The organism is Prevotella sp. P5-50 (assembly GCF_002251295.1).
Lineage (GTDB): Bacteria > Bacteroidota > Bacteroidia > Bacteroidales > Bacteroidaceae > Prevotella.
Genome location: NZ_NPJA01000019.1, coordinates 115,343 through 173,013, shown reverse-complemented (window position 1 = coordinate 173,013; position 57,671 = coordinate 115,343). Strand labels below are relative to the sequence as shown.

Below are 57,671 nucleotides of genomic sequence, written 5' to 3'. Positions count from 1 at the left end.
ACGGACCGCGTAAGGCTGAAGCCGGATACCGCCGCTTGTTTGTCAATTTAGGCAAGGACGATGGTTTCTATCCTGGCGAAGTGATGCAGTTCCTCAATAAGTGTGTGCCAGGACGTGTACAGGTGGGACATATCGACCTTTTGGGCAAGTTCTCTTATATAGAAGTTCCTGAGGAAGATGCTGACCGCGTGATGCAAAACCTCAACGGACAGCACTATAAGCGCCGTGAAGTGCGCTGCAACGATGCTGATGAGGCTGGACACGGAAACGGCAGACGTCCCTCCGAGCCTGCTCCACGCAATCAGCGTAGCGAGGGTCGTAGTGGACGTGGCGAAGGCCGTGGCGCTAAAGGTTATGGTCGTGCCGACAGAAATGACGGTCGTCAGCAACGTGGTTCAAGGGGAGCTGCACGCCATCAGAATCATGAAGATATGAACGATTGGCGATCGCTGATGAATCCAGACTCTATGCGCTTGCGTGGTGAAGAGCCCGACTTCAGCGAGGAAGGTTGGGCACGTCGTCGTCCGAAGAAGAAATAAACTAACGACCGATAGGGGATAAGCCCTAACATCTGGTTTGTGATAAAACCTAACGACCAAATGGGACGATAGTCGTTGAGCATACCATATCGGGGTATGGGCAACGATTCTAATAAAAGAAAGGGAGCAACACTACGGTGCTGCTCCCTTTGTTATGGGTTATCATTCATCTTATTTCTTGATGCCGATTTCCTTCAGCAGACGGTCGGCATGGCCCCAACGATCCATCATGTAGAGCATATAGCGCACATCCACGTTGATAGTACGTGCCAACTGCTTGTCGAAGAAGATATCGCTCGACAGGCTGTCCCAGTTGCCATCAAAGGCAAGGCCCAACAGTTCGCCCTTACCGTTGAAGATAGGAGAACCAGAGTTACCGCCGGTAATGTCGTTGTTAGAGAGGAAACAGAGTTGCAGCGTACCTGTCTCTTTGTCGGCATAAGCACCGAAATCTTTTGCCGAGAGCAGTTCGTGCATGACGGGTTCGGCAAAGTATTCGAAGTTGTCGTTGGCGCGTTGCATCTTCTCCCAGAGGCTGCGAGCATCGGTATAGTAGCCAGAAGGTTTGCCGCCAAGGGTATATTCGCCCACTTGACCATAGGTCATGCGGAGTGTGAAGTTGGCATCCGAATAGTTAGGAAGATCCTGTTCCATGCGCAGTTTGGCAGCACAGAGCCATTTCTCCTGTTCTTCAATCTGGTCGGCACTACCAGAAAGGTCGGCACGGATGGCACCCATGGTCTCGATAAGGTCCTGACCGAACAGCACACCGAGGTCTTTGGCATAGCTCTTCTTATTAATATAAATAGGAGTATTGTCCTTCATCAGCAGCGATTTGTCGTAGAGATCGTTGACATAGGCGGTGAAATCGCCCTTGTATTTCTCTTCGATGGTGGTGAAGAATGCAGGGTGATAATGCTTTTCCACATGCTCGCTATAGTTTTTCATCATAGCGGCAAGCAGTTCACGGTCTGTAGCTTCATCCCACTCGTTGCGATTGTCTTTAAACTCCACATATTGTTTCTGCTTCTTGTTTTCCGGACCTTTCACCTCCATGCCGTTGTGGATGCGCTTAGCACGAAGGCTCATTTGGTCTGGTTCGCGACCCCAAGTCTCGTTCCAATAGTAGAGGGCACGCAGGGCAGAGAATCGATTAGCGTAGAGTTTTTCCAGTTTTGCAAAGTCGAGCAATCCTTTCAGATAGCCAGACTCCTGTTGCCATTGCTGCAATTTGGCTTCAAACTCCTGTTTCTGTCTGATGAGTCCGATGGAATCGATACATTTGTTCATACCGATGGAGTTCTTCCAGTAGTTGGAGCTGTGGGCATATTTCGAGTCGTACTTGATGCGCACAGCTTCGTCGGCACGCATGTGGCGGAGCATGATTTCCTGTTTTACGGCACGAGCCTGAGCCATAACAGCATTCATAGCATCGCGGCGTTCCTTGATACCATAGCTGCTCAGGTAGCGGCTGGTGCTGCCGGGATATCCCATAATCATGGCAAAATCGCCGGGTTTATAGCCATCCATTGATACTGGTGCCCATGATGCAGGATGATAGGGCACGTTGTCTTTGGAGTAAGCGGCAGGACCATTGGTCTTTGGGTCGGCATAGATGCGGAATACAGAGTAGTCGCAAGTCTGACGGGGCCACATCCAGTTGTCGGTTTCTCCACCAAACTTACCCATCGATTTGGGCACAGAGAATACCAGACGCACGTCGGTAAAGTCGCGATAGGTTGTCATATAGTATTTGTTGCCCTCGTAGAAAGGCTTGATTTCTACACGCAACGTAGAGTCTTTCTGGCGGATGTCTTTCTGCCAGGCATTCTCTACAGAATCCACCCATTCGCCCACTTTGCCGATAGCGAGGCTGCTCATGCCCAGTTTGCGCAATTCGTCGGTCACGTCTTTTTGTTCCACCATGAAGCTTACGAAGAGATCTTTGTTGGGCAATTCCTCTTCATACGAGTTGGCAACAAATCCGTTGAGCATATAGTCGTGCTCTACGGTAGAGTGGCTACGGATAGATTCAAAACCGCAATGGTGGTTGGTGAATACGAGTCCATCGGGAGATACCACAACGCCTGAGCAATAGCCTCCAAAGTTGATAACGGCATTTTTCACGGCATTGCTGCTCTGATAGAGTTGTTCCATAGGGAGTTGGAATCCCTCCTGTTTCATCTGTTCATAGATGGCTGGCGGCAGGTTGTAGAGTGTCCACATGCCTTCGTCGGCCTTGGCGTTGTTGACAGACAGGGCCATCAAAGCGCCGAAGAGTAACATTGCTTTTCTTTTCATAGTGTTATAATTATTTGTTTTGATGTTTCCGGAAGTATTTACCGATAACGGGCAGACTGCCCAATGGGAAATCTTTCTTCACCACAAGGGCGGTATAGAGTAGGATGAAGATGGTGTTGACTCCCATGGCAACAGCGGTAGAGAGGTGGTTCGTGGCTTGCATCACGAAGAAAACTGCCGCTGCCAATACCATATAGAGGGCAATATCGCGCATCGGATAGGCTATCGGGTGGTATTTTCGTCCTACGAGGTAGGAGAGGGTCATCGCTGTCAGATAGCCGGCAAACCCTGCCCATGCACAGGCTATATACCCATAGCGCGGTACGAAGATGACGTTGATACAGATGAGAACGGCACAGCCCACACCGGAGAAGATTGCTCCCCAATAGGTTTTATCTTCCAGTTTGTACCAGAACGACAGGTTGAAATAGATGCCCATCATGATTTCGGCAGCCATGACGATAGGCACTACGCGCAGTCCTTCCCAGTAGTCGGGTGCGATGATGCGCTTGAGCACATCCATCCAACCTATCACGCAAAGGAACGCCAGTAGGGTGAAGATGATGAAGTATTTCATGGCAGAAGCCTGCATCTGATCGTTGTCTTTATCTTTCGACTTGCCGAACACGAATGGTTCATAAGCATAGCGGAAGGCCTGTGTGATCATAGCCATAATCATGGCAATCTTCACCGTAGCGCCATAGATGGCAAGTTGGGTGTGCATATCTTTTCCGGGATAGATAAAAGGAAACAGAATCTTGTCTGCCACTTGGTTGAGGATGCCTGCCACACCCAGGATGACGATAGGCCAGCTGTAGTTCAGCATGCGCTTCATCAGTTGTGAATCGAAGCCGTAACGTATGCCCCACAGTTCTTTGAAGAGACAGAGTGTGACGATTGCAGATGTGGCGAGGTTGATATAGAAGGCATAACCGGGATCATGACCGTCCATACCGATATAATAGATGATGTTGAGTGCAATATTGATGGCGATGTTCAGCATCTGCAGGGCTGCAAATTTCAACGCTTTCTTCTGTAGTCGGAGATAGGCAAAGGGGATGGCACGCACGGCATCGATAGCAACGGTAAGCGCCATGACCCACACATATTGCGGATGGTCGGCATAGCCAAGGAAGGTGCTGACGGGAGTGATGAGTAGCAGAATGGCTATGAAAAACAATGTTGATGCTGATGCCACTCCTATCAGAGCTGTAGAGAATACCCGTTCTGCATGCTCCCCTTCCTTATTGGCAAAACGGAAGAAAGTGGTCTCCATGCCGAAGGTCAGCAATACGAGGATTAATGCTGTCAGGGCATACATGTTGGTGATGACACCATAACCACCGCCCGATGCCGGCATGGATGCGGTGTAGATCGGCACAAGCAGATAGTTGAGGAAGCGTCCTACGATGCTGCTCAATCCATAGATGGCTGTGTCTTTTGCTAATGATTTCAGATTTGGCATATTTCTATTTTTTTTTATTCAAGTTTCGCAACTGAGGGAATTGATTGAAGTAAAAGAAGTTATCACTTCCTACGGTCGTTCGGGAAGTTAAGAGACAATAGCCTTTTGCCGTAAGACGTAGGACATTTGTCCCTTAACTTCTCTCTAACTTCCCTCTAACTTCCCTCTAACTTCCCTCTAACTTCCCTCTAACTTCCCTCTAACTTCCCTCTAACTTCCCTCTAACTTCCCTTAACTTCCCCACATGCGATAGTTCAGTTTCTTTATTTCTTAATAGAAGAAGAGATAGCTGATGCAGATGGCGGCAACGATGCCTGCAAAGTCTGCCAGCAAGCCGCAGGCTACGGCATGTCGGGTTTTGGCAATACCCACACTACCGAAATATACGGCAAGGATATAGAATGTGGTATCGGTAGATCCTTGGAAGATGCACGACAGGCGTCCTACAAAGGAGTCGGCACCATAGGTGGTCATTGCATCGACCATCATGCCGCGTGCCCCACTTCCCGATAGCGGTTTCATGAGTGCTGTGGGTAGCGCATCCACCCATTGTGCATTCACGCCAGTTTGTTCTACCGTCCAGCGCATACCGTCTATCAGCATGTCCATGGCTCCCGATGCGCGAAACACACCGATGCCCACCAGAATAGCCACCAGATAGGGGATGATGCGCACGGCAGTTTGGAATCCGTCTTTGGCTCCTTCTACAAAAGCATCATAGACGTTTACCTTCTTGCGCACTCCGGCAAGGATGAATCCTATGATGATAGACATCAGCAGGATGTTGGCTACTGTCGTGCTGACGCGGTTCATCGTCTCACCATCCATCTGGCTGAATGCCCAAATAATGGCTGACACCACCAGACAGGCACCGCCAAGTGTGAGCAGCATGATGCGGTTCAGTAGATTGATGCGCTGGAATAGTGAGGTGACTACCACTCCTGCCAACGTCGAGAAGAATGTGGCCAAAAGGATGGGAATGAAGATATCGGTGGGTTGGGCAGCACCCAACTGAGCACGATAAACCATGATGCTGACTGGTATCAGGGTCAATCCGCTGGTGTTGAGCACGAGAAACATGATCATCGGATTGGATGCTGTGTCTTTCTTTGGATTCAAGGCTTGCATCTGTTCCATGGCTTTCAATCCCAATGGTGTGGCGGCATTGTCGAGTCCTAACATATTGGCTGCAATATTCATGAAGATGCTGCCTGTGACGGGATGCCCTTTGGGAATATCGGGAAATAGTTTGCTGAACACCGGCGATAGGATTCGTGCCAATACATCGACCACGCCACCGCGTTCGCCAACCTTCATCACACCGAGCCATAGCGATAATACACCCGTCAATCCCAATGAAATCTCAAAGGCTGTCTTCGACGAACTGAATGTGGAATCCATCATGGCAGGAAACACACTGTAGTCGCCAAAGAATACCAATTTCACCATCGCTATCACAAAGGCGATGATGAAGAATGCTACCCAAATATAATTTAAAACCATACAGCCAACAAAATTACACTTTTTCTGTCACAACGCCAAATATATGCTGGTCTTTTCATAGAAAAAGCGTGTCGGCAATACGCCAACACGCTTCCTCCTGTGTCTATATGATTATAAAGAATTAGTATCTGAAATCATTTTTATCACCCTTGACTGTCTTGTACCAATCTTTAGGGGCGTCATCTCTAACATAGTCTTTGAACTCATTATAGGTTTTTCTGACTTGTTTGCGCTCCTGCATCCATCTTACGTCTGTTGGTACGCAGAACTTTTGGGTAGCCTTGCCCTTCTTAGCCTCCAGTATTTGAGAACCTACATAAACGGGAATATCGTTGGCATTGTTCACATTGGCTGCCACGGGGATGCGGAAGATAGCTACTGGACGAGTGACTCCCTGATCTTTGACAGTATTGACCATAGTGCTTTGTTCTACACAGAGAGCTTTGTGCACCTCTACACCTTTGTCACCCTCTCCACCGATGGTGAGATACTTCGTACCACCAGCTGCGTGCAATGTGATGACAGCATAGTTTTGGTTGTTAACGTTCTCGAATCTTACATCGAATACAGCATCGTTGAAGTCCCAGTCGCTGCTCGTCACAGAAGTCAGATTGCTATCGATGATATCCTCTACCATGACGCGCATAGCTTTACCAGGAGCACTGAGGGCTGGAGCTATTCTGACAATCCAGTCGCTATAGTATTCGTCGGGTCTGACTTCTATGTTTCCGTTGTCGTATTTTTGCATCTTATAGTCGAAACCTACAAAATACATGCCTGCCACGCTGGGGTCGATTTGGTCACCAGAGATCAGCACGTATGAGTCGTCGTAGTATTTCTGTCCATAAGATTCGTGGAAACCAAAACAATCGGTGCTGGAGTCATACATATACATGATATCTCCATCAGCACCGTTGAAGTTGTTGACGTGATCTTTTTTGCTACCACAAAACAGCCAGTCCATCTGATTTGAACCAGTAACCTTACTGCCGGTGGGAGTATCATCCTCCTTAAGAATATCGTAAGTTTCGAGTGTCTTTGAACCTTCGGTTTTTTTGCCACCTTTATACACTTGCTCTACAAAGAAGTCGCTCCAGTTGACTTCGAGGCCTTTAGGGTTTGGGTTGTTCTGAAACCATTTGCGTACCACCTCTTTCTGAGCGTCGGTCAGTTTGGTGGGCACGGTCACATAGTCTGCCCATTGGTTGGAATTGGGGTTAGCAGCACGTGTGCCTATGAGCTTGCCATCCTTGTCGAATGTGAATACTTGCTGAGGAGTGAATCCCCAGTTAACATTAGGATTGACTGCACCAAACTCCTTTTCGAAGACAGCTTGATATTGCTCTTGCTTACTAACAGGGGCATAGTCATCGTGCGTACAACTAGCCATGGCTAAGGCTGTAATTCCTACAAAAAGAATCTTTTTCATTTTCTCGATTTTTAATTTTACTGTTGTTGATAATTCTATGAGATTAAACGGTTGGCTCATTTTCGTTATATATAGAGTCTTTCCATTGTGGGTGCAAAGATAAAAACTTTTTCGTTTTTGTATAGTTAACAGTATGTTAAAAAATCATAATTTCATCAAGAATAGTGCTGATATACATTATTTTACTTAACTTTGTATCCTGTTTTTATTACGAACAAATATGAATAAACCGAAACTATTGATTGCCGCAACAATGGCAACGCTCGTGCTGACTGCTTGTCAACATGAGTTTTTCCAAAAACAAAGATATGTTGATCTGGTGGCAGAGGAATTTCCTGTTAAGGACTTTGATGCAGGACATACTTGGGCTACGGCACGAGAACTCACCATGTCGGTCATACTGCCTTCTGCCGACAGCTATGAGGTTTATATGTTGACGGGCAATCCTGCCGTTTCAACAACCCGACTGTTGCAACATGTGAAACTCAATGGAGCCAACAGGCAGTCGGTCAACGTGTCGTGTCCGACGGTTCTTTCGGAGCTATGGATAGCTATTGTCGATGCGGCGGGCGAAGTGAAAGAGGCTCGTATTGCCGTTGGAACCAATGAGGTCAACATCACAGCCGACCTCAGCAATGCCTATTTGCGTGGTTCTACGCCTGCCATGCTGGCTGGAGTAAGTCCGCAACCCTATACTTTCTGTTTTGAAGATGCGTTTCCACAGCCTGGCGACTACGATTTCAACGACTTGGTGATGGGCGTTCAGCTCAACAAGCGCTATGCTGCCAACACCACCGATCCCGATACGCTGATTATTTCCACCAATCTCAAAGCGGTGGGAACGGTCAACCCCATAGGTGCTGCCATGCGCCTGAAAGGAGTGAATACCGCCGTGGTGGGTACTACCTACGAGGCAGAAGACACCTATCCTTATTATAAATACGGCAGCAGTTTTGTGCCGACAACCGAGGGCCGCAAGTTTATAGAGAAGACGAGCGAGGTGAATCCTGCCAACCGCGACGTGTGTATTCCGCTATTCTGCGATGCCCACTATGCCATCAGCAAAGGGTCTATGGACAATGCGCAGCAGGTGGTGCGCTGTTATTACAACACCATGACCGACGAAGATATGGCTGAGGTGGCTACTACCGGCAAGTTGGGAATGAAGGTGGGAACGGTGAAGCGTGAGTTTCGTGTGTTGTTTCATCAGTCGAGCCGTGCCTCCTTCAACGATTTCAATATGATGAATCTTGACCTCTTTGCAGTCACTTCCTATAATGGCGGATATTTTGAAACTCACACCATGACGTATAAAGCCGACGAAGTAATCCACCAATATATAAACGGTGCCAACCAGGAGGTTTATTCTAAAAACTATATTTGGGCTTTGCTCGTGGCTACGGATTTCCGTTATGCCCGCGAAGGAAAAGTGATAGGAACGCTCGGAGCTAACGGTTATGATGGTGCTTACTGCACGCCCAGCCATTCTTTCTTCGACTGGGGACGCGACCGCTATAATGCACGCGACTGGTATCTCTATCCCGATAATACCAATACCTATAGATAATAGCAACGACCATCTGCTATATGACCAACTGAGCCTTCCTTATCAGGTTGGCTCAGTTTTATTTTCCCGAATCCATACTAAACCCATACTATATCCATATCATATTCATCCCGAACGCATCCCGAACACATCCCGAAGGGAATGGGGAATGCGATGCAGGGTGTGGTCTTCCTGCAAGAGGATGAAACAAACAAATCACCCTAAGAAACTCTACCCATGTAGGGTGGGAGTTGCTTAGGGTGATTGGGGGATTGTATAGGGAGTAGTGAATTACTTCACCACCTTACCTTCTACGGGACTCTTATACCAGTCGATTGCGGTATTGGCAGCCTTGCTCCAATTTACAAACATGGGGAAGGCGGTACCAATAGGAGTACGCTCGGTAGGCCATGCCCATTCGCCTGGCAATACAAGCATCTGGGGAGCTGTGCCAATCTCTGCTGACTCAAGCACGATAGACTCGTTCTGGTCTTTCACCTTTACTGTGAAACCATGGTTGGTTACAGAGTAGTTGGCAGGCACGTTGATGGTGATTGCGCTACCGGGAGTGCCCTTGCTGCCGGTGTTGAGCATAGAATACTGTCCGTTGGCATTGGGCTGTGCACCATTGATGAGGTTGTGGATTTCGCCGAGGTTGTTGCCACCGTGGTAGATGTTTGAAGGCAGCACACCACCTGCAGCCAGCGGAGTGACTTTCGCTGTGGTTTCGCCAGCGGTATGGCTAACGCTGAACACTACGTCGTTGAAGTCGATATCGTCGGTATTACCCAAGTCTTCGCATGCGATAATCCATGATTCTGACTGTGGTTCGGGCAGTGGATCCGGGTCGGGCACGGTGATTGGAGGTTCTGGAGTCTTGTATTGTCCTTCTACCCAGAATACGATGTCGTTGAGGTCTTCATCGCCACCACCGTCTTCAAATCCAAGGAATGTCTGTCCGTTGAAAGTCCAAGCGGCAGCTTTGATAGCGCCACGGGCAGACACTTGATTACCCCATTGGCCCGTTTCTGTTATATAGGTAGGACTATCTGTATTTTTGTCCCTATGGTTGTCATCATGGATGCGCTTGTTCAGTTCGGGCAGCGAGTAGTTGTAGTTGCTTTCTGTGTAGTTACCATTGTGGTTACTGTAATCGTTGGTATTGTATGGCTGATATGGTGCGATGAAGAACACGATGTGGTAGCCAGCTGGGAAATTGTAGGTTGCTTCTTGGTCGTGGTTCTCGCCGAAGAAAGCCAATTTGTATGAAGTGCCATACATCTTGGTGTCTTTGGGTATGCCCCAAAGCGACTTCTGTGGTTCGCTCCAGTTTGATAAAGCCATGTTACCAACGGCATCTCCTTTCCAGCTGTTGAAATAGATGTTGCTCTGAGGACGTGCATCGTTAATCAAGATGTAGTGGGGCTGAGCCAATGGGTCTTGACCGTCTTTGTAGTAAATGTAGCCGAGGCGGTCTGAAATAGCTGTTGCACCATATACTACAGGCATTTTGATTTCTCCACCTTCGGTAACGATAGAGAATCCCTTCTCCACTTTCTTCAAGTCTTCAAGACCATTGGTGTAGAGGTTAATCTTTTCGTTGCTGTAGTATTTCTGGCTCTCCATGAAGAATGAGCCAGGACCGAAGAGCTTGTAGCCTTGACCCAATGTCCAGCAGGGAACAGCTTCTTCTTGAGCTACACCGTTGAGCAAGGTGATTTCAACGTTGCGATCTTCGGTGCTTATTTCTGATCCAGCTCTGGGTTTCGACCAGTCGAAACCTTTAAAAATTCCATTTTCAAAAATCTTTTCAAAGGGGACATCATAATATTCTCCACCATTTGCCAGCGTTTTAACAAATTCTTTCCATTCTTCTACTGAGAGGATATTATTACCCCATCCTCCCTTGTATTTTATCACGCCAGTATCAAACGTAAATTTAATGTTTGGCAGCACTTTCTTCTCACCTTTTGTCACTGGGCAATTGGCAGCACGTGTAAATCCGCTGCGAGTTGGTGTGATATAGTCTGACGGGGTGATGTTTACTGTGCCGTTTACGATAGCATAGTAGTTGTAGATTTTGAAGAGGCCTTCGCTGTTTTTGATAGAAACGAATACGTGGTTGGCAGCCTTCTTGGCATCAAACGAGATGCTGCCTGCGCCATTGGTCAGTTTGGTAACTGCCATCAGGTTGCTTTCGTCTTCCAGCGGAGCATCAGAATAGATGCGCATCTCGCTCTCACCGGCAATGGTGGGGCAAGCGGCTGTTGCGCTAACGGTGGTTGCTACATTCCAGTCTTGTGTGGGGTCGATGGCTCCAAACTGCTGGTTCCAACTGTTGTTGTACTCATTGACCTTCTGATTGGGATCGTAGAGGTTTGCGTCTTTAGAGCAGGAGCTCAAAAAGAATGTACCCGATGCTGTAATCAAGGCACATAACAATAATAGTTTTCTCATAGATCTATAATTATATTTTTTGTTTGTTCGTTATTTCGGAAACGATAAGTATCGTGATTCTCTGGGTGCAAAGATACGAATATTTGTGAAAATGACAAGCGTAAATCCCAATAATTTTATGATTTCCACCTATTTATATGCATTTTTCGCCTTGTGGAATTGCTGTGTGGGGCAACAGACAAACGAACAAGTGGGGTGGAGGAATCCTTTATTTTGTGTTGGAAAAATTGGAGATTAGAAATAATCGCCGTATCTTTGTGCACGAAAACACGATGATCTATCACAACGACAAGTATTGATGATGAAGAAGAAAGATGCTATGCGACAAATGGGCAGCCTGTTGGCGGGATTGCTGATTCTCGCTTCGATTGCCCTGGCGAAACATGGTTCGTTGCCCGGCCACGACTTCCAGGCGACAACAGCCACAGCCCACCAAGCCGACAACGACACCTTGCAGGTGCTCGACGATGGATCTATGGTGGTGAATACCACGTCGATCGCATCAGATATTATCGGCTATGCCGGAACGGTTCCACTCCTGATTACCATCAAAGACAACAGGGTGGAGCATATCAAGGCGTTGCCTAATCAGGAGACGGAAAATTTCTTTGAAACGGCAGCGGAGCTGCTTTCCCGGTGGAACGGCAAAACCACGGAAGAGGCTGAGGCTTTGCAGGTGGATGCGGTGTCGGGTGCTACCTTTTCTTCGAAAGCCATTATCGGCAACGTGCAGCGCGGATTGGCGTATGCCCGTCGCGCACAGGCTACCATTGCGCAACCGTCTTTCGACTGGTCGGTTAAAAACATAGCCGGCATCTTGGTGGTGCTGATGGCTGCCATCCTGCCGTTGTTTGTGAAAAACAAAACCTACCGCTTCTGCCAATCCACGCTCAATGTAGTGGTGCTCGGCTTATGGTGTGGATCCTTCCTGTCCTATACCTCGCTCATGGGATATATGGCACACGGCATGAATCCGCTGGCGGTAGCGGTGCCTTGTCTCATGCTTTTGGTCGCTTTGGTCTATCCGTTGATAGGCCATAAATCATACTATTGCACCCACCTGTGCCCATTCGGATCGCTGCAGTATATGGCAAGTCGGTGTGTCAGCTATAAGGTGAAGATGGGTGCCCGCCTCGTGCGGGGATTGGACATTTTCCGAAAACTGCTATGGTGCGTGCTGATGATCCTCATCTGGACAGGGGTGTGGGCAGATTGGACCGACTATGAACCGTTTGCCGCATTCATCTTCCAGTCGGCATCGTGGGTGGTCATCGCCATCGCCATTGCCTTTGTGCTATTGTCTTTCGTGGTTGTTCGTCCGTATTGTCGCTTCATCTGCCCCATGGGTACATGGCTCAGAATCTGCCAGTCCTCCAAGTGGCGACTCTTCTGACGGGAGGTCGGTATCGAGACAGCAATCATCTCGGATGGGCGGCAGGGTACATACATTTGGAATCCTTAAAATTTTATTTTTCTAAAAATTTCGACCACACGACCACAGATGTGGTGTAATCGGCTATGAGACAGCATCTTTAGGCTGTGGTCGATTGCTACATACCCGTGTTTTCGACCACACTTCGACCACGCATGCTTTTCCCGAAAATCATGGTGGATATTCACGCGAAGTAAACAAAAATTATTTTCAGGCATTTTCAAACGGCTGACAAAGTTATTGTCAAACGTTAGATAAAGGTGTTATCCAACGTTAGATAAAGGTGTTATCCAACGTTAGATAAGAGTGTTGTCCAACGTTAGACAAGAGTGTTGTCCAACGTTAGACAAGGGCCTTTTCAACGTTGGAAACAAATTGTTTCAAATATCGGAAAATAGTGGTGTCAAATATTATGCAATAGTCTTGTCCAACGTTTGACAAGGGTGTTGCCGGTCGTCAGAACATGCAAAATCGTGTATTGGCGGCTATTTTGGTCAAGCTGTTTCTGTGATGGTAACGGCAGATGGCTGGTGGTCGAATGGTGGTCGAATGGTGGTCGAACACCGCGAGTCAGCGTAATCGACCACACACGTAAACTGCACACGCATAGCGCGTTATGCGGTTGTGGTGGTCGAGTGGTCGAAAATTTGCAACATCGCGCGTGCGCATGCGTACACACGTGTACCTATTATGTAATATATAAGCGGGTTGCCTCAATCTTCCTGCCTGCAAGGGTAGGTTACTTCTTGGTGGCTTCCTTCATTTCCTTCATGCGCTTGCGGAAAGCCTTCAGCGCTCTGCCGGCATTGGGAATGCCACGCGAGCGAGCCTGCTTAAAGGTGCGCTCAGCCTGTTTGTAGTCGCCCAATTGCTCGTAGGAGAGTGCCACATAGAAGTATATCTGGTCATTATCAAAACCTGTGCGCAGGGCGCTGTCGCCATAGATAACCGTGTTTAGCGCATCTTTCTCGTCGTAATAGCCAAACGCCTTGCCACAGAGATTGACAAACTCGCGACGCTTCTGGATAGAGTCTGCTGCCGACTTCCAGTGCGACTTAAACTGAGGTGGCGACATCAGTTTGTCTTTTGCCCATAGTCCATAGTGGTGGCGGTCACCCTCAGGTGTGCGCGACTGTTGGCTGGTGTTTGAATGAATCTCAGAAAAGTTGGCATCCTGTGCCCACGTTATGGTGGCTGACAGTATGAGCAGGCAGAGGGTAATCAAGATATTTTTTTTCATGCTTTGTGTTTTGTCTTTAGTTTTCAATCCTTCGGTATTGCTTTTCTCTTTACCTTATTATTTCTGATTGCAAAGGTAAAGAAAAAAATTAAAAAAGCCTTGATGTCTCCTCGTTTTTTCTACCGTTCCCCTCTGAATCAAGTAATTTTATTTTGAATTATATTTCGCTGATTCATAGATATTTTGTTACTTTGCACCCGAAAAGTAAAAATTAAGTGAAATGCTATGAAATGGGCTTTGGTGTTCGTACAGTTGCCCCATAAATCCCATGACCGTTTCTTGATTGTTGATGATGATATGTACCCGATGGGTGCAAGTGTCAAGGATATGGGTACCAGCCTTTGCGCTATAACAAAGATGGAGATGTCGCCAGATGTTGTTTTGTCTTTGGTGTAGTTTTTTGAGATAATTTTGAAAAAAACACAGATGGGACGTCACCTTTTCCTACTTTCACTTGTTGTTATAGTGAATCGGTTCAATAATTAACAAGAAGTTTAACCAATAAAACAATTAAAAATATGGAAAGTCATGATATCGTAGGTCTTTTTATTGTGCTTGGAACAGCCGTTATTCTCCCAATTACCATTATTTTTCTTGCATTAAGAGGTAAGATGGCTTCGGAAAGGAATAGAAAGGAAATCATTCTTGCTGCACTCGAAAAGAATGCTGACATTGACATTGAGGAATTAGTAAGAAAGATGAATAAGCCAGAGAAGTTGTTGAAAGAGAAGTTGTTGGAAAAACTACAGTGGGGAATGCTTGCTTTCATCCTGGGAGTAGGAATGATAGGTTACGGAATATACTTGAACTGCAACTTAGTAGGAGGAAGTACAGATCCGTTGGTAAGTATAAGTATAGGATTGGTACTGTTAGCTGTAGGCATAGCCTTCCTAGCCAACTATCAGATCGGTAAGAAGATGCTTGCCAAGGAAATGGAAGCAGAGGAACGGAACTTGCGACAGGCATAAAAAGTAGATGACCAGAGAGCAGTTCATACAACTCGTCAGTGACGAGCAGGAGGCACTTCGTGGATTCTTGCTCGCCCTCTGCTGTGGCAACAAGGATGATGCTGACGATATTGCTCAAGATGCTTTGGTCAAGGCGTATCTTGCCTCGGCAGGCTATCAGAATAAAGGAAAGTTCCAATCGTGGCTCTTCAAGATTGCACAGAACACATTCCTTAATCATAAGGCAGCCCAACGGACATTTGAAAGCATAGAAGAGGCAAAAACAGTCTTAGGCACAAGTGATGCTGATGTAAAATATGCTTATCAGGATCTCTACCTTGCTCTCGCCACTTTGCCTCCCAAAGAACGAGCATCCATTGTGTTGTTCTATCTTGACGGACATTCTGTAAAAGAGATTTCCCAGATAACAGACACAAGCAAAGATGCCGTGAAGAAGCAACTCTCGCGAGGACGTGACAAACTGAAAACAAGATTGAAGTTATGATGAAAGATAAAGCACTTGAGGAACTCTTCCTTGCCCAGCGTCCGAAATTTGACGATAAGGATGAGTTTATGGCACGCCTAACCCAAAAACTCGATGCCGTAGAATACCTTCGTCAGTATGAGGAGGCAAACCTTCGTCGATACAAATATGCTATGATAGCTGCATTTGTGGCGGGCTTCATCGCTGGCGGAGCATTGTTTGCCTTTGTTCTGTCCACGCCATCGGAATTGCCATTGTTTACTTTCCATGCATCATCTGGCATCTTGTTGGCAATTGAACAATATTCCAGGACGATAGCGACGATTGTCCTATCACTAGTAATGGGGCTTGGTATTATCAGCATTGTTAGCAACGTATTGGATATCGTCCAAATGAGAGTGCAATTAGGGACGGTTTCCAACGGTTCATAGAGAATGCATGGTGATGAATATGATTAAAGGGAGGAAAAATATTACTGCAGAATCATCAGATTATTTTTCTTCCCCAAATGAAATCTGATGAAAATACGTGTTCGCAAGATAAAAAAGCATGAAAATTTGCGAAAAGCACGTTGCTGTACGAATGTCTCTGTGTTCGCAATGTGTTCGCAAGGCAAAAGAAAAAGCAGTTAAGTTTGCGACTTAACTGCTTGATTTTAAGAGGTGGACCAGCCAGGGCTTGAACCTGGGACCTCCAGATTATGAGTCTGTTGCTCTAACCAACTGAGCTACAAGTCCGCAAATTTTTGCGGTGCAAAGGTACTGCTTTTTTTGCAAATACGCAACTAATTGCATGAAATTTTGTAATTTTGTACCCGAAATGGAAATATTAATATACGATAAGGCGATGCAACTCGAAGGATTGGCGGTGGCAACCATCGGAGTTTTTGACGGTGTGCATCGTGGACATCGCTTTGTTTTCGAACAACTGGCAGATAAGGCACGCGAGCGAAAACTGATATCTACGGTCATCACGTTCGACCGCCATCCACTCAGTGTGGTATGTCCTGACAAGTGTCCTCCGCTGCTGACAACACTCGATGAGCGGTTGCAATTGCTGTGCGCCACCGGTGTGCAGCGTTGCGTGGTACTGCCGTTTACTGAAGAGATGGCTGGCTTGGCTGCCTGCGACTTTATGTTGCTGATGCGCCAACAACTTGGCGTGAAGCTTCTGCTGACGGGTTACGACAACCGTTTCGGCCACGATCGATCTGCTGGCTTTAGCGACTATGTGCGCTATGGGCAGGAGATGGATATGGATGTTGAGGCGCTTGAGCCGTGCAACATCACAGAAGAAGACTGCCCCGTGAGTTCGTCGATGGTCAGACGACTGTTGGCTGACGGTGCGCTCGACAAGGTGCACCACTGTCTTGGACGCGACTATAGTCTCGAAGGTCAAGTGGTCAGCGGCGAACAGATCGGTATGAAGATTGGCTATCCCACTGCCAATCTCTCGCCCGATACCCATAAACTGCTGCCTAAGGCTGGGGTTTATGCCGTATGGGCAACAATCGGTGTGGATGGACCTACGCTGCCTGCCATGATGAATATCGGGCATTGTCCAACGTTTGGCGGTCGGCCTACAACGCTCGAAGTGCATCTTTTCGACTATAACGGCAATCTCTATGGACAGACTGTGCGTGTGCGCTTTGTCGGTAGGTTGCGCGACGAACAGCGTTTTGCCGATGCCTCAGCCCTGAAAGCGCAGTTGGCAAAGGATCAGAGCGACGCCTTGCAGGTGCTTCGTGCCGATGCAGAGGCGCAGGAAACAGTATGCGGCAAGTAGTTGACAGCTGTAGAAATAAGATAAACCAATTAAATAGATGAAATAGATGAAAAAGGCAATATTATATGTTTTGCTGTTTGTGGCCATTCAGGTGGTGGTCATGAGTGTGGTAGAAGGCGTATGCCTATTGATAGGAAGCACAGCGGTGGTGGTTGACAAAACAACACAGATGATTATCGGTTTGTCGGCTGCCAATGTCCTTGCCCTTGTTGTTTTCTTGTGGAAACGGATGACACCCATATCGCCCAGTTGGTTGCTGACACGTCCTTGGAGCGTTCTGCTTTGGACTGCACTGGCATCAATAGGCATGGCAATTCCCTTTACTTGGTTGCAGGAGCATCTTCCTGAGTTGCCTAACCTGATAGAAATGGAGATGGGCAATTTGATGGCCAACTATTGGGGATATGTGGTCGTCGGGCTGTTGGCCCCTTTGGTAGAGGAAGTCGTGTTCCGTGGTGCAGTGCTTCGCGTACTGCTTGAGAAGCTGACACCATGGAAGGCAATAGTCGTATCTGCTTTGCTTTTCAGTCTGGTGCATGGCAATCCTGCCCAAATGCCCTATGCCTTTATTGGTGGTTTGCTGTTGGGATGGATGTATTGGCGCACGGGTTCAATCATTCCCGGAATGGTGTATCATTGGGTGAACAACAGTGCTGCGTATATCGTTTCCAATATGTATCAACAGGCTGATGTGAAGCTGGTAGATATCTTCGGAAGTGAGCAACATGCGCTGATGGCAGCAGGATTCTCGTTGATGATAGTTATTCCAGCCTTGTGGCAGCTGTATCTGCAGATGAAGCGTGCCGACAGTCAGGACTGATGTCGTCCGGTTGGTCAACATCGCCGACAGGCCGTTAGAACGACCGAATGACAGTTGCGGCATTTCGGTTTATGCTCTAAGTCATAAACAGTTTCAGGACTTTAGCGACAAAAAGTACGACGGGCCACCTATCATTATTGATGGGTGGCCCGCTTCGTTAGTATGTTATGAAAAATTTGAGAGAAGTGAAACTTCACAGTTTCGTTGTTGTTTTAATGTTGAAATGATTTAAATATAGAGAAAGCATAGAAATGTATCATTCTTTATGTAGTGTCTCGTTGACAGCTTTGCTGCTGTCGGCAGGGGCATCGGTGATGTTTTCCGCCTGCATGGGCACTATGGTGTCGGCTGTGTCAATCTGCTGGATATAGGAGTTGGCATAGTCGATTCGTGGGTCGTTCCAACTGGCATCCCATGGATGCTGAAGGGCTCCACCTACAGAGAAGATGATGGCAATGACTGCTGCGGCCTTGAAGAGCGGTCTCAACTGCTGTTGCAGAGAGATGGTGCGAGCCTTGACGGGCTTCACTTCGGTATCTTCTGTGAGTGCCAAGATGCGTTCATCGAAGTCATCGCCCAACTTGATGTCGGCATCTTCCTGCTGGCAGGTGAATAGCGGCTGGTATTGCTTCAGTGCCGCAGGAATGTCCTGTTGGCTGAAGAACGCACGGAGGATGTCCTCTTCTTCGATAGAGGTTTCCGTTTTCCAGTAACGTTCCAAAAGTTGTTCGATGTACTTATAGTCCATAATTCTCTGTTTTCTTAAATTGTTGTTTGATAGCCTGACGTGCCCTGAAGATATTGACCTTCACTTGTTCCTCGCTGATGTCGAGCAAGGTGGCAATGTCTTTGTAGCTCTTCCCCTCGATATCCCGCAGTTGCATGACGCATCTTTGCTTCTCTGGCAGTCTGTCTATGAGTTGTCGGATGAGTGCCACCCGGTCTCGTTGCATTGCCTGCTCTTCGGGGTTTGACGCGCTGCTGTGGTCTTCAGGGTCTGTTGCTACGCTGTCGAGCGATGCTTCCTGTCGTCCCATGCGCCGTGTCTTGTCGAGCGAGAGGTTGCGGCATGTGGTGGTGCAGAAGGCTTCGATATTGTCTATCGTATCCCAGCTGTCTCGCCGGTTCCATACCTTTATCATGGTTTCCTGTACGACATCTTCTGCTTCCGCAGGATCGAGAGTGATGCGGAGCGCCAGCCTGTAGAGTAGATTCTTCAGTGGCAGGATGTCATTTCGAAAACTGATTTTTTTCATCCTCTCTATATATACGACGATTGTGGAAAGTGAAAGTTACAGAATGATGGATATTTTTTTCTCTAAATTATCGGATGACGGTGCCGTGTTGTCCGTCGATGGCTGTTGCAAGGGTGATGATCACGCGTTTTACTCCGGCGTCGATAGCGTCGAAAGCATTGTCGAGTTTGGGTATCATGCCCCCTGCTACGGTTCCGTCAGCCTTGTATCTCTCAAAGTCTTCTCGTGTGATTTCGCTGATGACGCTGTTGTCATCGTCGGGATTGCTTAGCACGCCTTTCTTCTCGAAACTATAGATGAGTGTAACATCGTAGTAGGATGCAAGTGCTTTAGCGGTTTCTCCGGCAATGGTGTCGGCGTTGGTATTGAGTATATGTCCCTGTCCGTCGTGTGTCAGCGGCGCCATGACGGGAGTGATTCCTGCGTTGATGAGGGTGTGGAGCATTTGTCCGTTGGCTTTTTCCACATCGCCCACAAAACCGAAGTCGATACCGTCTTTGATGGGGCGCTTATGGCTGCGGATGACGTCGATGTCGGCGCCAGTCAGTCCGAGTGCGTTCACTCCCGCAGCTTGCAGTCGTGCCACGAGGTTTTTGTTGACCAGTCCGCCATAGACCATGGTTACCACTTCGAGCATGTCGGCATCGGTGATACGTCTTCCGTTGACCATCTTGCTCTCAATGCCGAGTGCTGCAGCCACCTTTGTGGCTCGTCGTCCTCCGCCATGTACAAGTACTTTTTTCCCTTCGATGGCAGCAAAGTCTTTGAGTAACTGTGTCAGTTGTGCTTCGTCTTCGACGACCGCACCGCCTACTTTTACGATGGTTATTTTTTCCATAACATTTTTATTATTGTGATGTTGCACATACAAAATTAGTAATAAATTTGCGTAATATGCAGTGTTTCACTTGTTTCTTTTTGTTCTTTAACTATTGTTGGCCCTGACCGGATTGGTCAGAGCCAACAGTTGTTGACGGTCTGTACCGTCGGTGTGTGATGTTTCTGCGGTTGTTGACAACCGGCAGTTATTATTCTAAATAGGTGTAACCGTAGAGTCCGCTGCGGTAGGTAGAAAGGAATTCCTTACCCTCTTCGAGTGTGATCTTACCTTGCTTGACGCTCTTGGTAACCCATATTTCCAGTTGTCTTACCAGTTTCTTGGGTTCATACTGCACATATTCGAGCACCTCAGCAACGGTTTCTCCGTCGATCACCTGGTCGATGTGATACTGTCCGTCCTTAACGGAAATGTGTACTGCGGTAGTATCGCCGAAGAGGTTGTGCATGTCGCCGAGAATTTCCTGATAGGCTCCTACGAGGAAAACTCCTAAGTAGTAGGGTTCGTTGCGACGTAGCGGATGCACCGGCAGCGAGTGGGAGTTGTGGCGATTGGTTACGAAGTTGGCAATCTTTCCGTCGGAGTCGCAGGTGATATCCTGTAGTGTTGCGTTTCGTGTGGGCCGTTCGGTGAGTCGCTGTATAGGCATGATAGGGAACATCTGGTCGATGGCCCATGAGTCGCTGAGGCTCTGGAAGAGTGAGAAGTTGCAGAAATATTTGTCGGCAAGCAGTTTGTCGATGTTCATCAGCTCCTCCGGTATGTGTTTCAGATTCTTTGCCAATGCATTGATTTCATGGCACACACTCCAGTACATCGCCTCAATTTCCGCTCTTGTCTTGAGGTCAACGATGCCGTGTGCAAAGAGATCGAGCACCTCTTCTCTGATTTGTTCTGCATCGTGCCAGTCTTCCAATACGTTTCTTGGTGATAGGTTGTCCCATATTTCGTATAGGTCTTTCACCAGTTGGTGGCTATTCTCATCGGGTTCAAACTCCTCCGGCATTTCGGGTAGCGATGCTGTTTCGAGCACGTCGATAACCAATACCGAGTGGTGTGCAGCCAGCGATCGCCCGCTTTCTGTTATCAGATTGGGGTGGGGCAGATTGTTTTTATTGGCCGCATCAACGAAGGTGTAGATACAGTCGTTTACGTATTCCTGTATAGAATAGTTGACTGAACTCTCGCTGGATGGTGACCTTGTGCCGTCGTAATCCACTCCGAGTCCGCCTCCACAATCTACGAAATCTACGTTGTAGCCCATCTTGTGGAGCTGTATGTAGAATTGTGAAGCCTCTCTGAGTGCAGTCTGTATGCGTCTGATTTTGGTGATTTGGCTTCCGATATGGAAGTGGATGAGTCTCAAACAGTCGCGCATGCCCTTCTTGTTGAGCATGTCGAGAGCTTCCAGCAGTTCTGCGCTGGTGAGTCCGAACTTGCTGGCATCGCCTCCACTTTCCTCCCATTTACCGCTTCCGGATGATGCGAGTTTGATGCGTATGCCGATGTTAGGCCTGATACCCATCTTCTTTGCTTTGTTGGCAATGATTTCCAACTCGTTCATTTTCTCCACCACAATGAATATCTGCTTACCCATTTTCTGTGCCAGCAAAGCCAGTTCGATGTAGTTTTCATCTTTGTATCCGTTGCAGATGATGATGCTGTCGCTCTGACACTGCATGGCAATGACCGCGTGCAATTCTGGTTTTGATCCCGCTTCAAGTCCGAGATTGAATTTGCGTCCGTGAGATATGATTTCTTCTACTACGGGTTGCATCTGATTGACCTTAATGGGATAGACCACATAGTTCTCACCTTTGTAGTCATACTCCTTTGCTGCTTTCTTAAAGCAACTCCATGTTTTCTCGATACGGTTGTCGAGAATGTCAGGGAAACGCAGTAGTACGGGTGATTCTACATCGCGCAGAGCGAGTTCGTTCATCACTTCGTGCAGGTCAATCTGTGTTCCGTCTTTAAACGGAGTGACATAGACGTTGCCTTGTTCGTTGATGCCGAAATAGCTGGTGCCCCAGCCGTTGATGTTGTAGAGTTCCTTAGAATCTTCAATAGTCCATTTCTTCATGTCTTGACAGAGTGGGATTTGTTGTGGATGAGAATAGATTTCAGATGTTGAGCAGTTGGCGCAGTTGATCTACGCTGAGTTGTATTTTCTCGTAGTTGTCCATGAGACTGACGTCGAGTGTGTATCGTGCTTTGTTGTAGAATTCCTCGCGTTTGGCGACTTGTTCGGTGATATAGGCAATGAGTTCTTCTGGTGTCTTGTTTTTGATGAGTGGTCTTTCGACCTTTCCCATCAGCAGATGTCGATAGAGCACTTCGGGTGTAGCTTTGAGATAGACCACCTCTCCCTGTTGGTTGATATAGTCTATGTTGTCGAAGAAGCATGGTGTTCCACCGCCGCAGCTGATGATGACGTTTTCAAATTCCGCCACTTCGTGGAGCATGTTGTGTTCTATTTTTCTGAATCCCTCTTCGCCTTTTTCCGCAAAGATTTGTGCCACAGTTTTTCTCATGCGGCTTTCTATATACCAGTCGAGGTCGTAGAACATCATGCCCGTCTCTTTGGAGAGGGCTTTGCCTACTGTGGTTTTCCCCGAACCCATATAGCCTATCAGTATGATGCGTCTCATTTTTTCTTTGTGGGAATGGATGTGTTGACAATATCCATGCACTCTTGGTATGTCAGTTCTGCTGCTTTCTGATGGAGTGCTTTGGGCAGTCGGTAGTTTTTACCCTTGTAGGCGATGTATGGGCCATATCGTCCGTTGATGACTTCGAGGTCGAGATCTTCGGTAAACACCTTGAGGTGGCGCTTCTGGTCCTGTTCGCGCTTTTCGCGTATGAGTGCTATCGACTCGTCGAGTGTAATCGCCATGGGGTCTGTATCCTTAGGCAGTGAGGTGTATTTCTTGTCGTGGAGGATGTAAGGTCCGAAGCGTCCGTTGCCTATCACTACTGGCGATCCTTCAAATTCTCCTACGGTGCGTGGCAGTTTGAAGAGTTCGAGTGTTTCTTCCAATGTAATGGTTTCGATGCTCTTGTCGCTTGGAATCTGTGCGAAGAGTGGCTTTTCTGCATCGTCTGCAGATCCTATCTGTACGACAGGACCGAATCGTCCGATTTTAACGAATACGGGTCGTCCGCTTTTGGGGTCTGTTCCCAACTGCCGTTCGCCGGCTTTGTGCTCGTCGCGTGCATTGATGGTCTTCTCTACGATAGGTTCGAATCCGTCGTAGAATTGTTTTACCATGTCTTTCCACTGCTCTTCTCCACTTGCAATCTTATCGAAGTCGAGTTCCACTTTAGCGGTGAAATTGTAGTCCATGATCTCCTTGAAGTGTTCCATGAGGAAGTCGTTGACCACGATACCGATATCTGTAGGCAGCAGTTTTCCCTTGTCAGACCCAGTCACCTCTGTGCGTTCTGTGGTTTTGATCTGGAGTCCTTTCAGCGTGTCGATAGTGTAGTTGCGTTCAGTTCCAGTTCGGTCACCTTTGTGCACATATTTGCGCTGTTGGATAGTAGAGATGGTTGGTGCATAGGTAGAAGGTCGTCCGATGCCGAGTTCCTCCATTTTTTTGATAAATGAAGCTTCGTTGTATCGTGAAGGTCCTTGGCTGAATCGCTCTACAGCCTGTATTTCGCGGCGTTGCAGTTCTTCGCCTTGTTTCAAAGGAGGCAACAGTTTTGCCATTTCCTCGTCTTGGCTGTCATCGTCGTCAAATGATTCACGATATACTTTGATGAATCCGTCGAAGGTAATCACTTCGCCTTGTGCCACGAAGAGTTCTGATGTTCCACTCATGGCAATACTGATGGTAGTCTTTTCGAGTTCTGCGTCTGCCATCTGGCTGGCAGCAGTACGCTTCCAAATCAGTTCATAGAGGCGTTTCTCCTGTGGTGTTCCCGTAATCTCTGTACGGTCCATATAGGTTGGTCTGATGGCCTCGTGTGCCTCTTGTGCGCCTTTCGAACTGGTGTGATACTGTCTTGGTCGGCTGTAATTGTCGCCATAGAGTGAGGTGACAATCTGTTGGCTTGCTTCGGTGCATAGTGCCGACAGGTTGACCGAGTCGGTACGCATATAGGTGATAAGTCCGTTTTCGTAGAGGTGTTGTGCCACCATCATGGTCTGACTCACGGTGAGTCCGAGTTTGCGTGCAGCTTCCTGTTGGAGCGTAGAAGTAGTGAATGGGGGAGCTGGTGTGCGTTTGGTAGGTTTCTTGGTCACCTCTTCTACTATGAATGATGCGTCTTTACACTTCTCGAGGAATGCCAGTACTTCATCGTGTGTCTTGAAGCGCTTGTTGAGTTGAGCCTTTACTTCGGTCTGTGAACCGTCTGCATTGACCACTCCAAACACGCCGCTTACGCTATAGAAGGGTACGCTCTTGAAGTTTTGTATCTCGCGTTCGCGATCCACAATAAGTCTTAGTGCCACACTCTGCACACGTCCGGCAGAGAGTGATGGCTTTACTTTTCTCCAGAGCACGGGTGATAGTTTGAATCCCACGAGTCTGTCGAGTACACGTCTGGCCTGTTGTGCATTGACCAGATTCATATCGAGGTGACGTGGTGTTTCGATGGCCTTGAGAATTGCAGGCTCTGTGATTTCGTGGAACACGATACGGCTTGTTTTCTCTTCATCGAGTCCGAGTACTTCGCAAAGGTGCCATGAGATGGCTTCTCCTTCGCGGTCCTCATCGGATGCGAGCCATATCTTTTCAGCTTTCTTGGCAGTTGTCTGGAGTTCCTTTACCAGTTTCTCTTTCTCTTCTGGTATTTCATATTCGGGTTCGAGTGTGCTGGTATTGATGCTCATGTCGTGCTTCTTGAGGTCACGGATGTGTCCGTAACTTGACATGACCTTATAGTCTTTCCCCAAAAACTTTTCTATTGTTTTGGCCTTGGCAGGCGACTCCACAATGACTAAATTCTTTTGCATACCTTTGATAATATTATTGTTCGGGCTGCAAAAGTAGGTAAAAGTTTTGGTTACACCTTATATATATAGGTGTTTTTTTGTTTTCTTAACTATTCGCCGCATGATAGTTGGTTGGTGTCTGCTTGTCTTCAACGTCGGCCATCTATATCTCAGCGTTGTGCCGATGGTGTTTCTGTGTTCTGTTGCCAATGTCTTGTTGATATGCCTTGAACGTCTGTTATTCAGCTACTTGCATGCTGACAGTCTATATTCAGATGTTGCTTATCTTAGCAAATTCAATGAATTTACTGACCAAATTCAATGAATTTACCGGGCAATTTCAATGAATTTGCTGAGCAAACTCATTGAATTTCCTCGCTTATGGGTATTCTATAGAAGTGCTATGGATGTTTTTTTCGGTAGGTTATTGACGTTGGTTAGACATATAATGAATAGGGGATATGATAGCAAAATAAATTGATTTGCTCAGCAAAACAAATTGTTTTCCTCAGCAAATCAATTTACTTTGGTCAGCAAATCAATTTGTTTTGCTGTTCCAAGTGATATTTGAAGCGGTGACGAGCAATGTGTAAAACACTGCCGACTAACGACTTGTGCATACGGAAGTGTGGCCTATTCGATGCGTGCCACTTCCAGAAAGCGTTCCACTGCACGGCGTATGCTGGTCAGTCCGAACTCTTTTGGCTGGAGATGGCGTATGGGAATCCACATACATTCGGCAGCATCGTCGGCAGCACGGGCACGCGTTTCGGCAGGAACACGTACCAGAAAGTCCATATCGATGGTATGTACTGTGATGCCGCTGTATAGATATTGGTTGGGGAAGGAAAAGAGATATTCCATCTTTGTGGCATGGATGCCCGTCTCTTCCAGTATCTCGCGACGCATTCCCTCCTCTACGGTTTCGTCCATATCGACAAAGCCGCCGGGCAAATCGAGTGTGCCTTTGGCGGGTTCTTTACCTCTGCGCACCACGAGTATCTCGCCGCGATCGTTGACAATGAATGCTGCTGTTGCAGCGCAAACATTGGCATAATAGGTGAAGCCACAGTCTTTGCAGCGCTTGCTCTTAAAATTGTTAGTAACAAATTGCTTACTGCCACATATTGGGCAGTAAGCAAACATATCAAGAGGATGTTTCATATTACCAGTTGTCTGTGCGGAATGGGAACAGGGGCAGGCCTCCCGCATTGGCCAGATTGCCCAATTGGAAGTTGCGGAAGCAGTAGCGTACAGCCACAGGCTCCTTCACTTCAGGACTTGATACTACGATGGCTTCGTTCCAAGGGCCTGGTGCATCAACCCATGTGTGGCGTGCGGTAGCCTTGTGGAACACGCGGTCGGCACCAGCTACCTCAAAGCCTTCGATGCCTTCGAAACGGCTGTAGGCTCCGTATTCGTTGTCGAAATGTACCAAAACCTTATCGCCGTCGATCTTCATCTCCTTGAAAGTCATGCTCTCACAGATGACAGATTTCATGCCGTAGGTCTTGTTGAGCGCTTGATAGGCAAGTCGTTCGCCCACCTGACGCTTTTGTGCAGGATGGATTTGCTCTACCTCGTAGGGGTAAACGAGGTCTTCGGTGCATACGATACCACTGTTGGGGATGACCTTGGCAGCATTGAACTGCTGTTCGCGCAATCTTGGTCCAGCGTCGCCGTTGATGTCGCCGTTATGATAAGGAGCTATCTGTACGAAGTAGAAGGGAATGTCGCCCTGCTTGAAATCGCGGCGCCATTGAGCCACAAGGTCAGCCAGTCGCTGGGTGTATTGACCGTCAGGGTCGCCCACGTTAGAGCAGCCTTGATAGAAGAGGATGCCCTTTACGGTGCTGTTGAGTATTGGGTTGAAGGTGCCGTTGCCCCAAAGAAGTGGATAGAGAAAGTCCCATTTGAATTTATTCACCATGTGTGTGGAGTCTAAATCCTCTTTGGTATTCTTGGTCAGATAGTCTCGGTCGAGCCAACTCTCTACGCGGCTGCCTCCTTTGTTTGCCATGATGAGTCCAACGGGAACGTCGATAGCCTCGTTGACAGTCTTGGCGAAGAAGTAACCGGTGGCTGATGCTTCGCTAACATTGTCTGCATTGGCCTCTTTCCATTCGCAGTTGGCATCGTCGAGAGGCTTTGTGCTCATGATGCTGGGCACTTTGACATAGTGAATACCTTTATGCTTATTGGCTTCGAGTACTACTTGGTTGTAGCCTTCCACAGGGCAATTGCCGAATCCTTTGATAGGCATTTCCATGTTAGACTGGCCTGCGCAGACCCATACCTCGCCTGCCAATACATTATTGACAGTAACCTTTCCATCACCGTCGTCAAAGCTAATGCTCAGTGGGGTATAGCTGGCTTTGGGCGATTTAACGGTCAGCAACCATTTACCGTCCTTGCCTGCAACAGCTTCGCTACGCTCATTGCTCCACGAAGTGGTCGCCACTACCTTGCTCTTGGGCTTTGCCCATCCCCAAAGGCGCACGTCACTCTGTTGCTGAATAATCATGTTATCGCCCACAAGATGCGACAATTTTACTTTTGCCTGTGCTCCGATGGTCAGTCCGGCGAGCACCATTAATGAAAGAAATCTTTTATTCATAGTCGTAATGATTTGTCGTTTTGGTAGTGCAAAGATACAGACTTTTCAATAATAATATGTATCTTTGCACCTAAAAATATCATTTTATTATGAAGAAACTACTTTTTTTAATCTTATTGTTTGTGTCTGCTTCGGCTTATGCCCAGCAAGGCATGGAGTTGAATCTGTGGCCCCAGGGACCACAAACCAATAATGGCGACCCCAACGACATGGCGAAGATAAGCATCTTTCTGCCTAAGAAGAGCCAATCTACAGGACGTGCCATTGTCATCTGTCCAGGCGGTGGCTACACTCATCTGGCATTTGAAAAAGAGGGAACTGCATGGGCACCCTTCTTCAACAGTATGGGCATTGCCGTCATTGTGTTGAAGTATCGCATGCCCCATTGCGTATGGAAAGTGCCTGCCGAAGATGCTGAAGAGGCCATGCGCACCGTGCGTCGCAACGCAAAGAGTTGGGATATCGACCCGCAGCAAGTGGGCATCATGGGATTCTCAGCAGGCGGTCATCTCGCTTCGACCATTGCCACCCATTCTAAGGGCGATGCAGCGCCCAATTTCCAGATATTGATGTATCCCGTCATCTCTATGGAGACAGGTGTCACCCATCAGGGTTCGCGCGATAATCTGTTGGGTAAGAATCCCAAGCGCAAACTCATCAACGACTATTGCAACGAGCAGCATGTGACCCATGCCACACCTCCTGCCTTCATAGCATTAGCCAACGATGATAAAGCGGTATCACCCATCAATGCTGTCAGCTATTACGAGGAACTCTGTCAGGCAGGTGTTTCTGCCTCAATGCATATCTATCCCACTGGTGGACATGGTTTCGGCATCCTCCAGTCCTTCCCCTATCATCTCGAATTGATGATGGAGTTGCGCCGTTGGTTGCAGAGTTTCTAAGTTCCGCAAAAGTATTAAGGGCATCAGCCGAAACATTCATCCATCACGCATTATAGTACAATAGTCTGTAATAGGATTCATTAAAAAACAAGCATCGCATAGACTTGGTGGTCTGTGCGATGCTTGTTTCTTGATGGTTCTGACGGTCTGCCAGACTGTTACAGCAGTGCCTTAATCTCAGCCTCGATGTCACGTACTTGCTGACTGCGCTTGCGCAAAGTGTTGGTACGATCGATGAGGAAGTATTCTGGAAGCCCTTGTACGTTGTAAACGATAAGCGACTGTGAGTCGAGACCTTGTGGGTCGCGCACGCTAATCCATGGCAGTGCGGCGGTTTGCTGTTTCCAGAAATGCTCATCGGGATCGAGTGCTACCTGGTAGATCTCAAAGCCCTGTGCATGGTATTTGTTATAGAGTTCACGCAAGAGCAGGATGCGCTTGGGTGAGTTTTCTGTGCCAAAGACATGGAAATCGAGCATCACCACCTTGCCCTTGAGGTCGCTCAGACGGCACACCTTACCATGGTTGTCGGTCAGTGCAATATCGATAAGTCCCGTGGTCGATACCTTGCTGGCATCGATGGTATTGGCACGGTCTGCCTCGTTGATGCGCATATTCTTCATGCCCTCGATGGCAATGTTGTGCAGGTTGGTTCCGCGCTCAGCTCCTGGATGGTAGGTATCCCAACTGGTAGCTACCGCTGCAAACACTTTGATGTCATCTTTGTTGCTGCGAGGGTTAAACAGCAGCATGTTGCCCAAGGTCTGGAACAGTGCAAAATATGCATAAGAGCGGTTGGGCTCTTTGAGAATATAGTTCATCTTAACATCATTCTTATAGTCGTTGATGATGCGTAAGATGCTGTCGTTGCTTTGGTCGATGGTCAGAGCTGGGTCGCGCTGGATAGCCATGACCCGCTGTTGCAGGTCGATTTGCTTAAGGGCAAGTTCCTTAATCTTCTCACAGTTTTCTGAACCGCTTACTTCATACTGTGTAGCCATTTGTGGATATTTGGTCTTGATGGTCACAGTTTCGGTAGAATCGATACTTACATTGATGATCTGGTCTGCAATGCGCAGACGGTAAAATTCGGGTGCATCGTTTTGTGCACAAGCAAAATTGAAGTTGCCTTCGCCGTCCAGTTTTACAGAATCCACTACGTTGATTTCCTCAATGCCCACGTTTTCGAGGTAGAGCACAGAGTCTTTAGCATTGGCAATGGTGCCTTCTACATGGAATTTCTTCTCGCTACAAGAGGCCATTGCCAGTACAGCCATGGCCATCATCATATACTTCTTCATTTTAATTGTTTTTTTCGGTTTTGGGTACAAAGGTACGATTTAGTGAGCGAAAAGCAAAAGGAAAACTTGTTTTTCTTTTGCTTTTCCGAACGTTAGTACCTTGGCGACGGTGTCGCAAAGGTATGATTAAGTGAGTGAAGAGCAAAGTGAAAACTCGTTTTTCTCTCTATTCTTTCCTCTTCAACCGTTGTATATAGTCCCACAGCTGCTTATAGAATGGATGTCGTGTCATGGTAGGCACATCGCCCAAGATGATGAGTTTCATACGTGCACGAGTAATGGCAACGTTCATGCGGCGTAGGTCACGGAGAAATCCGATCTGTCCCTCTTGATTGGAACGCACCAGCGAGATGACGATGATGTCACGTTCCTGCCCTTGAAATCCATCTACCGTATTGACGCTGATAAGCCTTCGGAAGGGCTTGAAGTATTCGCTGCGGCTCACCAACCGGCGCAGGTATTGTACCTGTGCTCTATAGGGCGAGATAATGCCCACATTGATGCGCTCGTCGAGCAGACGCTCTTTGCCGATGCGCTCGAAGTAATGTTGAAGGGTTTCGAGCGTCAGCGTTCCCTCCTTTTTATTAATACGACCGAACGAATCGCCAACAAACTCCTCATGCATCTCCTCTCCGCTGGTGTCAATCCACTCGATGGGAATGTCCAAATCGAGTATTCCACGATACTTCACATCGGGAGCACTCTCCACCTTACCATCATAGAAATAGTCGGAAGAGAAGCGCATGATGTCTTCGTTCATGCGGTATTGCGTCTGCAATAGACTGACTGCCGAGGGTTTTGTCTCTACCAGATGCTCCATCAATGTGCGGCCCAAACCAGCCTTGAGAGCAGCAATGCTCTTCACCGTGGGCGGCAGTTGGCAGTGGTCGCCGGCAAGGATGACTCGGCCCACACGGCGCATGGGAATCCAACAGGCAGCTTCCAATGCCTGTGCTGCCTCGTCGATAAAGAGGCTGCTGAACTTTCTGCCGTCCAACAGTCGGTGGCCGGCTCCTACCAAAGTGCAGGCAATCACTCGTGCATCGTCGAAGAGTTCTTGGTTGATGCGTATCTCCAATTCGGTGGCACGCCCTTTCAGACTCTCCATTTTCTGGTGGTATTTCTCATCGCCGCGCTTTCGGTGAGCACGCAAATCACGTATGGCTTTGCGGATGGCCCATAGTTGTGGATAGTCGGGATGCCCCTCAAAGCGCCGCTCGTAAGTAAAAAACAGCATTTTGTCGGTAACACGTGTGGGGTTGCCCAACCGCAGTACGGGGATGCCACGGTCTGCCAATTTCTCCGAAATCCAGTCAACAGCCATGTTACTTTGTGCGCATACCAACACCTGGCTCTCGCGCATAAGAGTCTCGTGGATAGCCTCTACGAGCGTTGTGGTCTTTCCTGTTCCTGGCGGACCATGGACTATAGCCACATCCTTGGCACGCAACACTAAGTTGACCGCCGCCTCCTGCGTGGTGTTGAGATAGGGAAAATGCATGGGTGCGAACGTCAGCACTTCAGGTTCTTTGCGCGAATAAAAGAGGTCGCGAAGGTAAGCCAGACGTCCTTTGGCACGTATGGCGCGGTCGAGTGCATCGAGCATCAATCGGTAACTGGTCTCATCAAACGATAATTGCACACCCAGATGGTCGCTGCGCTGAAGTGTCAGCAGATAGCCATCGTTGGGAATGACGCACACCATGCGGTCGCCATCCACATAGCTCACCATAGCCGTAAACGACAAATACTTGATTCGGGCGTCCTTTTGCGACATACTATCGCAGGAGAAAAATATGATGGGTTTGCCAAATTCGAAGTTGTGCTCGATGTCGGTATCGGTAGTGCGCATCACCTCCACAGCCAGTTGGTTGAGCGAATTATAGTAGCTCTTGGTGATTTGCAACGGATACCAAGCATCGCCACGCTTTACCTTCCGCATCATTCCCATCTCTTCGGTCTGTTTGCGGAAGGCTTCTTTCTCGGCTTGATACTCCATCTGGAGTAGCAATCGTTGTTGGGTGAGTGCCTGAACAGGCGATGTCGTAGAAACCATAGTGGGTGCAAAGTTACACTTTTTTTGTGTATCTCTGCACCCTGCTATGTGATTTATTCCCTAATCGGGATTTGTTTTTCGAGTTAACGAGCCAGTCGCTTCTGTCCGTTCTGTATATAGATGCCCTTTGACGGACGCTGTATGCGACGGCCCTGAAGGTCGTAAATAGGACCGTCGGTCTGTTCTTCGTCGGTCTTCACATGTTCGATACCTGTTGTACCGTCGGTCACGGCAAAGTTGAACTGACGTACCATCGAGTCGGAACCGTCGCTCACTTTGACGCGAACGGTATAGAATCCCTTGACCGTAGTGACCATGTTGAGGCTGTTGTCTTCGATGGTGGCACCGCTGACGCTATTGGCAATGGTAGCCGTAAACGAAGGATAGCCTGCGAAATAGGGTTTGAGGTCGATGCTCTTGGTATCGCCAACCTTCACGATGAAGTTTGGATGTGCCATCCAATCAAGGTATTCTTCCAAGTCGGTGTAGTGGTCTCCATCTCGATCGTCATTGTTGTTGGCAACATTTTTATCTGTTCCTGCAATTTCTTCAAACCAGTCGGGGATGCCATCCATATCGGTATCGAATCCTGTAGGACGTGTCTCGGTGGTGATTCCAAGTTTGGCGGCATCGAAACCCTCGCTGTCTTCCTCATGGTCGATGAGGCCTTTTTTGCCCGTTTTGCTACCGGTGGTCGATGTAGATCCGTTGCGCGTTTCGTCGATGATACGTGCATCGTGCTTGTTAAGAGTAGGCATATTGCAACCCACATCGCTCAACACACTCTTGTAGGCACTTTCTGCCGTTTCGATTTCGGCATAGCTTTCAAAGAAAGGCTTAGTGGCCCAGGGTTCCCAGTTGAGCACTTGACCGTTGGAGAGTTCATATATATAGGTGTCGCCTTCCTTATCGTTGACTTTTGATCCTGATGGTTCTTCGCGAATATTGCCTTTGACATAAGCTGCCTGTGTTCCGCTGCCCGTTCCTTCAAACTGATGGCGGAAGAGTTTTCTCATGGTTGTGGCAGGTCCCATCTTATAGTAGTTGTTGACGAAATTGATTTCATGGGAACCACCGTCGGTAGCACGGCTGCCCCAGTTATAAACCACATTGTTGAACACATCATGATGACCATCATAGTTGCCGGTGCCATCGAGTCCGCCAGAGATACTCCAGTTGCGTCCTTCGTTATGTGCCAACAGATTGTGGTGGAACGATCCGGGCAGTCCTCCCATCTGTCCGCTTCCGATGGTAGCGGCATAGCCGTGTTGTGTTCCCGTGCCGTAGTTGGGATGGTTGGCACAGTTGAGCGCCTCGCTGATGATAGTGCGTTGCAGCGTGATGGCCTTGGCATTACGGCTTGAGAAACCTTCGTCGATGGTCCAAGAAATGGAGCAATGGTCCATGATGGCATGGTCGTTGCCCGCCATACCCATTCCGTCGATACCGATCTGTGCATCTTTGGCATCAATGATATGGCCTCGGTAGAGACGGATGAAACGGGTGATACCGTCGCTCTGCATGCCGAATGGTGCACCACGGAACAAGATACCGTTGCCTGGCGCGGTTTGTCCCGCCACGGTAACATATTTCTCAGAACAGGTCAGACGGGCTTTCAGGTGGATTACACCTGCCACATCAAACACGATGGTGCGTGGCCCTTTCACCTGAGTGATACCATAGCGGAAAGTTCCGGGTTGGGGATTGGTGGCATCGTCATCGAGTGAAGTGACATGATAGACTATGCCTCCGCGTCCACCAACAGCATATTGACCATAGCCTTCGGCATCAGGAAATGCCTTGCGGCGCGGTTGAAACGACCATACCGTGCCATGGTGTATCTTGCCTTGGGCATCCTCTTCGTCCATGCGCCAGAAGTATCTGGTCAATGGCGATAGCTGACCGGTCTGCCATGAGGCTGCTGTTCCTTCATAGTCGTAGGTTGTGGCATTGACAACTGCCATGGAGTCGGTGCCGAATACCAAGTGGTGCTTGGCGGTACCATCGGGAGCTTTCCACGACAGCGAAGCCTTACCATCCTCCCATGCCGCATGGCGGTCGTTGTTGGCAGGGGTAGGGTCGAGTGCCATGAAAGTGTCACCGCCCACTTCAAGCGAGTTGAGTTCGAGCGATGTGGTAGTGTAGGTCGTGTCCTCTACAGGTACTGTATAATAGGTGATGGTGACAGGTCGTTGATCTGTGACGGTAAATTCTACGCTCGATTTGGCAGACTCAGAGAGCGAAGTAGCACGACGGGTCTGTTGTATGCCCGTCACTTTGGTCACTCCATCAACATCGATACTGATGGGAGGAGCTACGAAATCGCCTCCATCCGTATTGTTGTGATAGGCCAGCAAGGTGTGGTTGCCATTTGGCAGTCCAGCTATATGCACCTTGATGCCTACCCGTCCGGTGGTGAGTTCGGGTCTGTTGCCCTGTTCGTCAAGTCCCTTGACCATCACACCATCGCAGATGAGCTTGGAATGTTGGCGTCCGTCTTTCCATCTTACGGTATAGAGGGTCTTTCCCTTGACATCGCCTTCTATTTCTACGGTAAATGTAACGCCACCGAATGTCTTGGTAGCTGGTTGCTGTTGCGTAGGGATTCCCCATGCTTCATAACCTTCCTCCAGATACTGTGAAGGATTGTCGTTGGGTTGATTGAAGTCTATTTGTTGCGCATGAGCGGTATGTGTGCACAGCAAACAGAGAAACATGTGTAGAAAATGTTTCATAAGCTTAATGTTTTAGTAGTTTTAGTTTGTTTTTAATGTAGCGTTTGCAAAGGTACGATTAAGCGAGCGAAATACAAAAGAAAAATCTGTTTTTCTTTTGTATTTCCGAGTGTGAGTACCTTGGATATGTAATTTCAAAGGTAGTGCAAACCGAGCGAAATGCAAAAGAAAAAATGTTTTTCTTTTCATTTTCGAGGTGCAGCCTACCTTGGATGCATAGTATCAAAGGTACGATTAAGCGAGCGAAATGCAAAAGGAATTTGGCAAAAAAGTTGTATCTTTGCATCAGAAAACAAAAAAGCAATGACGCTACATCCTCTATATTCCGACGAAAAGCCACCCGAACGGTTCACCTATCCCTTCGGATACGAGCCACATCCGCTCTGCCGACAAGCTGCAACAGAGGTGCAAACCTATATTGCCAGCCATAAAGAACTGCAAGACGATGCCGACCGCGGCAAGATGTTTGGTGTATTGGTGTGTGAGCAGCAGGGACAACTGGTGTTCCTGGCTGCTTATAGTGGACTCCTTGCCGGTCGTAACGACTGGGATTATTTCGTGCCGCCAGTATTCGATGCCCAACAACCAGATGGATATTTCAAACAGGAGGAGCGCGCCATCTCAGCCATGACAGCAGAGACAGACCGCGAATCACGCAAGCAACGGTCGCAAAAACTACAACGCTGGCTGTTCGACCAGTATCGCATGCTCAATGCAGAAGGGCAAAGTAGTCAGTTGGTCGATATTTGGCAAGGCTACTATCGCGACCGTGTGGTAAGAAAATTTCCGTTGCCTCCAGGCGGTACGGGTGACTGTTGTGCCCCCAAACTCCTACAGTATGCTTATCAACACGGACTTCAACCACGGTGTATGGCAGAATTCTGGTGGGGACAATCGCCTCGCCAAGAGATACGGCACCACTTACAATACTATCCCGCGTGTAGTGGAAAATGCAAACCAGTACTGTCATGGATGCTGAAAGGACTTAACGTGGATCCAGATCCCGATACATTGTCACATCCACGAAAACCCATTGCCATTGTCTATGAAGACGATAGCCTGCTGGTGGTCGATAAGCCTTCGGGAGTGCTGAGTGTGCCTGGTCGCAACGAAACCTATAGTGTGGAGACCGTCATGCGAGAACGCTATCCCGACAGTTATGTGGCACATCGATTGGACATGGGTACCTCAGGACTGCTCATCGTGGCAAAGACACTCGATGCATATCGCGACCTTCAAGACCAATTCCTGCATCATGAGGTGCGCAAACGCTATGTTGCTCTGCTCGAACCACCTGCAGCTGGACAGGTTCTCTGCCCAGCGAAAGGCACCATCCGACTGCCTATGCGGCCCGATATGACAAATCGACCGCTGCAAATGGTTGATATGGAACACGGAAAAACGGCAGTCACCGACTATGAATTTATCGACTCCAATACAGTTTCGCTCACTCCACATACCGGACGCACCCATCAGTTGCGGGTACATTGTGCACACCCCGATGGGCTGGGGCGCCCCATTCAAGGCGATGAACTATATGGACATACCAACCCAACAACGTCCCGAATCCATCCCGATGACACCGACCGACTCATGCTCCATGCTGCCGAAATATGGTTCCGACATCCTGTTACCAACCAACCGATGCACTTTGTTTTGCCATTTCGGCATGACAAACTACACCTTATATAAAATAAATAAAGGTTAAACACCGATAAAAATGCCACAGGAGTATGGAGTTTTGAGATAAATTTGGTAACTTTGCGCACGGAAATTTACAATCATTCATTAAAATAATAGATTATTATGATTATTGAAAACATTCACGCAAGAGAGATTCTGGATTCACGTGGTAATCCTACTGTAGAGGTTGAAGTAACTCTGGAAACTGGCGACATGGGTCGTGCCAGCGTTCCTTCTGGTGCTTCTACCGGTGAAAACGAGGCACTTGAGCTCCGTGATGGCGACAAAGGCCGCTATCTGGGCAAGGGCGTTCAGAAAGCCGTAGAGAACGTAAACACCAAGATTGCTCCCGCTATCGAAGGTATGAGCGTTCTGGATCAGCGCGCTATCGACGCCAAGATGCTGGAACTCGACGGTACTCCTACTAAGAAGAACCTCGGTGCTAACGCTATCCTCGGTGTATCACTGGCCGTTGCTCACGCTGCTGCCAACTATCTGCAGATTCCCCTCTATCGCTATATCGGCGGTACTAACACCTACGTTCTGCCTGTTCCTATGATGAACATCGTTAACGGTGGTGCTCACTCTGACGCTCCTATCGCATTCCAGGAGTTCATGATCCGCCCTGTTGGCGCTGCCAACGAAAAGGAAGGTATCCGCATGGGTGCTGAGGTTTTCCACAATCTTGCTAAGCTGTTGAAGGCTCGTGGCCTCTCTACTGCTGTTGGTGATGAGGGTGGTTTCGCTCCTAACTTTGACGGCATCGAGGATGCACTCGACACCATCATGGAAGCTATCAAGGCTGCTGGCTACGAGCCAGGAAAGGACGTGAAGATCGCAATGGACTGCGCTGCTTCTGAATTTGCTGTTCAGGAGAATGGTGAGTGGTTCTACGATTATCGTCAGCTGAAGAATGGTAAGAAGAAAGATCCTAATGGTAAGAAGCTCAGCGCTGAGGAGCAGATTGCTTACCTCGAGCAGCTGATTACCAAATATCCTATCGACTCTATCGAGGACGGACTCGATGAGAACGACTGGGACAACTGGGTTAAACTCACACAGCGCATCGGTGACCGTTGCCAGCTCGTTGGTGATGACTTGTTCGTAACCAACGTGAAGTTCTTGGAGAAGGGAATCAAGATGGGTGCTGCCAACTCTATCCTGATCAAGGTTAACCAGATTGGTTCACTCACCGAGACTCTCGACGCTATCGAAATGGCTCACCGTCACGGCTATACCACCGTTACTTCTCACCGTTCAGGTGAAACAGAGGACACCACCATCGCTGACATCGCTGTTGCTACCAACAGTGGTCAGATCAAGACTGGTTCGCTCTCACGTACCGACCGCATGGCTAAATACAACCAGCTCATCCGTATCGAGGAGCAGCTCGGTGGCCGTTCAGTTTATGGTTACAAGAAACTGAAGTAATCTCTATTACTACAGCAAATACTGATAAGGGGTGGATGCCATGTGGCTTCCACCCCTTTTAAAGTTATATGCGATAATTGTTTTGATGAACAACTCTATTGGCGCAATCGCTCACGACATTGTTCCAGTATCTGCATCACCTCGTCCATCTTCTCTGCACGCAACATGGCAATGCGCGTCTGGCGGAAGTCTGGAATACCTTTGAATACAGGCGATGCTGCTAAGTGACGACGGGTGTGGAGAATGCCACGGCGCTCGTCGATGCGCTCAACATTGATGCGCAATTGTTCTTCCAATACGTCAATCTTCTCATCAAGCGTTAGTTCCTTACGACTGAATATCCAAGGACAACCAAATGTGGCACGGCCGATCATCACCGCATCAACACCATATTGGTCGAAAGCGCGGTCGGCATCGTCGAGCGATTTGATATCGCCATTACCTATGATGGGGATGTGGATGCGGGGATTGCGCTTCACTTCTCCTATCAGTGTCCAGTCGGCATCACCTGTGTACATCTGCGCACGAGTGCGGCCATGGATGGTTAGTGCCTTTATGCCACAGTCTTGCAACTGTTCGGCGAGTGTGGTGATGACGAGATTGTCGTTGTTCCAACCCAAACGGGTCTTTACCGTGACAGGCAGATTTACTGCATCGACAACCTTACGAGTGATGTCGAGCAATTTGTCGATATTCTGCAACATGCCAGCACCTGCGCCTTTTCCTGCAACCTTCTTGACAGGACAACCGAAGTTGAGGTCAATCAGATCTGGACCAGCTTGTTCTACCATCTTTGCAGCATCGACCATAGCATCAATGTCGCGGCCGTATATCTGTATGCCAACTGGACGTTCCTCGTCTGCAATCGTTAGTTTTTGTACCGTCGATTTGATGTCGCGCACCAAAGCTTCGGCAGATACAAACTCTGTATATACCATTGATGCACCAAACCGCTTGCAGAGCAGACGGAAACCGATATCGGTCACGTCTTCCATTGGTGCCAGAAACACCGGGCGTTCGCCCAATTCTATATTTCCTATTTTTGTCATTCTTGATTGTTGTATGATGGTTGTCGGAGTATCAGCTCAGTAGATGATAGGTGCCACCAGCCATAGGACGTACTACTCCTTTCATTTCCAAGCTGAAGAGTAGGGCGGTGACTTGGCCGATAGGGATGTTGGTGACGGTTGTTATCATATTGAGCTGTAGGTCGTTGGTTTTGCTTAAAGCATCAACAACAGCCTGTTCTTCGATGGTAAGATCAGGGAAGAGCTGGCGCTCTACGGCTTGCGGACGCAAACTGTCGGTAGTCCATCCCATTGATGAAATGAAATCATCGGCAGAAGTGATGAGGGTTGCGCCATTGTTGCGGATGAGTTGGTTGCATCCTTTGCTATATTCCGCTCCTACCGGACCAGGGAATGCAAACACCTCGCGACCATAGTTTTGAGCAATGTCGGCAGTAATGAGACTGCCGCCATGTGATGCACTTTCTACTACGATAGTGGCATCGCTTATGCCAGCCACAATGCGGTTGCGTTTCACGAAATTCATTTTTTCAGGACGTGTCATCGACATATATTCCGTCAGCAGACCGCCCTGCTCGGTCATTTGCTGGGCAATGCCACGATGGGCAGATGGGTAGAGCGTGTCGAGTCCATGAGCAAGGACTCCAACGGTAGGTATCCCGTTGTCAAGGGAGTACTTATGAGCGCACACATCCACACCGTATGCCAGACCGCTGACGATAAGTGTATCGGGGCATTTTGTCTTTAGGTCTGCCACAAACCGGCGAATCAAATCGTTGCCATAAACCGTACAATGGCGTGTTCCCACGATGCTTATCACGCGTCGCGCATTGAGGTTGGCGTTGCCACGATAGTAGAGTAGAAGTGGTGCATCGGCACATTCGTGCAGTCGTGTGGGATAGTTGTCGCTACCGAAGGGGATAGCTTCGATATTGTTTTCCGTCATGTAACGTATCTCCTCATCGGCACGCAGTAGTGGCTCTGACCAGTCTTGTAGCAGTTCGATCAATCTTTGTGAACAATCGGGTACGGTTTCAGTCAGTCTGTTGCGGTTTTCATATACCGCTTGGGCCGATCCAAATTCGCGGTAGAGTAATTGTGCAACGGCAGGATAGAGCACCAGTATGCGACTTAAGGCAATGGTATAGCGGATATCTTCGTTCATCGTCATGATAATAAAGCCCGGTCGTAATCCTCGCTGTTAGCGAGTTTTCCATCTATCAGACATACCAGTGTGATGATTCCGCGGAAACATAATGCCTCGTCGGAAGCACGGAAGATGTCTTGATGGAATATGTATTTGACACCTTCTTTCTCTACCCACAGTCGTGAAATAAATTCGTCATCGCAGCGAAGTGGTGTCTTGTATTGCAGATTCATACGTGCAACCACGGCATCTATTCCACGCTCATGCATTTCTGCAAAACTCAGGTTTCGTGATTTCAGAAACAGATGGCGGGTATGTTCGGCATAGTGCAGATAGTTGGCATTGTTGACAATGCCTTCGATGTCGCATTCGTAGTCGCGCACTTCCATGTGCGCTTCAAAGATATATTTACTCATGTATTTATGATTTGCTATTTATCTGTTCATGGGGCTGCTGTGTTTTGTCTCCTGGTCGGCGAAGGTATTCATAGCCAATGCGGCAGCGCAGACAGTCTTTTCGGTCGCAGTATTCTTTTTTTAGTTGGATAAGTGCTTGCGAATCGCCGGCCGTTTTCACCTTCAGACCGCATTCGCTCCACATGCGGATGATATGGTTGCTCTCGGCGCGGAGCTGTTCCAACAGGTCGAAAGCCCTGTCGCAATATTCCTCTTTGGCAGTGTGACGACCGTAAGCAAAGAGCATCGGGATGCAAGTGTTGATGAGCAATAGGTTGATAGAGAATGGCGACAGATGTTTAGTGTTGCTTTCGCTCTCCTGTCCGAAAGTGTAGTGAGTCTTCCAGTAGTCGGATACGTGGGTGCCCATCATATTCTGCAACTCTGCCACAGTTTTGCAATCGGTCAGTTGCGAGAGACTTGTTTTACGCTCATGATAGAGACATGCCAGTTGTGACAAACGGATATAGGGGAAATTCTGAGGTCTCAGTCGTAGGAAACGCCAGCGGTGGTGGTCCATCGGTTGGAGTGAGAATTTATGGGCAAGGTATGTATATTCCTTACTAAGGCGCTGAAAGTATGGGTCAGCAACGGCTTCGTCGCGGTAGCGCTGTGGAATGGATTCGGGTGTTAGTAATCCTGCTTGTCCCATGAAAATGGCTTCCACTTGAAACTGATCATCGCGATGATGTCCCACAGCCGATAGGGGAATGTGTGCTGCCCACTCTTCGAAACTGTCTCCGTTGATGCCGAAACCATAGTTGCGGGCCAAGGTCATGAAGTAAGCGTCTTCCCACGAACCACCCAATCTACGTGCGCGTTCAGCTATAGCCTCCGTTTTTTGCTCCAACCGCTCGGTTTGCAAAGCAGCCATCCAAGCATGGATGGTGATGGGAGCCAATTGAGGAATGATGCGGTAGCACGGCGGATATTGGTCGGTACGTAGCAACTCCTCATAGTTGTCGATGACTTGTTGAGGCACATCGATCTGCATTTGTGGTATGAAATGGCCCAATGTATTGGTCACATCGCAGTCGATGATGCCAGCTACATGCAGTACTACATTGTCGTAGGCAGCATCATGGTCATGACCATGCAGAAACCAATCGCTCGATTTGTCGTGGATTTCTACATTGCCCACCCATAGCGTCTGACCGATTTTTACCTTGGCATTGAAGAAATCGGGACCGCTGTTGCGATTATGAAGACCAGGGTCTATCACCTCTATCGGTCGTCCGTCGGTGGTGGCAAGTGGTCTGGCAGGCAGCAAACGGTGCTTCCAGACATAGTGTAGGAGTTGTTCCATGCGGCATGAAATAATAATGGTGCAAAGTTACGCAAATTATTTTTTTTTTGCAACTTTACACCATTTCTTTTTACTCCCAATCGGTTATAGAGATTCTATTTATCCCTACTTTTCGGTTTAATATGCGATTGGAGGATAGTCATGTAGCATTTGAATGATGGGGTCAGCACTTGCATTTACATCTTGTAGAAGGTGATATACTCTTTCAGCAGACGGAGCATTTCGTCGGCAGCATGCTTCCGATATACTCCTTTCAACGTATGGAAACATCCCACCATACTACTTTCTTCCCCTTCAAGAGGAATGGCGCATAGGTCTGGTGTGGTGGCAACAGCTGAACAAGACAGCACGGTCAGCATCTTGCTCTTACGCACCAGGCGCAATAAGGGCGTGGCAATGTTCAGTTCCACACGTGTGTTGAGAGTTATGTTGTGCGCAACCAACAGACGTTCCAATACGTTGCGCGCCTGTAAGCCCTTTGCTGGAAGTGCAAACGAATAGTTGGCAATGTCGGCAAGAGTCAGCGAAGGGCGTGATGCCAGCTCGTGGTCTTGCGGTACAACCACCCCCAACTGGTCTTTGAAGAGTTCTACCGATTCCACTTTCTTGCTGATATGAGTGGGCTTGTATGACAGCACTACATCCAATTCATGACGGCACAACTTGTCGATAAGTTCTTCCATACGCAAGTATGTGATATCAATGTGCGTGTTGGGATAAAGGCGGCAGAATTCTGTCACCACTTCAGCAGTCATCAATGAAAAGGAGAGGGTGACACCAATGCGGAGCGTTCCACATTTCATCTGCGTCAGATCGGTCATTCGTGCCATGCAGTCATCGGCAGCAGTCACCGTGCGGTTGGCATAATCCACAAGTTCCTTACCAGCTTCTGTCAGATGTACTTCGTGACTGTTACGGTCGAACAGCACCACGCCGAGCTCAGTTTCCAACTGTTTAATAGTTTGTGTTAGTGTGCTTTGGGTGATGTACAATTGCTTAGAAGCTTCTGAGAAATTGAGAGTCTCAGAGACTTTTAGGAAGAAACGAAGCTGTCTTAGTTCCATGTTATGCTGTTTTTGTATCGCTATTATCAGTTTGTCTGCGTGCATCCACTATGATGGGAACTGTCGCACCAAGTACCATCAGTATGACAATGATGACGCATACCATGCCATTGTAACTAAACAGATAGAAGGCATGGGTGAATGTTTCGGCATCCTTGCTCATAATGCATTGTAGCAATCCCTCAACCGAACGATAGGCATACATACCCGGAATCATCGGTAAGAGAGCGGGAAATGCCAGCGCTTCGGCAGGAATACGCCAGTGGCGGCTCGCTTTCGGTGCAAAGAATCCAATGACCAATGCACCGATAAAGGCTGCTGGAATCAGTCCCCAACCGCAGGCATGGGTCAGCACGAAACGTGTGGCATGACCTGCTGCCGCAAGCAGTGCACATCCTTTGAAAGCTTGGAGAGGCACATTGCTGATGCTTCCGAAACCGATGGCGGCAATGGCGGCAAAGAAACCGTCCAACAGGATATCTGTCATAATCATAACGTAAAGTCTTTAGAAATATTGTATGTTCATTAAAAGAATGCCTACCGATAGGCCGATGCCCAAGCATGCTGTCAGCACAGATGCTTCGATGAAACGGCTGATGCAGCAGAGTAAATGTCCGTGGATAAGGTCGCTGACGGAGTTGATGTATGGGATGCCAGGTACAAGATATAACACACTGGTACCTAGTGCAATGTCTGGTGTGTCGGTGCAATGGAACATAAAACCTGAACAGGCGATGACTGATGAACAACAAGCAGCGCAAAGTACAGCCAGGCGCATATCCCATTTCCATTCTTTATGCAAAGCATTCTTAATCCAGAAACCATTGACAGTGGCAATAAATACAATGAGCATGGCTCTCCAATCGCCTTCAAACAAACGGCAGAACGAAGCATTGGCAAGGCCAGTGAGCAGCGTTACCAACCAAGGGTTGAGTCGTGGTTTCTTCATGATGCTACGAAATTCGTTTTTTGCTTCTTCCAGTGTGATGCCATTGTCGCGGATATCCCATGACAAGTGACTCAGACGGGAAATGACATAGAAGTTGAGGCCTGTGACAGGCAATTTCTCTCCAACGGAAAAGGACTGACTATGATCCTTGTCCCATACAGTGGTCATAACCGTATGGGGTAAGATGGTGATCTCTGCTGTTGTTCCGTATGCTTCGGCAATACGGTGTACCGTCTTTTCGCAACGGGCAGATGAACCGCCGGCAGCCAGCATGGTTGCGGCATAGGTGGCAAGAAAATGGGCAGTTTCTTTAGAGCTGTTCAAGTTCGTAGTCGTCATATACCATGCCTGTTTCGTTGTCCTTAATCATCACTTCCTCTTCTGCCATGTGGCCAGCTGTTACGTAGTCGTAACATTCGTTGTTGAGAAATAGTTTCTCTTGACAGCCCAGAGTTCTCTTCTTGTAATTTTGGAAAGCGAAAGTGAACTTTTTCAACGCCACAACAAACAAAGGCATAGCCAATGAAACAGCTAAAATAACTAATCTATAAGTCTCCATAATTTATATATATTTTTTCTTTCTTTTTATATGTAAAAACGAGGGTTGAGCGATATCGCTTTCCTCGAAAGCGTGTGCAAAGGTCTCGCTTTTTATCCATATCTTTTTGCATTGGCTATTAAAAATACCGAATGCCGCTATCGGTACCTATATCCCCACGATAGAAAACGGTTGTGGCAAATTCATAAAAAAAGAAAAATATCGGCAGATTATTCGTTTATTACCAATAAAATAGGTAATTTTGCATGATTTATTTATTTAGACGTAAAAAATAAGATGAACGTAATTACGAAAAGTATTCAGTTGCCTGATGGAAGAACCATCACAATTGAAACCGGGAAAGTGGCAAAGCAGGCTGACGGAAGCGTTGTTCTCCGTATGAACAACACCGTACTTCTGGCCACTGTTTGTGCCGCAAAAGATGCAGTTCCCGGAACAGATTTCATGCCTCTGCAGGTTGACTACAGAGAGCAGTATGCCGCCGCAGGTCGATTCCCCGGTGGTTTCACCAAGCGCGAAGGCAAAGCCAGTGACAACGAAATCCTTACCAGCCGTCTGGTGGACCGTGTGCTCCGTCCGCTGTTCCCTTCTAACTATCACGCTGAAGTTTATGTGAATGTAATGCTTCTGAGTGCAGATGGTGTTGACCAACCCGATGCATTGGCAGGATTCGCCGCATCAGCAGCATTGGCATGTTCGGATATTCCCTTCGAGTGCCCCATCAGTGAGGTTCGTGTAGCTCGTGTTAATGGCGAGTTTGTTATCGACCCGACCTTCGAACAGATGAAGGAAGCTGACATGGACATCATGGTTGGTGCTTCTGCCGAAAACATCATGATGGTGGAAGGTGAAATGAAGGAAGTATCAGAGCAAGATATGATTGGCGCACTGAAAGCAGCGATGGCTGCTATCAAGCCTATGTGTGAATTGCAAACCGCACTGAGCAAGGAGCTCGGTACCGATGTGAAGCGCGAATACAATCACGAAGTCAACGATGAAGAACTGCGTGAGCAGATGAACAAGGAACTCTATCAGCCTTCGTACGACGTGACCAAGCAGGCTCTTGAGAAACATGCGCGTGCTGAGGCATTCGAAAAGATATTGGCAGATTTCAAGGAGCAGTATGCTACTGCACATGCCGATCTCACCGAAGATGAGCTCGAAGAGAAATATGCCATGATGGACCGTTACTATCATGATGTGGAGCGCGACGCTATGCGACGTTGCATTTTGGATGAGGGTATTCGTCTTGACGGTCGTAAGACTGACGAGATTCGTCCTATTTGGTGCGAGGTTTCTCCACTGCCCATGCCTCACGGAAGCTCTATCTTTACACGTGGTGAGACACAGTCTCTGACCACTTGTACTCTCGGCACTAAACTCGATGAGAAACTTGTTGACGATGTGCTTGACAAGAGCTATCAGCGCTTCTTGCTCCATTATAACTTCCCTCCATTCTGTACTGGTGAGGCCAAAGCCCAGCGTGGCGTGGGTCGTCGTGAAATTGGTCACGGTCACTTGGCATGGCGTGGTTTGAAGGGTCAGATACCTGAGGACTTCCCTTATACCGTACGTCTGGTATCTCAGATTCTCGAGTCTAACGGTTCTTCATCTATGGCTACCGTTTGTGCAGGTACGCTTGCCCTGATGGATGCAGGTGTTCCTATGAAGAAGCCTGTATCAGGTATTGCCATGGGTCTGATTAAGAATCCCGGCGAAGATAAATATGCTGTATTGAGCGATATCCTCGGCGACGAGGACCATTTGGGTGATATGGACTTCAAGACCACTGGTACTAAGGACGGTCTGACAGCCACTCAGATGGATATCAAGTGCGACGGTCTGTCGTTCGAAATCTTGGAAAAAGCTCTTATGCAGGCTAAGGCTGGCCGTGAGCACATCCTTAAATGCATCACCGATACTATTGCTGAGCCACGTGCTGAGCTTAAACCACATGTACCCCGCATCGTAGCCTTTGAGATTCCTAAGGAGTTCATTGGTGCTGTGATTGGCCCGGGCGGAAAGATCATTCAGCAGATGCAGGAGGATACCGGTGCTACTATCACTATCGATGAAGAGGATGGCGTTGGTAAGATTCAGGTGAGCGGTCCCGATAAGAACAGCATCGATGCTGCTATTGCCAAGATTCGTGCCATTGTGGCTATTCCTGAGATTGGTGAGGTTTACGAGGGTACCGTACGCAGCATCATGCCTTATGGTTGCTTTGTAGAGTTCATGCCAGGCAAGGACGGTTTGCTCCATATTTCAGAAATCGACTGGAAGCGTTTGGAGACCGTAGAGGAAGCTGGTATCAAGGAAGGCGATAAGATTAAGGTGAAACTGCTGGAGATTGATCCTAAGACCGGTAAGTTCAAACTCTCTCATCGCGTTCTTATTGATAAGCCTGAGGGATATGTTGAGCGTCCTGCACGTCGCGACCGTAGCGAGCGTCGCCCCCGTCCTGAGCGTGGCGAGCGTCGTCAGCACAACGATCACCGCGAGCGTCCACAGCGCAACGACGAATTCCATGAGCCCAACAACGAGCCCAAGGATTTCAGCGATGCTCTCGACAAAATGGACTTCTAATTGCAGCGAATCATATAGCTGAAAAATAATCTAAAGTGTCCTGCTGAAGCTTTACGGCTTTGCAGGACACTTTTCCGTTTTTCCAGAGTTATACAAGAATTTTATTTTTCAGAAAATTTCGACCACTCGACCACCGATGTGTGCATCACGTTATCGTTCAGTATTTTAGGCGGTGGTCGAAACTGTTTATATCGACCACGCATCGACCACCAAATTGCGAAAGCATATCTGCGATGCTCATATCTATTCGAATGTCGCTCAGAAATAAAATAGATCGGTATTCTTTTGATAACGTTTTGCCAAGCTGTGCCAAATGTTTTGCAAAAGTATTGTTCAACGTTTGGCAAAGGTATAGTCTAACGTTTGGCCAAGGTATAGTCCAACGTTTGGCAAAGGTATAGTCTAACGTATGATAAAGGTATTGTCAACGTTTGACAAAGATATTATCCAACGTTTGACAAAGGTATTATCCAACGTTTGACAAAGATATTATCCAACGTTTGACAAAGGTATTATCCAACGTTTGATAAAAGTTTTTTTAATATTGCATATGAGACGTGTTGAAAATCAGATATTTAAAAGAGTGGCGTGGTCCTCTGTTATCTTCATATTTGATGGGTGTTTGCCAATAATAGGAATCCCATCGCATACGGATGTACACGATGGGCGAAATGAGGTCTAAAGATTGTTTTGAGTGAATCTTTCCTGTTAACTTTGTGCTAGTATCAAACCATTAACCTACTGCATCTTGCTGTTTTTTCTGCTTTTTGGCATCTATGCCTACACCAACTGTATCACAGACGAGCATGAATGCCCAGAAATTCCAGAATGAACTTTGGAAGATTAAGGCAACTATAATACCAATGATATCGATTATTGCCATGCTATAACCAGTAGTTTTGCTATTCTCCAATGCCTTGATAAAACGCTTGTGGTTTATTATAAGCATCACAAGTTCAAACAGTGCAGAAATAACTAAAAGACCGAACGATAGGTTGCTCCATACATCAATCAATAATTCATTGCCTTTAGAAATGTTTTCTATCAAAGGGTCAAAGGTCCATACAAGTAGTCCTGCACGAAAAATCCAAGATGCCCATATTATGCTTTTAGAATATCTGTCCATGCCTATTTCATTTTAGTTTCCCAATATGATATACTATACAAAGCAGTAGAAAAAGCAGCTTTTACTTGCGTTTTCTCTTCTTCTGTCAAATCTGCAGTACTATCGATTATTTCACAATACTTTCCGATGATAAATGCAATGTCTTCAGCGTTTTCTGTATAGCTGTCTAATGCTTCGTCAAACAACCTTATGATTTTATCCGTAGTAGAGTCTGATTCGTTTTTTTCTCCTGTACATATATCAATGGCAATTTGTTTGCATTTCGTTTTTAATTCTTTTGAGTCAATCAACCTTAATTGTAATTCAATAGTTTCTGCATCAATTTTTTTATCTGGATATTTTTCATCCTTTATATCCATGTTTGGTCCACTTGAACCGTCAAATGTGGCAAGTGCAGTATTATGCATTTTTCCTATACATAGTGAAAGTGCATCTAAATTTGATAATAATATGAGATCATTGTTTACAATAGAATCTCCTTTAAGAGCTTCATCCAAATTGGTAATGCCTGATTCAGTAATGTCTCCTTTTTGTGCCAAACTCCTACATAATTCGGATATTGTTTCTATATCAGCATCATTACATTCAAGTTTATGATCCAAATCGCGATATTTCCACCAAGAAGAAACACCGCCACCAATCACGCCTCCGATGATGGCGCCAAAGCATCCACCTCGTGATGAATCAATTTGTTTTCCGATGTTATATCCATATTTAACTCCATCGTAGCATCCTTTGAAATCAGCTCTTACCAATTCATTTCTCTTATTTCTATTCCAGTCTTTCCATCCTCTTGTCACAAATGGTGTTTTGAGCTGTTCAAGTTCAGCGTTGATGTTTTCAATTTTGGAGATTACGTCAGGAGTTTTTGCTTTAGGTGTCATTTCCATGTCATAGTTGTCTGATGTACATGCTGTCAGCAGTATAATCATTGTCATTACTGCCATGCCTTTTGAAATACCGATCATTGTTTTCATAATTTGATTGATTTTTGTTGTGTGAATAATTGTTTTGTTTCGATTGCAAAATTAAGCAGAACCAAAACAACGAGCAAAAAATCAATACACGTTAAATTCACAAAACATCAAGTGTGTATTTTGTGTGTATAGAAGTGTGGCTTTAATGGCTTATGAGATAGTAGCTTATGCGCTTTGTGATGTTGATTGTGAAATATCGTCCTTTCTCTTGCGGTTGTGATTAGAGATAAATAGACCGACGAAAATGATGAGGAATACCGTCCATGCTATCCATCGTTGTGAATCGAAAAGCAGTGCAATGGCAATACCCAAGAAGCAGAGACAGGTGTTGATATTCAGAAAAAGCTGTTCAGATGCCAATTTTTTCAGTGTGTAAGTCCATTTTTTGCTCAATAGTTGTCTGCTGAAGAATACGGCAATAATAATAAGCAAAGCTCCACAGGCTTGGAAACTCCACCATACGAAGGAACTCGAATCGTAGAAGTAGTCTATCATAGGATCCAATGTACCATGGAAAAACACAGCGGTGTATAGCCATGATTCCAACATCATATTTATGTTTGACCTTTTCATTCTTGTTAGTTTAGGATAAAAATGCGTTGCCGAGTATAGGGATTAGTGTAGAGCCAGCAATTTGTCTTCCAATCCTTTTGCACCTTTCGTGCCAAAGAGTTTTTCGTGTATGCTTGCTTTCGCATTGCTCACTCGTTGCATACTGATATTCATTGCAGCGGCTATTTCCGATGGAATGAAGCAGACGCGGAGTAACACACATACTTGTATTTCAGTTAGCGACAAGTGTTTGGTGGGATTGCATACCACTGCCCAGAAGTCGGGTAGATGGGCTTCTGCCAACTGTACCACCTCCCGTAGGTCGCGCCCAGATGGAATTTTTCCTCGTTCAAGCAATGAGTGGAGATGGCTGATAGCCTTGTCATCGAAGAGTTCGCGCTCTTTGTCCCATGTTTCAATCGATACGTTTTGGTCTAAATAGGTTGCCACTTGAGCGCGCAGCGACTCCAATTCTTCGCCTTTTGCTTGCTTGTATGCGAGGAAATCGTTTTGTAGTGTGTCATATTCGTGGCGTGCATGGTCGTAGGTGGCACGTAGTTGCTGGAAGTACATATTATGGCGTTCAATCTTGATGCGCTGCCACTGTTTATGCCGTTTGTACCACTGGTGACTAATCAATCCCGCGATGCAGAGCACAAATATAACGATAAGGAGTGCAGCAATCATTGTTTTCAGACGCGCTTCCATGTGCTTCTCCACTTCTCCCATGCGATCCTGTGTATAGAGACGGTACATTTCACAGTCGATATTTTCTGCATGCATTTTTTGTAGAGAATCGCAAGCTAAAGTGTAATAAGTGGCATAGCGAGTGGCTTCACGCAGGTTTCCTTTGGCAGTGTAATAACGCATCAAACCACCATTTATGCAGGCTGTCAACGGCATGTCGTTGATATCAGAAAGGTTGGCTTGCATATAATAGAAACCAGCCGAGTCGATATTGTCTTGTAGCTCAGCCAATATGCCTTGGCAGGCATAGTAATTGTTCCACAAGCGATGGTTTGAGGCAAGGTAGTGCATTTCTTGCTGTACTTTTTGCATGACAGATTCTGCAAATTTCCGGTCTGTCTTTTTAGCAATAAGGGGCATTTCTTTCAGGAAGAAACCGACAGCCAACTCGTGATATTGTTGTTTAGCCATGACATCTGCCACTGAGTCGAGCAGTGTTATTGCTCTGTAAGTATCGCCGTTTTGTGCGTAGATGTCTGCCGTTTGTGTTTTAGCCTTGAGAGCATTGACGGTATCGTTGGCTTTGAAAAATGCGTGTTCGGCTTTATGTATGCAGTTCATCTGCATACTATAGACCATCGCCCGTCCGTATGCTTTCGCCATTTGTGCATGGAGTGTGCCCAATAAGTGCCAATCACAGTGTGTATCGGAAGTGTCAGTGTGTGCCACAGCCTTCATATAGTATTGGAGTGCCATGGGCGTATTACCTTTGTAGTCGTAAACGAGTGCAGCCAAATAGTTGGCGCGCACCTGCTCTTTACAAGTGCCATGCAGGTCGTAATAGTTGGCGCTTTCTATGATTATGCTATCTTCCACTATTGTGTTTCCCGTGCGATAGCTTGCGTCAGTCAGTAGCAGATGGTAGGCCATGTATTGGCTTTTGTCCATTTCATTTTGTTCGCTGCTGATGCTATTGAGTAGCAATAGTGCAGAGTCGGGATGTTCGTCCATTATATTTTCTGCATGTTCTAATATGGCAATACTCCTGTTGCTTTTGCCACAGGTGCATAGAAGGATAGTTGTCAGCATTGCTAGAAGCACAATGCTGCACATGTGTTGTAGCTTTTGTTTCTGTCGTGTTGTCAGCTTCATATATTCTCGAATCCTTTTGGGACTATGGGCAGAATGTGTAGTAATACGGTTTGGACTATTTCTTTATTTGTATGGCAAAGGTAGTCAATTTTTTCCTTTTCTGCAAAAAAACAATCTATTACACATAGAAAACCTTAATTATAGTTGCGTTTGAATACTTCATTTGCTAATAAAGTATGGGAGCAGGAAATGTATTGCCGATGTTCTTGCTGATAAAATGATGTTCGCAGAGTTTTAGGTTGGTGTTCGATGTTCGATAAAAACGAAAAAAATGCGCGTGCGCCCATGCGCACGCGCAAGGAGTATGGGGTTAACCTTCGATATCCTGTTTAGCGGCAGGTTTAATCTTTAGTTCGTAGAGGTCGCCACGACGGTCGCGCAGGTTGCGCACAGCACCATAGGTGTGTAGCTCGTTGAGCAGACTCAGATCTACATCGCTTACCAATATCATCTCGGTGTTGGGTGTTGCCTCGGCACGCATACCGTCGGTGGGGAATGCAAAGTCGCACGGCGTGAACACAGCAGACTGTGCATACTGGATATCCATGTTGTGGACACGCGGCAGGTTGCCCACACTTCCGGCAATTGCCACGTAGCACTCGTTTTCGATGGCACGAGCCTGTGCACAGATGCGAACACGTGAGTAGGCGTTCTTAGTGTCGGTCATGAATGGTACAAAGAGTATCTGCATGCCCTCATCTGCCATCAGGCGTGACAGCTCAGGGAACTCTACATCGTAGCAAATCAGTATGCCGATGCGTCCGCAGTCAGTATCAAAAGTCTGCACATGGCTACCACCGGTCAGTCCCCAACATTTCTGTTCGTCGGGAGTGACATGTATCTTTTCAAACATCTCGTATGATCCGTCGCGACGGCAAAGAAAGCCCACATTGTAGAGAGCACCGTCATCTTTAACGTAAGGCATACTACCTGTGATGATGTTGATATTATAGCTGATAGCCATTTCAACGAAGCGGTCGCGGATTTTCTCCGTATATTGTGCCATGGCACGGATAGACTGTGCCTCGCCCATGTCGTTGAACTTCGCCATCAGTGGAGCGTTGAAGTATTCGGGGAAGAGGATGAAATCGCTCTTGTAGTCGGATACGGAATCGACAAAGAACTCTACCTGTTCGAACAAATCATCGAGCGTATGGTAGGGGCGCATCTGCCATTGTACCATACCGATACGTACCGTGGGACGCTTTTCCACCACATTGTTGGATGGCTGATAGTAGATATTGTCCCATTGCAGCAGTGTGGCACAATGTTTCGACTCCTCGTCGTTGGGCAGATAGTTGCGGATGACACGACGCACGTGGAAGTCGTTGGACAGCTGGAAAGTAAGTACCGGGTCGTATATCTCTCGCGTGCGTACCTTTTCTATATATTCCTTAGGACGCATGGTGTCGGCATAGAGGTGGTAGTTGGGTATTCTACCGCCAAACATGATGGCCTTGAGGTTGAGTTTCTCACAGAGTTCCTTGCGATATTCGTACATGCGGCGAGCCAGTCGCATGCCACGGTAGTCGGGATGGATAAACACCTCGATGCCATAAAGGATATTGCCGTTGGGGTTGTGAGTGTTGAACGTTTCGTTGCCAGTGACCTGTGCATAGGTGTGGTCGCCTTTCACCTTGTTGTAGTCAACAATGATGGATAGGGCACATCCCACTATCTTATCATCGACCACGATAACAATCTGGCCTTCGGGAAAGATAGTGAGGAGTTTCTTGATTTGTGCGTGAGTCCAGAAGACATCAGCATCGGCATAGATGCGTCGGAATGATCGTGCCAACTGGTCGTAGTCCTCCATTTGGAGGTTGCGCAGTTCTACTTTATTGGAGTGTGACGTTTCCATAATGTACGGGTTATCTTTTGCTGTTTTCTTTTTACCGACGCAAAAGTACTAATTATTCCTTTATGTTGAACACTATCATGGTGTGTTTTTTATCTTTTCTTCCATCTCCTTGACTTTGTCGTGGATATATTTACAGAAACCAGAGTCTTCCAATACTTCGATATCAGAAAACAGTCCCATGACAAAACGACCTATACCAATATAGCTGCACACATCGAGTTCAAGTATCCAATGGGTGTCATTGTCTTTACTGATATAGGCTGCCGATAATGGATATTCTTCTTGTATGATATTGGCTGATAGGCGGCCCAGACGTAGTTTGATACGCATCTGTTGTTCGCCGCTGAACATGAAGATGTCGGTGTACATCTGTCGATGCTGCCTTTCGTGCTGCCATTCGTCGGCCAACAACTCTACCGATTCCATGCGTGCCACCTTGAAGGTCTTGTTCGTCTTTGATGTTAATTCATAGCAACGCACCTCGCGATTGTCGTTCATCAACATGAACGGTTCGACAATGCGATCGCTCACCGAGTTGCTGTGTGGCGATGAATAATGGTGGAGAATGACGTTGCGATGATATTTGATGGCATCGTAGAGGACGCTGATATTCAAAGCCTGCTGTTCGCGCAACTGGGCATCGGCAAGGATATTAAAATCGTAGAGCGTGTCGAGCTTCCTCTTTAGATGAGCCACCAGTGCTCCCTGACCACCATAGTTTTCAAGCATGCGGCGGATATAGATGGCTTCGTCTTCGGTGAAATGCACTTTGCGGAAGAGCTTGGTGAAGTAGGTGGAGTTTTTGTCGATGGAATAGACGGTACCGCGCTTTTCCACTTCGAAGCCAAAGTCACGGAAAAAATCGAGATAGTAATAGAGCGTGCGCTTTGATAGCTCCATCTTTTCGCAGAGTTGCTGTACGTTGAGCTTCTTGTTTTCGGTAAGTAGAAGCAGCAACGACAGCTCTCGGTTCAGTTTGTCGTGACGCATAGGCTATTCTCCAAAATCGAGTGAAAGCTGCCCATCGCCCAGCAGATTGAAACTCTTGCGGTGGTAGGGAGTGATACCGCAACGGCTGATAGCTTCGCGATGCTTCTTGGTGGGATATCCTTTGTTGGAATGCCAGTCGTATTCAGGATATTCCTCTGCCAGTCCATCCATATAGTCGTCGCGGTAAGTCTTGGCAAGAATTGAGGCTGCTGCAATGCTGAGATATTTACCATCACCTTTGACAATAGTGGTGTGGGGCAACTTCTGATAGGGTTTGAAACGGTTGCCATCCACAATAATTGCTTCTGGACGCACTTTCAACTGGTCGAGAGCACGGTGCATGGCGAGTATCGAGGCATTGAGGATGTTAATGCGGTCGATCTCCTCGGCTGTTACGATGCCTACAGCCCATGCCAATGCGTCGCGCTCAATAATCTCGCGCAACTGCTTGCGCTTATGGTCTGTCAATTGTTTCGAGTCGTTGAGCGCCTCGTTGTGGTAGTCTTCAGGAAAGATAACAGCAGCAGCATAGACGCTGCCTGCCAAACATCCACGTCCGGCTTCATCGCATCCTGCTTCTATCTTACCCGTGTAATAATGGCTTGCAAGCATATAATATTGTAAAGAGATGTTAACGATTAAATTCTTTTAACTAAGATATTTTGAAAGTGAACATATTGTGCACAAAATAGTAGTTCCTTTGCAGCATCGAAACAATAAAATCTGAACTGAATATGAAACAGACCATCACTTTGAATCGTAACGAGCGCCTCATGCTCAATGTACAGCGTATAGCCAATCTTGCCAATAAACCCCTTGCGGCTCTTGCCAACTACTATTCGCGATTGCTAGGTGAGAAAGTCAACGTGCGACAGACCTTGTTGCTATGCAATGCACAGGCTGCATTCTTCTTCCTTGTATTTGCATCCATGTCGTTGGTATTGCGGCTGCTCTGTCTGCTGTGGTTTTGCAACGCATTGCTCAAATGCCGAAACAGCGGACTTGGACGCGACTAATAGTTAATGCCCAATATGCAGAAACTTGACACTGTTGGTCAGAACATCTGACTGACACGGCGTATGCCATTGACCAAAATGTCAATCTCCTCTTTCGTATTGTAAAGGGCAAACGATGCGCGCACCGTGCCGCTGATACCAAGGCGAGTCATCAGGGGTTGGGCGCAATGGTGTCCAGTGCGTACAGCTATGCCAAGGCGATCGAGCAGGGTGCCCATGTCGAGGTGGTGGATATTGCCCACCAGAAAACTGACTACTGCATCTTTGTGTGCTGATGTGCCAAACAGACGCATATCATCGATGGTTGACATCTGCTCCATACAATAATGGGTAAGCATCTGCTCGTGGGTTGCTATCTGGTCAAGGCCTAATGCCGAAATATAATCAATAGCAGTGGCGAGGCCGTGGGTTGCTACATAGTCGGGCGTGCCTGCTTCAAATTTAAAGGGCAGGCGTTCAAAAGTGGTTTGTTCCCACGATACTTTATCTATCATTTCGCCGCCACCTTGATAGGGTGGAAGTCTTTCCAACCATTCTTCTTTACCATAGAGCACACCGATACCAGTAGGGCCATACATCTTGTGTCCACTGAAGGCAAAAAAATCGCAATCCAGTTCTTTTACATCAACATGAAAGTGGGGAGTGCTCTGTGCACCATCCACCAATACGGGAATTCCATATTTGTGGGCAATGGTTGTCACATGCTTTACATCGTTTACTGTGCCGAGCACATTGCTTACATGGGCCATGCTCACCAGTTTGGTACGCTCGTTGATCATCTGTTCCAACTGATCCAAACAGAGATCGCCCTTTTCGTCGAAAGGCAGATGACGTACTACGATGCCGCGGCGGTTGGCTTGTAGTTGCCAAGGCACGATGTTGGAGTGGTGCTCCATGTCGGTGACAATAACTTCATCGCCCTCTTTCATCATCTCTTCGCAGAATGATGATGCTACTAGATTGATGGCTTCTGTAGTGCCGCGAGTGAACACAATCTCTTCTGTTTTAGCGGCACCGATGAAAGCACGCACCTTTTCTCTTGCTGCCTCATGTAGGTCGGTGGCCTGTTGCGACAGGTAGTGGACACCGCGATGTACATTGGCATTGACGTTGAGGTACTCCTCTCTCATAGCATCGAGCACGCAGAGAGGTTTCTGAGTGGTGGCTGCATTGTCGAGATAGACAAGTGGACGATCATAGACTTTTCTCGACAGAATGGGGAAATCTTCCCGCACTTTATTGATATCGTACATCTTTTCTTATAATCTTATTTACAGAGTTTGCATCCCACACATTTGCTGAGTTCACCGCGGAAACGCTTTTCTACCAAATAGTGCAGGCGGTCGCGGAGTGGTTCGAGTTGCATCTGATCGACCACCTCGTTGATGAATGCGTTCTGCAAAAGCAGTCGTGCCTCTTTTTTCGATATGCCGCGTTGCTGCATGTAGAAGAGGGCCGCATCATTGAGCTGGCCTACTGTACTTCCGTGAGCACATTTTACGTCATCGGCATAAATCTCCAGCATGGGCTGGGTGTACATACGGGCTGTCTTTGAAGCTGTCAAGTTCTGATTGGTCATCTGCGATGAGGTCTTCTGTGCGCCATGTGCCACATAGACTCTTCCTGCAAATGCTCCAACGGCATCTTCGTTGAGCACGTACTTGTAGAGTTCTGTGCTGGTGCAGTGGGGCACCTCATGACGGATGAGCGTGTTGTTATCTACATGTTGTTTCTTGTCGGCAATCACACAGCCATAGCATCCACATTCTGCACCTTCGCCAGCAAAGGTGAGATCAAGGCGGTTGCGTGTCACACCATTGTGAAGGGTTATCACATTGTGGTTGACACGGCTATTAGCTTGTTGCTCTATATATACATTGCTGATACGTACGTTCTTGTGGTGTGTCTCTTCCAAACAATAGAGGTCGAGCGAGGCATTGTTGCCAACAAATGCTTCGATGATCTGTGTGGAAAGGAAATTGCGGTCATCGGCTGCATGGTCGCAGAAGAGCATTTTCAGTTCGGCTCCCTCCTCCAGGATAATCATCACGCGGCGGTTGACCATAAGGTCAACATCGCTTCGGAGGATGTTGATGACCTGTATGGCACGTTCCACTTTGGTGTGGCGTGGCACATAAACAAGCAGTCCGTCTTGTGCCAACATGGTGTTGAGAGCTGTTACGGCATCTTCGTCGGTTTTTGCTAAGCGCCCATAGTGGCTTGCCACCAGTTCGGGATGTTCCTTCATTGATCCCACAAAAACACCTTCGGGCAGATGGCCTTTAGGAGTTTCTTGGGTGTAGAAGGCGTCATTGACCATGAAATAAAGCGAAGTAGATAGGTTGGGTACATCGCATCGGAAGGCCTCATAGGGGTCAACGGGGATGTTGAGTCGGTTGAGGTTCAGTCCGTAGTTGGGTTCGAAGAGTTGTTGCAGGTCGGTATATTTATACCGTTCCACCCGTCGGGTGGGGAAGCCCTGCGCTTTGAAATGCTCGAAA

General features: G+C 47.5%; 48 protein-coding genes and 1 tRNA gene (2 of these 49 running past the window's edge). 14 read left to right on the top strand and 35 right to left on the bottom strand.

Going from position 1 to position 57,671, the window contains the following annotated elements:
- Nucleotides 1-539, top strand: partial view of a DEAD/DEAH box helicase gene (locus tag CIK88_RS04445; RefSeq protein ID WP_094434806.1) — the 3' portion only. The gene continues 1,393 nt to the left of window position 1, outside the view; only the last 539 of its 1,932 coding nucleotides appear in the window; its start codon lies beyond the left edge, outside the window; its stop codon occupies nt 537-539.
- Between the two features lie 171 nt (nt 540-710).
- Here the strand turns inward: CIK88_RS04445 and CIK88_RS04440 are convergent, their stop codons facing one another.
- The 4 genes from CIK88_RS04440 to CIK88_RS04425 all read right to left on the bottom strand — a co-directional run bounded on the left by CIK88_RS04440 (nt 711) and on the right by CIK88_RS04425 (nt 7,237).
- The gene (locus tag CIK88_RS04440; protein ID WP_094434804.1) at nt 711-2,840 is read right to left on the bottom strand and encodes a S46 family peptidase; all 2,130 of its coding nucleotides are present in this window, start codon (nt 2,838-2,840) and stop codon (nt 711-713) included.
- 10 nt (nt 2,841-2,850) lie between these two features.
- Nucleotides 2,851-4,305 carry a lipopolysaccharide biosynthesis protein gene (locus tag CIK88_RS04435; RefSeq protein ID WP_094434802.1) on the bottom strand — a complete coding sequence of 485 codons (1,455 nt, stop codon included), beginning with the start codon at nt 4,303-4,305 and terminating at the stop codon, nt 2,851-2,853.
- A gap of 270 nt (nt 4,306-4,575) precedes the next feature.
- Entirely contained in the window at nt 4,576-5,808 is a 1,233-nt protein-coding gene (locus CIK88_RS04430) for a nucleoside recognition domain-containing protein (protein ID WP_094391522.1), read from the bottom strand.
- Between the two features lie 121 nt (nt 5,809-5,929).
- Nucleotides 5,930-7,237 carry a hypothetical protein gene (locus CIK88_RS04425; protein ID WP_144269576.1) on the bottom strand — a complete coding sequence of 436 codons (1,308 nt, stop codon included), beginning with the start codon at nt 7,235-7,237 and terminating at the stop codon, nt 5,930-5,932.
- A gap of 220 nt (nt 7,238-7,457) precedes the next feature.
- Between CIK88_RS04425 and CIK88_RS04420 the strand changes: the two genes are divergently transcribed.
- Nucleotides 7,458-8,804: an LruC domain-containing protein gene (locus tag CIK88_RS04420; protein WP_094434798.1), complete on the top strand. Its 1,347-nt coding sequence runs from the start codon at nt 7,458-7,460 to the stop codon at nt 8,802-8,804.
- A 270-nt stretch (nt 8,805-9,074) separates the two neighbouring features.
- Here CIK88_RS04420 and CIK88_RS04415 read toward each other — a convergent pair whose 3' ends face one another.
- The gene (locus CIK88_RS04415) at nt 9,075-11,240 is read right to left on the bottom strand and encodes a DUF4114 domain-containing protein (protein WP_144269575.1); all 2,166 of its coding nucleotides are present in this window, start codon (nt 11,238-11,240) and stop codon (nt 9,075-9,077) included.
- A 298-nt stretch (nt 11,241-11,538) separates the two neighbouring features.
- Between CIK88_RS04415 and CIK88_RS04410 the strand changes: the two genes are divergently transcribed.
- Nucleotides 11,539-12,633, top strand: a complete 1,095-nt coding sequence (locus CIK88_RS04410; protein WP_371591503.1) for an FMN-binding protein — start codon at nt 11,539-11,541, stop codon at nt 12,631-12,633.
- Between the two features lie 778 nt (nt 12,634-13,411).
- Here CIK88_RS04410 and CIK88_RS04405 read toward each other — a convergent pair.
- On the bottom strand, nt 13,412-13,912 hold the full coding sequence (locus tag CIK88_RS04405) for a tetratricopeptide repeat protein (RefSeq protein WP_094434794.1): 501 nt from the start codon (nt 13,910-13,912) through the stop codon (nt 13,412-13,414).
- A gap of 225 nt (nt 13,913-14,137) precedes the next feature.
- Here CIK88_RS04405 and CIK88_RS12355 point away from each other — a divergent pair, with 225 nt between their 5' ends.
- From CIK88_RS12355 to CIK88_RS04390, 4 genes are all read left to right on the top strand, one after another.
- Complete coding sequence (locus tag CIK88_RS12355; RefSeq protein WP_158214639.1) at nt 14,138-14,308, top strand: hypothetical protein; 171 nt, start codon at nt 14,138-14,140, stop codon at nt 14,306-14,308.
- 122 nt (nt 14,309-14,430) lie between these two features.
- Nucleotides 14,431-14,880 (top strand): hypothetical protein, encoded by a 450-nt coding sequence (locus CIK88_RS04400; RefSeq protein WP_094434792.1) that lies wholly within the window; start codon nt 14,431-14,433, stop codon nt 14,878-14,880.
- 7 nt (nt 14,881-14,887) lie between these two features.
- On the top strand, nt 14,888-15,364 hold the full coding sequence (locus CIK88_RS04395) for an RNA polymerase sigma factor (protein ID WP_094434790.1): 477 nt from the start codon (nt 14,888-14,890) through the stop codon (nt 15,362-15,364).
- Entirely contained in the window at nt 15,361-15,774 is a 414-nt protein-coding gene (locus CIK88_RS04390; RefSeq protein WP_094434788.1) for a hypothetical protein, read from the top strand. The genes CIK88_RS04395 and CIK88_RS04390 overlap by 4 nt, the downstream gene beginning before the upstream one ends.
- 232 nt (nt 15,775-16,006) lie before the next feature.
- On the opposite strand, the gene CIK88_RS04385 is transcribed toward CIK88_RS04390, so the two are convergent.
- Nucleotides 16,007-16,080, bottom strand: a tRNA-Ile gene (locus CIK88_RS04385).
- Between the two features lie 82 nt (nt 16,081-16,162).
- Between CIK88_RS04385 and CIK88_RS04380 the strand changes: the two genes are divergently transcribed.
- Both CIK88_RS04380 and CIK88_RS04375 read left to right on the top strand, forming a co-directional pair.
- Nucleotides 16,163-17,128 (top strand): bifunctional riboflavin kinase/FAD synthetase, encoded by a 966-nt coding sequence (locus tag CIK88_RS04380; RefSeq protein WP_158214638.1) that lies wholly within the window; start codon nt 16,163-16,165, stop codon nt 17,126-17,128.
- Nucleotides 17,129-17,174: 46 nt separating this feature from the next.
- Complete coding sequence (locus tag CIK88_RS04375) at nt 17,175-17,948, top strand: CPBP family intramembrane glutamic endopeptidase (RefSeq protein ID WP_094434784.1); 774 nt, start codon at nt 17,175-17,177, stop codon at nt 17,946-17,948.
- 256 nt (nt 17,949-18,204) lie between these two features.
- Here the strand turns inward: CIK88_RS04375 and CIK88_RS04370 are convergent, their stop codons facing one another.
- From CIK88_RS04370 to CIK88_RS04335, 8 genes are all read right to left on the bottom strand, one after another.
- Entirely contained in the window at nt 18,205-18,696 is a 492-nt protein-coding gene (locus tag CIK88_RS04370) for a hypothetical protein (protein WP_094434782.1), read from the bottom strand.
- Nucleotides 18,686-19,204, bottom strand: a complete 519-nt coding sequence (locus tag CIK88_RS04365) for an RNA polymerase sigma factor (protein ID WP_094391514.1) — start codon at nt 19,202-19,204, stop codon at nt 18,686-18,688. Before CIK88_RS04365 ends, CIK88_RS04370 begins: the two co-directional genes overlap by 11 nt.
- Nucleotides 19,205-19,271: 67 nt before the next feature.
- Complete coding sequence (argB, locus tag CIK88_RS04360; RefSeq protein ID WP_094434780.1) at nt 19,272-20,042, bottom strand: acetylglutamate kinase; 771 nt, start codon at nt 20,040-20,042, stop codon at nt 19,272-19,274.
- A gap of 190 nt (nt 20,043-20,232) precedes the next feature.
- Nucleotides 20,233-22,125 carry a biosynthetic arginine decarboxylase gene (gene speA, locus CIK88_RS04355; RefSeq protein WP_094391512.1) on the bottom strand — a complete coding sequence of 631 codons (1,893 nt, stop codon included), beginning with the start codon at nt 22,123-22,125 and terminating at the stop codon, nt 20,233-20,235.
- A gap of 40 nt (nt 22,126-22,165) precedes the next feature.
- Nucleotides 22,166-22,693 carry a shikimate kinase gene (locus tag CIK88_RS04350; protein ID WP_094391511.1) on the bottom strand — a complete coding sequence of 176 codons (528 nt, stop codon included), beginning with the start codon at nt 22,691-22,693 and terminating at the stop codon, nt 22,166-22,168.
- Entirely contained in the window at nt 22,690-25,008 is a 2,319-nt protein-coding gene (gene topA, locus CIK88_RS04345; RefSeq protein WP_094434778.1) for a type I DNA topoisomerase, read from the bottom strand. The genes CIK88_RS04350 and topA overlap by 4 nt, the downstream gene beginning before the upstream one ends.
- A gap of 612 nt (nt 25,009-25,620) precedes the next feature.
- Nucleotides 25,621-26,151, bottom strand: a complete 531-nt coding sequence (locus tag CIK88_RS04340; RefSeq protein WP_094434776.1) for an NUDIX domain-containing protein — start codon at nt 26,149-26,151, stop codon at nt 25,621-25,623.
- Nucleotide 26,152: 1 nt separating this feature from the next.
- Nucleotides 26,153-27,604: a sialate O-acetylesterase gene (locus CIK88_RS04335; protein ID WP_094391508.1), complete on the bottom strand. Its 1,452-nt coding sequence runs from the start codon at nt 27,602-27,604 to the stop codon at nt 26,153-26,155.
- Between the two features lie 89 nt (nt 27,605-27,693).
- Here CIK88_RS04335 and CIK88_RS04330 point away from each other — a divergent pair, with 89 nt between their 5' ends.
- Nucleotides 27,694-28,509, top strand: coding sequence for an alpha/beta hydrolase (locus CIK88_RS04330; RefSeq protein ID WP_094434774.1), 816 nt, complete (start codon nt 27,694-27,696; stop codon nt 28,507-28,509).
- A 158-nt stretch (nt 28,510-28,667) separates the two neighbouring features.
- Here CIK88_RS04330 and CIK88_RS04325 read toward each other — a convergent pair whose 3' ends face one another.
- From CIK88_RS04325 to CIK88_RS04315, 3 genes are all read right to left on the bottom strand, one after another.
- Complete coding sequence (locus CIK88_RS04325; RefSeq protein ID WP_094434772.1) at nt 28,668-29,810, bottom strand: TlpA disulfide reductase family protein; 1,143 nt, start codon at nt 29,808-29,810, stop codon at nt 28,668-28,670.
- Between the two features lie 166 nt (nt 29,811-29,976).
- The gene (locus CIK88_RS04320; RefSeq protein ID WP_094434770.1) at nt 29,977-31,866 is read right to left on the bottom strand and encodes an AAA domain-containing protein; all 1,890 of its coding nucleotides are present in this window, start codon (nt 31,864-31,866) and stop codon (nt 29,977-29,979) included.
- Nucleotides 31,867-31,949: 83 nt separating this feature from the next.
- On the bottom strand, nt 31,950-34,601 hold the full coding sequence (locus CIK88_RS04315) for a hypothetical protein (protein ID WP_094434768.1): 2,652 nt from the start codon (nt 34,599-34,601) through the stop codon (nt 31,950-31,952).
- Between the two features lie 303 nt (nt 34,602-34,904).
- Between CIK88_RS04315 and CIK88_RS04310 the strand changes: the two genes are divergently transcribed.
- Together CIK88_RS04310 and eno are read left to right on the top strand one after the other, a co-directional pair.
- Nucleotides 34,905-36,293, top strand: coding sequence for an RluA family pseudouridine synthase (locus tag CIK88_RS04310; RefSeq protein ID WP_094434766.1), 1,389 nt, complete (start codon nt 34,905-34,907; stop codon nt 36,291-36,293).
- Nucleotides 36,294-36,407: 114 nt separating this feature from the next.
- Nucleotides 36,408-37,715: a phosphopyruvate hydratase gene (gene eno / locus CIK88_RS04305; RefSeq protein WP_094391502.1), complete on the top strand. Its 1,308-nt coding sequence runs from the start codon at nt 36,408-36,410 to the stop codon at nt 37,713-37,715.
- A gap of 95 nt (nt 37,716-37,810) precedes the next feature.
- Here eno and dusB read toward each other — a convergent pair whose 3' ends face one another.
- From dusB to CIK88_RS04265, 8 genes are all read right to left on the bottom strand, one after another.
- Entirely contained in the window at nt 37,811-38,764 is a 954-nt protein-coding gene (dusB, locus tag CIK88_RS04300) for a tRNA dihydrouridine synthase DusB (RefSeq protein ID WP_094434764.1), read from the bottom strand.
- A 31-nt stretch (nt 38,765-38,795) separates the two neighbouring features.
- The gene (gene dprA, locus CIK88_RS04295) at nt 38,796-39,914 is read right to left on the bottom strand and encodes a DNA-processing protein DprA (protein ID WP_094434762.1); all 1,119 of its coding nucleotides are present in this window, start codon (nt 39,912-39,914) and stop codon (nt 38,796-38,798) included.
- The gene (locus CIK88_RS04290) at nt 39,911-40,306 is read right to left on the bottom strand and encodes a thioesterase family protein (protein WP_094434760.1); all 396 of its coding nucleotides are present in this window, start codon (nt 40,304-40,306) and stop codon (nt 39,911-39,913) included. The genes dprA and CIK88_RS04290 overlap by 4 nt, the downstream gene beginning before the upstream one ends.
- A gap of 4 nt (nt 40,307-40,310) precedes the next feature.
- A complete protein-coding gene (locus CIK88_RS04285; protein WP_094391498.1) occupies nt 40,311-41,651 on the bottom strand; it encodes a DUF2851 family protein in 1,341 nt (446 codons plus the stop codon).
- A 176-nt stretch (nt 41,652-41,827) separates the two neighbouring features.
- Complete coding sequence (locus tag CIK88_RS04280; RefSeq protein ID WP_094434758.1) at nt 41,828-42,715, bottom strand: LysR substrate-binding domain-containing protein; 888 nt, start codon at nt 42,713-42,715, stop codon at nt 41,828-41,830.
- 1 nt (nt 42,716) lies between these two features.
- Complete coding sequence (locus CIK88_RS04275) at nt 42,717-43,208, bottom strand: threonine/serine exporter family protein (protein WP_094391496.1); 492 nt, start codon at nt 43,206-43,208, stop codon at nt 42,717-42,719.
- Nucleotides 43,209-43,220: 12 nt separating this feature from the next.
- Complete coding sequence (locus tag CIK88_RS04270) at nt 43,221-44,003, bottom strand: threonine/serine exporter ThrE family protein (protein ID WP_094434756.1); 783 nt, start codon at nt 44,001-44,003, stop codon at nt 43,221-43,223.
- On the bottom strand, nt 43,975-44,223 hold the full coding sequence (locus CIK88_RS04265) for a hypothetical protein (protein ID WP_094391494.1): 249 nt from the start codon (nt 44,221-44,223) through the stop codon (nt 43,975-43,977). The genes CIK88_RS04270 and CIK88_RS04265 overlap by 29 nt, the downstream gene beginning before the upstream one ends.
- A 276-nt stretch (nt 44,224-44,499) precedes the next feature.
- Between CIK88_RS04265 and pnp the strand changes: the two genes are divergently transcribed.
- The gene (pnp, locus tag CIK88_RS04260) at nt 44,500-46,809 is read left to right on the top strand and encodes a polyribonucleotide nucleotidyltransferase (protein ID WP_094434754.1); all 2,310 of its coding nucleotides are present in this window, start codon (nt 44,500-44,502) and stop codon (nt 46,807-46,809) included.
- A 733-nt stretch (nt 46,810-47,542) separates the two neighbouring features.
- Here the strand turns inward: pnp and CIK88_RS04255 are convergent.
- From CIK88_RS04255 to CIK88_RS04225, 7 genes are all read right to left on the bottom strand, one after another.
- Nucleotides 47,543-47,935, bottom strand: coding sequence for a hypothetical protein (locus CIK88_RS04255; RefSeq protein WP_094434752.1), 393 nt, complete (start codon nt 47,933-47,935; stop codon nt 47,543-47,545).
- A 2-nt stretch (nt 47,936-47,937) separates the two neighbouring features.
- On the bottom strand, nt 47,938-48,912 hold the full coding sequence (locus tag CIK88_RS04250; RefSeq protein WP_094434750.1) for a hypothetical protein: 975 nt from the start codon (nt 48,910-48,912) through the stop codon (nt 47,938-47,940).
- Nucleotides 48,913-49,077: 165 nt separating this feature from the next.
- The gene (locus CIK88_RS04245; RefSeq protein WP_094391490.1) at nt 49,078-49,485 is read right to left on the bottom strand and encodes a hypothetical protein; all 408 of its coding nucleotides are present in this window, start codon (nt 49,483-49,485) and stop codon (nt 49,078-49,080) included.
- Nucleotides 49,486-49,527: 42 nt separating this feature from the next.
- Complete coding sequence (locus CIK88_RS04240) at nt 49,528-51,303, bottom strand: hypothetical protein (RefSeq protein ID WP_094464516.1); 1,776 nt, start codon at nt 51,301-51,303, stop codon at nt 49,528-49,530.
- Between the two features lie 310 nt (nt 51,304-51,613).
- A complete protein-coding gene (locus CIK88_RS04235) occupies nt 51,614-53,164 on the bottom strand; it encodes a carbon-nitrogen hydrolase family protein (RefSeq protein WP_094434746.1) in 1,551 nt (516 codons plus the stop codon).
- Between the two features lie 75 nt (nt 53,165-53,239).
- Entirely contained in the window at nt 53,240-54,154 is a 915-nt protein-coding gene (locus tag CIK88_RS04230) for a YafY family protein (RefSeq protein ID WP_094434744.1), read from the bottom strand.
- Between the two features lie 3 nt (nt 54,155-54,157).
- Nucleotides 54,158-54,766 (bottom strand): ribonuclease HII, encoded by a 609-nt coding sequence (locus CIK88_RS04225; protein WP_094434742.1) that lies wholly within the window; start codon nt 54,764-54,766, stop codon nt 54,158-54,160.
- 122 nt (nt 54,767-54,888) lie between these two features.
- Here CIK88_RS04225 and CIK88_RS04220 point away from each other — a divergent pair, with 122 nt between their 5' ends.
- Nucleotides 54,889-55,170, top strand: a complete 282-nt coding sequence (locus CIK88_RS04220) for a hypothetical protein (RefSeq protein ID WP_094391485.1) — start codon at nt 54,889-54,891, stop codon at nt 55,168-55,170.
- 38 nt (nt 55,171-55,208) lie between these two features.
- On the opposite strand, the gene CIK88_RS04215 is transcribed toward CIK88_RS04220, so the two are convergent.
- On the bottom strand, nt 55,209-56,423 hold the full coding sequence (locus CIK88_RS04215; RefSeq protein WP_094391484.1) for an aminotransferase class V-fold PLP-dependent enzyme: 1,215 nt from the start codon (nt 56,421-56,423) through the stop codon (nt 55,209-55,211).
- Nucleotides 56,424-56,437: 14 nt separating this feature from the next.
- Nucleotides 56,438-57,671 carry the 3' portion of a Fe-S cluster assembly protein SufD gene (sufD, locus tag CIK88_RS04210; protein ID WP_094434740.1) on the bottom strand. The gene runs 98 nt beyond the window's last position, so only the last 1,234 of its 1,332 coding nucleotides appear in the window; its start codon lies off the right edge, out of view; it ends in the stop codon at nt 56,438-56,440.

Excerpts from the sequence above, each read along its gene's own strand:
- CIK88_RS04425 (WP_144269576.1), bottom strand. The coding sequence starts at position 7,237 with ATGAAAAAGATTCTTTTTGTAGGAATTACAGCCTTAGCCATGGCTAGT.
- CIK88_RS12355 (WP_158214639.1), top strand. The coding sequence starts at position 14,138 with ATGAAATGGGCTTTGGTGTTCGTACAGTTGCCCCATAAATCCCATGAC.
- CIK88_RS04400 (WP_094434792.1), top strand. The coding sequence starts at position 14,431 with ATGGAAAGTCATGATATCGTAGGTCTTTTTATTGTGCTTGGAACAGCC.
- CIK88_RS04230 (WP_094434744.1), bottom strand. The coding sequence starts at position 54,154 with ATGCGTCACGACAAACTGAACCGAGAGCTGTCGTTGCTGCTTCTACTT.
- CIK88_RS04365 (WP_094391514.1), bottom strand. The coding sequence starts at position 19,204 with ATGAAAAAAATCAGTTTTCGAAATGACATCCTGCCACTGAAGAATCTA.
- CIK88_RS04265 (WP_094391494.1), bottom strand. The coding sequence starts at position 44,223 with ATGGAGACTTATAGATTAGTTATTTTAGCTGTTTCATTGGCTATGCCT.
- CIK88_RS04275 (WP_094391496.1), bottom strand. The coding sequence starts at position 43,208 with ATGATTATGACAGATATCCTGTTGGACGGTTTCTTTGCCGCCATTGCC.
- topA (WP_094434778.1), bottom strand. The coding sequence starts at position 25,008 with ATGCAAAAGAATTTAGTCATTGTGGAGTCGCCTGCCAAGGCCAAAACA.
- CIK88_RS04325 (WP_094434772.1), bottom strand. The coding sequence starts at position 29,810 with ATGAAGAAGTATATGATGATGGCCATGGCTGTACTGGCAATGGCCTCT.
- CIK88_RS04370 (WP_094434782.1), bottom strand. The coding sequence starts at position 18,696 with ATGGACTATAAGTACATCGAACAACTTTTGGAACGTTACTGGAAAACG.
- CIK88_RS04420 (WP_094434798.1), top strand. The coding sequence starts at position 7,458 with ATGAATAAACCGAAACTATTGATTGCCGCAACAATGGCAACGCTCGTG.
- CIK88_RS04235 (WP_094434746.1), bottom strand. The coding sequence starts at position 53,164 with ATGGAAACGTCACACTCCAATAAAGTAGAACTGCGCAACCTCCAAATG.
- CIK88_RS04290 (WP_094434760.1), bottom strand. The coding sequence starts at position 40,306 with ATGAGTAAATATATCTTTGAAGCGCACATGGAAGTGCGCGACTACGAA.
- CIK88_RS04350 (WP_094391511.1), bottom strand. The coding sequence starts at position 22,693 with ATGAGACGCATCATACTGATAGGCTATATGGGTTCGGGGAAAACCACA.
- CIK88_RS04390 (WP_094434788.1), top strand. The coding sequence starts at position 15,361 with ATGATGAAAGATAAAGCACTTGAGGAACTCTTCCTTGCCCAGCGTCCG.
- argB (WP_094434780.1), bottom strand. The coding sequence starts at position 20,042 with ATGGAAAAAATAACCATCGTAAAAGTAGGCGGTGCGGTCGTCGAAGAC.
- CIK88_RS04330 (WP_094434774.1), top strand. The coding sequence starts at position 27,694 with ATGAAGAAACTACTTTTTTTAATCTTATTGTTTGTGTCTGCTTCGGCT.
- CIK88_RS04320 (WP_094434770.1), bottom strand. The coding sequence starts at position 31,866 with ATGGTTTCTACGACATCGCCTGTTCAGGCACTCACCCAACAACGATTG.
- eno (WP_094391502.1), top strand. The coding sequence starts at position 36,408 with ATGATTATTGAAAACATTCACGCAAGAGAGATTCTGGATTCACGTGGT.
- dprA (WP_094434762.1), bottom strand. The coding sequence starts at position 39,914 with ATGACGATGAACGAAGATATCCGCTATACCATTGCCTTAAGTCGCATA.
- CIK88_RS04315 (WP_094434768.1), bottom strand. The coding sequence starts at position 34,601 with ATGAAACATTTTCTACACATGTTTCTCTGTTTGCTGTGCACACATACC.
- CIK88_RS04375 (WP_094434784.1), top strand. The coding sequence starts at position 17,175 with ATGAAAAAGGCAATATTATATGTTTTGCTGTTTGTGGCCATTCAGGTG.
- CIK88_RS04250 (WP_094434750.1), bottom strand. The coding sequence starts at position 48,912 with ATGAAAACAATGATCGGTATTTCAAAAGGCATGGCAGTAATGACAATG.
- CIK88_RS04410 (WP_371591503.1), top strand. The coding sequence starts at position 11,539 with ATGATGAAGAAGAAAGATGCTATGCGACAAATGGGCAGCCTGTTGGCG.
- CIK88_RS04440 (WP_094434804.1), bottom strand. The coding sequence starts at position 2,840 with ATGAAAAGAAAAGCAATGTTACTCTTCGGCGCTTTGATGGCCCTGTCT.
- CIK88_RS04225 (WP_094434742.1), bottom strand. The coding sequence starts at position 54,766 with ATGCTTGCAAGCCATTATTACACGGGTAAGATAGAAGCAGGATGCGAT.
- CIK88_RS04430 (WP_094391522.1), bottom strand. The coding sequence starts at position 5,808 with ATGGTTTTAAATTATATTTGGGTAGCATTCTTCATCATCGCCTTTGTG.
- CIK88_RS04270 (WP_094434756.1), bottom strand. The coding sequence starts at position 44,003 with ATGACGACTACGAACTTGAACAGCTCTAAAGAAACTGCCCATTTTCTT.
- CIK88_RS04435 (WP_094434802.1), bottom strand. The coding sequence starts at position 4,305 with ATGCCAAATCTGAAATCATTAGCAAAAGACACAGCCATCTATGGATTG.
- CIK88_RS04405 (WP_094434794.1), bottom strand. The coding sequence starts at position 13,912 with ATGAAAAAAAATATCTTGATTACCCTCTGCCTGCTCATACTGTCAGCC.
- CIK88_RS04215 (WP_094391484.1), bottom strand. The coding sequence starts at position 56,423 with ATGTACGATATCAATAAAGTGCGGGAAGATTTCCCCATTCTGTCGAGA.
- CIK88_RS04380 (WP_158214638.1), top strand. The coding sequence starts at position 16,163 with ATGGAAATATTAATATACGATAAGGCGATGCAACTCGAAGGATTGGCG.
- CIK88_RS04310 (WP_094434766.1), top strand. The coding sequence starts at position 34,905 with ATGACGCTACATCCTCTATATTCCGACGAAAAGCCACCCGAACGGTTC.
- dusB (WP_094434764.1), bottom strand. The coding sequence starts at position 38,764 with ATGACAAAAATAGGAAATATAGAATTGGGCGAACGCCCGGTGTTTCTG.
- CIK88_RS04285 (WP_094391498.1), bottom strand. The coding sequence starts at position 41,651 with ATGGAACAACTCCTACACTATGTCTGGAAGCACCGTTTGCTGCCTGCC.
- CIK88_RS04240 (WP_094464516.1), bottom strand. The coding sequence starts at position 51,303 with ATGAAGCTGACAACACGACAGAAACAAAAGCTACAACACATGTGCAGC.
- CIK88_RS04255 (WP_094434752.1), bottom strand. The coding sequence starts at position 47,935 with ATGGACAGATATTCTAAAAGCATAATATGGGCATCTTGGATTTTTCGT.
- pnp (WP_094434754.1), top strand. The coding sequence starts at position 44,500 with ATGAACGTAATTACGAAAAGTATTCAGTTGCCTGATGGAAGAACCATC.
- CIK88_RS04395 (WP_094434790.1), top strand. The coding sequence starts at position 14,888 with ATGACCAGAGAGCAGTTCATACAACTCGTCAGTGACGAGCAGGAGGCA.
- CIK88_RS04280 (WP_094434758.1), bottom strand. The coding sequence starts at position 42,715 with ATGGAACTAAGACAGCTTCGTTTCTTCCTAAAAGTCTCTGAGACTCTC.
- CIK88_RS04245 (WP_094391490.1), bottom strand. The coding sequence starts at position 49,485 with ATGAAAAGGTCAAACATAAATATGATGTTGGAATCATGGCTATACACC.
- CIK88_RS04220 (WP_094391485.1), top strand. The coding sequence starts at position 54,889 with ATGAAACAGACCATCACTTTGAATCGTAACGAGCGCCTCATGCTCAAT.
- CIK88_RS04335 (WP_094391508.1), bottom strand. The coding sequence starts at position 27,604 with ATGAATAAAAGATTTCTTTCATTAATGGTGCTCGCCGGACTGACCATC.
- speA (WP_094391512.1), bottom strand. The coding sequence starts at position 22,125 with ATGAAGAAATGGACTATTGAAGATTCTAAGGAACTCTACAACATCAAC.
- CIK88_RS04415 (WP_144269575.1), bottom strand. The coding sequence starts at position 11,240 with ATGAGAAAACTATTATTGTTATGTGCCTTGATTACAGCATCGGGTACA.
- CIK88_RS04340 (WP_094434776.1), bottom strand. The coding sequence starts at position 26,151 with ATGAAACATCCTCTTGATATGTTTGCTTACTGCCCAATATGTGGCAGT.